Origin of the sequence: Stenotrophomonas sp. SY1 (assembly GCF_021202945.1) — a bacterium.
Taxonomy (GTDB): Bacteria; Pseudomonadota; Gammaproteobacteria; order Xanthomonadales; family Xanthomonadaceae; genus Stenotrophomonas.
Window position 1 is genome coordinate 2,630,834 of the sequence record NZ_JAJOYR010000001.1, and the last position, 57,671, is coordinate 2,688,504.

The 57,671-nt window shown below is 64.2% G+C and carries 49 protein-coding genes, 2 tRNA genes and 1 pseudogene (2 of these 52 running past the window's edge); 24 read left to right on the top strand and 28 right to left on the bottom strand.

Annotation, left to right across the window (positions count from 1 at the left end):
• Both LR961_RS11125 and LR961_RS11130 read right to left on the bottom strand, forming a co-directional pair.
• Positions 1-56, bottom strand: the start of a protein-coding gene (locus LR961_RS11125) for a phosphate/phosphite/phosphonate ABC transporter substrate-binding protein (protein WP_232149017.1). Its footprint begins 829 nt before the window's first position; only the first 56 of its 885 coding nucleotides appear in the window; it begins with the start codon at positions 54-56; its stop codon lies off the left edge, out of view.
• Between the two features lie 94 nt (positions 57-150).
• Positions 151-906: an RNA methyltransferase gene (locus LR961_RS11130; RefSeq protein ID WP_232149023.1), complete on the bottom strand. Its 756-nt coding sequence runs from the start codon at positions 904-906 to the stop codon at positions 151-153.
• Between the two features lie 121 nt (positions 907-1,027).
• Here LR961_RS11130 and LR961_RS11135 point away from each other — a divergent pair, with 121 nt between their 5' ends.
• Positions 1,028-1,855 carry an inositol monophosphatase family protein gene (locus tag LR961_RS11135; protein ID WP_232149025.1) on the top strand — a complete coding sequence of 276 codons (828 nt, stop codon included), beginning with the start codon at positions 1,028-1,030 and terminating at the stop codon, positions 1,853-1,855.
• Between the two features lie 250 nt (positions 1,856-2,105).
• Here the strand turns inward: LR961_RS11135 and htpX are convergent, their stop codons facing one another.
• Positions 2,106-2,972, bottom strand: coding sequence for a protease HtpX (htpX, locus tag LR961_RS11140; RefSeq protein WP_232149026.1), 867 nt, complete (start codon positions 2,970-2,972; stop codon positions 2,106-2,108).
• Positions 2,973-3,068: 96 nt separating this feature from the next.
• On the opposite strand from htpX, the gene gluQRS reads away from it, so the two are divergent.
• The 3 genes from gluQRS (at position 3,069) to phaR (ending at position 5,422) form a co-directional block, all read left to right on the top strand.
• A complete protein-coding gene (gene gluQRS / locus LR961_RS11145; protein WP_232149027.1) occupies positions 3,069-3,956 on the top strand; it encodes a tRNA glutamyl-Q(34) synthetase GluQRS in 888 nt (295 codons plus the stop codon).
• Positions 3,957-4,012: 56 nt separating this feature from the next.
• Entirely contained in the window at positions 4,013-4,753 is a 741-nt protein-coding gene (locus LR961_RS11150; protein WP_232149028.1) for a beta-ketoacyl-ACP reductase, read from the top strand.
• Between the two features lie 150 nt (positions 4,754-4,903).
• A complete protein-coding gene (gene phaR, locus LR961_RS11155) occupies positions 4,904-5,422 on the top strand; it encodes a polyhydroxyalkanoate synthesis repressor PhaR (RefSeq protein ID WP_232149029.1) in 519 nt (172 codons plus the stop codon).
• 184 nt (positions 5,423-5,606) lie between these two features.
• Here the strand turns inward: phaR and LR961_RS11160 are convergent, their stop codons facing one another.
• The 6 genes from LR961_RS11160 to LR961_RS11185 form a co-directional block, all read right to left on the bottom strand.
• Positions 5,607-6,557, bottom strand: coding sequence for a TraB/GumN family protein (locus tag LR961_RS11160; RefSeq protein WP_232149030.1), 951 nt, complete (start codon positions 6,555-6,557; stop codon positions 5,607-5,609).
• A complete protein-coding gene (locus tag LR961_RS11165; protein WP_232149031.1) occupies positions 6,557-7,498 on the bottom strand; it encodes a DUF1684 domain-containing protein in 942 nt (313 codons plus the stop codon). The genes LR961_RS11160 and LR961_RS11165 overlap by 1 nt, the downstream gene beginning before the upstream one ends.
• Positions 7,498-9,363 carry a DNA mismatch repair endonuclease MutL gene (gene mutL / locus LR961_RS11170; RefSeq protein WP_232149032.1) on the bottom strand — a complete coding sequence of 622 codons (1,866 nt, stop codon included), beginning with the start codon at positions 9,361-9,363 and terminating at the stop codon, positions 7,498-7,500. The genes LR961_RS11165 and mutL overlap by 1 nt, the downstream gene beginning before the upstream one ends.
• A gap of 225 nt (positions 9,364-9,588) precedes the next feature.
• Positions 9,589-11,202, bottom strand: coding sequence for an N-acetylmuramoyl-L-alanine amidase (locus tag LR961_RS11175; protein ID WP_232149033.1), 1,614 nt, complete (start codon positions 11,200-11,202; stop codon positions 9,589-9,591).
• 80 nt (positions 11,203-11,282) lie between these two features.
• On the bottom strand, positions 11,283-11,762 hold the full coding sequence (gene tsaE / locus LR961_RS11180) for a tRNA (adenosine(37)-N6)-threonylcarbamoyltransferase complex ATPase subunit type 1 TsaE (protein WP_232149039.1): 480 nt from the start codon (positions 11,760-11,762) through the stop codon (positions 11,283-11,285).
• Between the two features lie 8 nt (positions 11,763-11,770).
• Entirely contained in the window at positions 11,771-13,243 is a 1,473-nt protein-coding gene (locus tag LR961_RS11185; RefSeq protein WP_232149040.1) for an NAD(P)H-hydrate dehydratase, read from the bottom strand.
• A 23-nt stretch (positions 13,244-13,266) separates the two neighbouring features.
• Between LR961_RS11185 and queG the strand changes: the two genes are divergently transcribed.
• A complete protein-coding gene (queG, locus tag LR961_RS11190) occupies positions 13,267-14,379 on the top strand; it encodes a tRNA epoxyqueuosine(34) reductase QueG (protein ID WP_232149041.1) in 1,113 nt (370 codons plus the stop codon).
• A 185-nt stretch (positions 14,380-14,564) separates the two neighbouring features.
• Entirely contained in the window at positions 14,565-15,926 is a 1,362-nt protein-coding gene (gene xseA / locus LR961_RS11195; RefSeq protein WP_232149042.1) for an exodeoxyribonuclease VII large subunit, read from the top strand.
• Between the two features lie 233 nt (positions 15,927-16,159).
• Here xseA and LR961_RS11200 read toward each other — a convergent pair whose 3' ends face one another.
• Both LR961_RS11200 and LR961_RS11205 read right to left on the bottom strand, forming a co-directional pair.
• Positions 16,160-17,074, bottom strand: coding sequence for a M48 family metallopeptidase (locus LR961_RS11200; protein WP_232149043.1), 915 nt, complete (start codon positions 17,072-17,074; stop codon positions 16,160-16,162).
• Positions 17,075-17,140: 66 nt separating this feature from the next.
• Complete coding sequence (locus LR961_RS11205) at positions 17,141-19,006, bottom strand: formylglycine-generating enzyme family protein (RefSeq protein ID WP_232149050.1); 1,866 nt, start codon at positions 19,004-19,006, stop codon at positions 17,141-17,143.
• A 121-nt stretch (positions 19,007-19,127) separates the two neighbouring features.
• Between LR961_RS11205 and rnd the strand changes: the two genes are divergently transcribed.
• The 3 genes from rnd to LR961_RS11220 all read left to right on the top strand — a co-directional run bounded on the left by rnd (position 19,128) and on the right by LR961_RS11220 (position 21,748).
• Complete coding sequence (rnd, locus tag LR961_RS11210) at positions 19,128-20,210, top strand: ribonuclease D (protein WP_232149051.1); 1,083 nt, start codon at positions 19,128-19,130, stop codon at positions 20,208-20,210.
• 522 nt (positions 20,211-20,732) lie between these two features.
• The gene (locus tag LR961_RS11215) at positions 20,733-21,209 is read left to right on the top strand and encodes a hypothetical protein (RefSeq protein WP_232149052.1); all 477 of its coding nucleotides are present in this window, start codon (positions 20,733-20,735) and stop codon (positions 21,207-21,209) included.
• 287 nt (positions 21,210-21,496) lie between these two features.
• Positions 21,497-21,748: a hypothetical protein gene (locus LR961_RS11220; RefSeq protein ID WP_232149054.1), complete on the top strand. Its 252-nt coding sequence runs from the start codon at positions 21,497-21,499 to the stop codon at positions 21,746-21,748.
• Between the two features lie 860 nt (positions 21,749-22,608).
• Here the strand turns inward: LR961_RS11220 and LR961_RS11225 are convergent.
• The 5 genes and pseudogenes from LR961_RS11225 to LR961_RS11245 all read right to left on the bottom strand — a co-directional run bounded on the left by LR961_RS11225 (position 22,609) and on the right by LR961_RS11245 (position 26,254).
• Positions 22,609-23,070: a hypothetical protein gene (locus LR961_RS11225; protein WP_232149055.1), complete on the bottom strand. Its 462-nt coding sequence runs from the start codon at positions 23,068-23,070 to the stop codon at positions 22,609-22,611.
• 356 nt (positions 23,071-23,426) lie between these two features.
• A complete protein-coding gene (locus LR961_RS11230) occupies positions 23,427-23,996 on the bottom strand; it encodes a hypothetical protein (protein WP_232149056.1) in 570 nt (189 codons plus the stop codon).
• Positions 23,997-24,032: 36 nt separating this feature from the next.
• Positions 24,033-24,404 (bottom strand): hypothetical protein, encoded by a 372-nt coding sequence (locus tag LR961_RS11235; RefSeq protein ID WP_232149057.1) that lies wholly within the window; start codon positions 24,402-24,404, stop codon positions 24,033-24,035.
• 3 nt (positions 24,405-24,407) lie between these two features.
• Entirely contained in the window at positions 24,408-25,076 is a 669-nt protein-coding gene (locus LR961_RS11240; protein ID WP_232149059.1) for a hypothetical protein, read from the bottom strand.
• 247 nt (positions 25,077-25,323) lie between these two features.
• A pseudogene (locus tag LR961_RS11245) lies at positions 25,324-26,254 on the bottom strand (SOS response-associated peptidase family protein).
• A 53-nt stretch (positions 26,255-26,307) separates the two neighbouring features.
• Between LR961_RS11245 and LR961_RS11250 the strand changes: the two are divergent.
• Positions 26,308-26,550, top strand: coding sequence for a hypothetical protein (locus LR961_RS11250; protein ID WP_232149061.1), 243 nt, complete (start codon positions 26,308-26,310; stop codon positions 26,548-26,550).
• Entirely contained in the window at positions 26,531-26,752 is a 222-nt protein-coding gene (locus LR961_RS11255) for a hypothetical protein (protein WP_232149062.1), read from the top strand. The genes LR961_RS11250 and LR961_RS11255 overlap by 20 nt, the downstream gene beginning before the upstream one ends.
• A gap of 31 nt (positions 26,753-26,783) precedes the next feature.
• Here the strand turns inward: LR961_RS11255 and LR961_RS11260 are convergent, their stop codons facing one another.
• Positions 26,784-27,791, bottom strand: coding sequence for an acyltransferase family protein (locus LR961_RS11260; RefSeq protein ID WP_232149063.1), 1,008 nt, complete (start codon positions 27,789-27,791; stop codon positions 26,784-26,786).
• A 161-nt stretch (positions 27,792-27,952) separates the two neighbouring features.
• Between LR961_RS11260 and LR961_RS11265 the strand changes: the two genes are divergently transcribed.
• From LR961_RS11265 to LR961_RS11305, 9 genes are all read left to right on the top strand, one after another.
• Positions 27,953-28,612 carry a site-specific integrase gene (locus LR961_RS11265; protein ID WP_232149064.1) on the top strand — a complete coding sequence of 220 codons (660 nt, stop codon included), beginning with the start codon at positions 27,953-27,955 and terminating at the stop codon, positions 28,610-28,612.
• Positions 28,613-28,841: 229 nt separating this feature from the next.
• The gene (locus tag LR961_RS11270) at positions 28,842-30,149 is read left to right on the top strand and encodes a tyrosine-type recombinase/integrase (protein ID WP_232149065.1); all 1,308 of its coding nucleotides are present in this window, start codon (positions 28,842-28,844) and stop codon (positions 30,147-30,149) included.
• Complete coding sequence (locus LR961_RS11275; protein ID WP_232149066.1) at positions 30,146-30,787, top strand: hypothetical protein; 642 nt, start codon at positions 30,146-30,148, stop codon at positions 30,785-30,787. Before LR961_RS11270 ends, LR961_RS11275 begins: the two co-directional genes overlap by 4 nt.
• Before the next feature lie 87 nt (positions 30,788-30,874).
• Positions 30,875-31,078: a helix-turn-helix domain-containing protein gene (locus LR961_RS11280; protein WP_232149067.1), complete on the top strand. Its 204-nt coding sequence runs from the start codon at positions 30,875-30,877 to the stop codon at positions 31,076-31,078.
• A gap of 1 nt (position 31,079) precedes the next feature.
• On the top strand, positions 31,080-31,325 hold the full coding sequence (locus LR961_RS11285; protein WP_232149068.1) for a hypothetical protein: 246 nt from the start codon (positions 31,080-31,082) through the stop codon (positions 31,323-31,325).
• 490 nt (positions 31,326-31,815) lie between these two features.
• A complete protein-coding gene (locus LR961_RS11290) occupies positions 31,816-32,472 on the top strand; it encodes a hypothetical protein (RefSeq protein WP_232149070.1) in 657 nt (218 codons plus the stop codon).
• Positions 32,473-32,548: 76 nt separating this feature from the next.
• On the top strand, positions 32,549-33,427 hold the full coding sequence (locus LR961_RS11295; protein WP_232149072.1) for a hypothetical protein: 879 nt from the start codon (positions 32,549-32,551) through the stop codon (positions 33,425-33,427).
• The gene (locus LR961_RS11300; protein ID WP_232149074.1) at positions 33,424-33,924 is read left to right on the top strand and encodes a DUF5681 domain-containing protein; all 501 of its coding nucleotides are present in this window, start codon (positions 33,424-33,426) and stop codon (positions 33,922-33,924) included. The genes LR961_RS11295 and LR961_RS11300 overlap by 4 nt, the downstream gene beginning before the upstream one ends.
• 28 nt (positions 33,925-33,952) lie before the next feature.
• Positions 33,953-34,654, top strand: coding sequence for a hypothetical protein (locus LR961_RS11305; protein ID WP_232149076.1), 702 nt, complete (start codon positions 33,953-33,955; stop codon positions 34,652-34,654).
• 17 nt (positions 34,655-34,671) lie between these two features.
• On the opposite strand, the gene LR961_RS11310 is transcribed toward LR961_RS11305, so the two are convergent.
• The 5 genes from LR961_RS11310 to LR961_RS11330 form a co-directional block, all read right to left on the bottom strand.
• Positions 34,672-35,010 carry a hypothetical protein gene (locus tag LR961_RS11310; protein WP_232149077.1) on the bottom strand — a complete coding sequence of 113 codons (339 nt, stop codon included), beginning with the start codon at positions 35,008-35,010 and terminating at the stop codon, positions 34,672-34,674.
• Positions 35,011-35,150: 140 nt separating this feature from the next.
• Positions 35,151-35,226, bottom strand: a tRNA-Phe gene (locus LR961_RS11315).
• Between the two features lie 223 nt (positions 35,227-35,449).
• A tRNA-Ala gene (locus tag LR961_RS11320) sits at positions 35,450-35,525 on the bottom strand.
• Positions 35,526-35,929: 404 nt separating this feature from the next.
• Positions 35,930-41,539, bottom strand: coding sequence for an Ig-like domain-containing protein (locus LR961_RS11325; protein WP_232149078.1), 5,610 nt, complete (start codon positions 41,537-41,539; stop codon positions 35,930-35,932).
• A gap of 716 nt (positions 41,540-42,255) precedes the next feature.
• Positions 42,256-43,437, bottom strand: coding sequence for a serine hydrolase domain-containing protein (locus LR961_RS11330; RefSeq protein WP_232149079.1), 1,182 nt, complete (start codon positions 43,435-43,437; stop codon positions 42,256-42,258).
• 549 nt (positions 43,438-43,986) lie between these two features.
• On the opposite strand from LR961_RS11330, the gene LR961_RS11335 reads away from it, so the two are divergent.
• From LR961_RS11335 to dxs, 4 genes are all read left to right on the top strand, one after another.
• Entirely contained in the window at positions 43,987-44,463 is a 477-nt protein-coding gene (locus tag LR961_RS11335) for an LEA type 2 family protein (RefSeq protein ID WP_232149080.1), read from the top strand.
• 31 nt (positions 44,464-44,494) lie between these two features.
• Positions 44,495-46,285, top strand: a complete 1,791-nt coding sequence (locus LR961_RS11340) for an acyl-CoA dehydrogenase C-terminal domain-containing protein (protein ID WP_232149081.1) — start codon at positions 44,495-44,497, stop codon at positions 46,283-46,285.
• Positions 46,286-46,472: 187 nt separating this feature from the next.
• The gene (locus LR961_RS11345) at positions 46,473-47,138 is read left to right on the top strand and encodes an HNH endonuclease (protein ID WP_232149082.1); all 666 of its coding nucleotides are present in this window, start codon (positions 46,473-46,475) and stop codon (positions 47,136-47,138) included.
• Positions 47,139-47,303: 165 nt separating this feature from the next.
• On the top strand, positions 47,304-49,214 hold the full coding sequence (gene dxs / locus LR961_RS11350; protein ID WP_232149083.1) for a 1-deoxy-D-xylulose-5-phosphate synthase: 1,911 nt from the start codon (positions 47,304-47,306) through the stop codon (positions 49,212-49,214).
• 234 nt (positions 49,215-49,448) lie between these two features.
• On the opposite strand, the gene LR961_RS11355 is transcribed toward dxs, so the two are convergent.
• The 6 genes from LR961_RS11355 to LR961_RS11380 form a co-directional block, all read right to left on the bottom strand.
• Complete coding sequence (locus tag LR961_RS11355; protein ID WP_232149084.1) at positions 49,449-50,621, bottom strand: MFS transporter; 1,173 nt, start codon at positions 50,619-50,621, stop codon at positions 49,449-49,451.
• Positions 50,622-50,704: 83 nt separating this feature from the next.
• Positions 50,705-51,307, bottom strand: a complete 603-nt coding sequence (locus LR961_RS11360) for a TetR/AcrR family transcriptional regulator (protein WP_232149085.1) — start codon at positions 51,305-51,307, stop codon at positions 50,705-50,707.
• Between the two features lie 284 nt (positions 51,308-51,591).
• On the bottom strand, positions 51,592-53,157 hold the full coding sequence (gene guaA / locus LR961_RS11365) for a glutamine-hydrolyzing GMP synthase (protein ID WP_232149086.1): 1,566 nt from the start codon (positions 53,155-53,157) through the stop codon (positions 51,592-51,594).
• Between the two features lie 104 nt (positions 53,158-53,261).
• Entirely contained in the window at positions 53,262-54,719 is a 1,458-nt protein-coding gene (guaB, locus tag LR961_RS11370) for an IMP dehydrogenase (RefSeq protein ID WP_232149087.1), read from the bottom strand.
• A 266-nt stretch (positions 54,720-54,985) separates the two neighbouring features.
• Positions 54,986-55,870, bottom strand: coding sequence for a bifunctional methylenetetrahydrofolate dehydrogenase/methenyltetrahydrofolate cyclohydrolase FolD (folD, locus tag LR961_RS11375; protein WP_232149089.1), 885 nt, complete (start codon positions 55,868-55,870; stop codon positions 54,986-54,988).
• Positions 55,871-55,955: 85 nt separating this feature from the next.
• A protein-coding gene (locus LR961_RS11380) for a monovalent cation:proton antiporter-2 (CPA2) family protein (RefSeq protein ID WP_232149090.1) crosses the window boundary here: on the bottom strand, positions 55,956-57,671 show its 3' portion. 135 nt of this gene lie beyond the right edge of the window; only the last 1,716 of its 1,851 coding nucleotides appear in the window; the start codon falls outside the window, past its right edge; it ends in the stop codon at positions 55,956-55,958.

The window sequence follows — 57,671 nt, forward strand, 5'->3', positions numbered from 1 at the left end:
AGCACCGTACGCTCTACCGCCCCGACCGCGACCGGCTGTATTGCAGCCAGCCCCAAGACGGCTCCCCAAAGCCATGGAAACACGCGCAAAACGATAACTCCCCTATCGATTCGCCAAGCGTACCGGAAATCACGCTACGTGATGAATCCCTCAGTTTCCGCCCGCGCCGGCCAATCTGGCCATGCGCTGGGCATCGGCCAGGATGCCGCGCAGCAAACGCACTTCCTGCTCGGAAAGGTCGGCCTTCATGAACAACCGGCGCAGCTTGCGCATGGCAGATTCAGGTGCACGGCCCTTGTGGAAGTCGATCTGCTCCAGCGTCTCCCCGAACTGCCCGAACAGGCCTTCCAGCTGCGAATGGCTGGCCGGCTCCTCGCCGTGCTCCGGATCACGCTGCGGCTGCGCCTGCCCTTCCAGGGTCGCCATGCGCACCTCGTAGGCCAGTACCTGCACGGCGGCGGCAAGATTCAGCGAACTGAATTCCGGGTTGGACGGAATATGAACAGCCAGATGGCACAGCTGCAGTTCCTCATTGGTCAGACCGGTGCGTTCACGCCCGAACACGAAGGCAACCTCGGCCGGCTCGGCAGCCTTGGCCACCGCACGCTGTGCCGCCAGTTCCGGCAGCAGCTCCTCCAGTTGCACCCGACGCGCCCGGGCGGTGCAGCCCAGGACCAGCCGGCAGTCGGCTACGGCTTCGGCCAGGGTGGCAACGACCGGTGCCGCGTCCAGCAGATCCTCGGCCCCGGCCGAGCGCCGCAGGGCGAACTCGTCCAACGGCTTTTCCGGGGCTACCAGAACCAGCCTCCCCAGCCCCATCGTCTTCATCGCGCGGGCGGCGGCGCCGATGTTTCCGGGGTGCTGGGTACCGACAAGAACGAAACGGATATGCGCTGCAACGGACATGGATGGCAAAAAATCAGGAGCGGGACAGCTGCTGATGGTAAACTGCGCGGCCGGCCTGTGCGCCGGACCCGCTCTTTTCCCCCGCCAATACCGATCTCTGCCTTCACGGGAGCCTTTCGCCATGCAGAAACCCGCCGTCAACGTCATGGTCAAGGCCGCACGCCTCGCCGGTAACGTCTTGCTCCGCAACATCAACAAGCTCGAAGCCCTGAACGTAGTGCAGAAGGGTCGGATGGATTACGCCAGTGAAGTCGATGGCGATGCGGAAAAGGTCATCGTCAAGGAACTCAAGCGCGCCTATCCCGATTACGGAATCATGGGCGAGGAAGGTGGCGTGCAGGCGGTCAACCGTTACATGTGGGTGATCGACCCGCTGGACGGCACCAGCAACTATCTGCGCGGCTTTCCGCATTACTGCGTGTCCATTGCCCTGGTCGAGAACGGCGAGCCGACCGATGCGGTGATCTTCGACCCGCTGCGCAATGAGCTGTTCACCGCCAGCCGTGGCGCCGGCGCGGTGCTCAATGACCGCCGTATCCGCGTGGCCGACCGCAAGGACCTGGCCGGCACCATGATCCACACCGGCTTCGCCCCGCGCGAACGCGCCCGTGCCAGCACCCAGCTCAAGACCGTCGATGCCCTGCTGGTGCAGGCCGAAGACGTGCGTCGTACCGGCTCGGCCGCGCTCGACCTGGCCTACGTGGCCTGTGGCCGCGCCGACGCCTACTTCGAAGCCGGCGTGAAGGCATGGGACATCGCAGCCGGCGTGCTGCTGGTCCGCGAGGCCGGCGGCAAGGTCTGCAACTACCGTGGTGCCACGCCGGCGCGCATGGATTCGCGTGGCCCGGAAACCCAGCAGATCGTGGCTGGCAACTTGAAGGTCTGCGAGGCGCTGCAGAAGGTGATCGTCAACACCGGCTACGCCGCCGAGTTCGATCCGAAGTTCTGATCGAACGCCAAGCGACTCCTGAAACGGCACCTGCGAAGGTGCCGTTTTTGTTTGTGCTTTGCCTCTGACCGATGGCCAACGAGAGGACCTGGGGTTTTGCCTTAAAGCCGCCGACGCGCCTCCGAGTAGCGGTGCAACCCATCCCCAACCCTGCACGTTGCGCAAGGGAGGGGGCCAAGCGGCGGCCGAGCCAAAACAAAACGCCCGGCACTTGGCCGGGCGTTCTGGTTACAACGTTGATTGAAACCGATCACATCACCGTCGACGAACGCAGCGCGGCGATGCGCTCTTCCAGCGGCGGGTGGCTCAGGAACAGCTTCTTGGCGGTCGAACCGGCGATACCGAAGGCAGCGATCTGCGTCGGCAGCGTGCTCTGGCCGTGGTTGAGCTTCAGGCGCTCCAGTGCGGCGATCATCTTCTGGCGACCAGCAAGCGTCGCACCACCGTGGTCGGCGCGGAACTCGCGGCGACGCGAGAACCACATCGCAATCATCGTGGCGAACAGGCCGAACACCATCTCCAGCACGAACACGATGATGTAGTAGGCAAAGCCACGGCCACCGCCCTCGCGGTTGCCCGACAGCGCACTGTCGATCACGCCGCCGACCACGCGGGCCAGCACGATCACGAAGGTGTTCAGCACGCCCTGCAGCAGCGCCATGGTGATCATGTCGCCGTTGGCGACGTGGGCGATTTCGTGGCCCAGCACCGCTTCGGCCTCGTCTTCGCTCATGTTGTGCAGCAGGCCGGTGGACACCGCCACCAGCGCGTTGTTGCGGTTGGCGCCGGTGGCGAACGCGTTGATTTCCGGTGCCTCGTACACGGCCACTTCCGGCATGCCGATACCGGCGGCCTTGGCCTGGCGCGCCACCGTGTCCAGCAGCCAGCGCTCGGTCGGGTTGCGCGGCTCGGTGATCACCACCGCGCCGGTACCGCGCTTGGCCATGAACTTGGACAGCAGCAGCGAGATGATCGAACCACCAAAGCCGAAGATGGCCGCCATGACCAACAGACCGCTCATCTGCGAGGAATTAACGCCCAGGATGGACATCACGACACTGGCCAGCACCAGCACCGCAAGGTTGGTCAGAAGAAACAGCCCGATTCGGGTAAACATGGCAAACAGATCCGTGCGGATGGGAGTAATGTCTGCCCAATCTGCGGCTCAGACAGGTTGAATTCAAGCAGTAATCTGACCGACGATTCAGCTTCAATGCCTTCCATTCCTTACTGCGGCCGTTTCGCGCCTTCACCGACCGGCCCCCTGCACCTGGGCTCGATGCTGGCCGCCTTTGGCAGCTGGCTGCTGGCGCGCCATGCCGGCGGTCAATGGCTGGTACGGATCGAAGACGTCGACCCGCCCCGCGAAGTGCCCGGCGCTGCCGATACGCAACTTGCCACCCTGGCCGCCTTCGGACTGAATCCGGACGCGCCGGTGCAGTACCAAAGCCGCCGACACGCCCTGTACCGTGCCGCCGCCGATGCGCTGCTGGCGCAGGACAAGGCCTTCCTGTGCCACTGCAGCCGCGCCGACCTGGCCAGCCAGCACGGCGTTCATCGCCATTGCGTGGCCAACCAGAAGCGACCAACCCCGGCCATCCGCCTGCGTGTGGCCGACGGTAGCCACATCACCTTTGACGACGCCCTGCAGGGCCACTTCGCGCAGGACGTGGACCGCGCGGTGGGCGACTTCGTCCTGCTGCGCGCCGATGGCTGCTGGGCCTATCAGCTCGCCGTGGTAGTGGATGATGCCGACCAGCACATCACCCACGTGGTGCGTGGAGCCGACCTGATCGACTCCACCCCCCGCCAGATCCTGCTGCAACAGGCGCTGGGTCTGCCCACGCCGCAGTACCTGCATCTGCCACTGCTGTTGGGCGAAGATGGCCACAAGCTGTCCAAATCGCTCTCCGCCCTGCCGGTCAATGCCAACGCCCCGCTGCCGGTGCTGCGCTGGCTGTGGGCCGCGCTCGGCCAGGCGCCGGCCACGCTCGATGCTGCAACCAGCGTGGCAGAACTGCTGCAACAGGCCGCCGCTGGGTTCGAACCGGCCCGGTTGCGAAAACAATCACTGATCGCCACCGGATCACCCCCCGCCTGAGCGGAGTTTCATTAGAATCGGTGGCTCCCCGCGCCTTCGCCCTGGAGCATTCGCCCATGACATCCCGCGTCGCACTGGTCACCGGTGGCACCGGCGGCATCGGTACCGCCATCTGCCAACGCCTTGCCGACCAGGGCCATCGTGTCGCCACCAATTACCGCAACGCCGAGAAGGCGCAGCAATGGCAACAACGGATGCGCGAACAGGGCTACGACATTGCGTTGTTCCCCGGCGACGTGGCCGACCCGGACAGTGGCCGTGCCCTGATCCAGGCGGTGGAGGCAGAACTTGGCCCGGTGGAGATCCTGGTCAACAACGCCGGCATCACCCGCGACACCACCTTCCACCGGATGAGTGCCGAGCAGTGGCACGAGGTGATCAACACCAACCTCAACTCGGTGTTCAACGTCACCCGCCCGGTGATCGAAGGCATGCGCAAGCGCGGCTGGGGCCGGGTGATCCAGATCAGCTCCATCAACGGCCTGAAGGGCCAGTACGGCCAGGCCAACTACGCCGCAGCCAAGGCCGGCATGCATGGATTCACCATTTCGCTGGCGCGTGAGAACGCCGGTTTCGGCATCACCGTCAACACCATTTCGCCGGGCTATGTGGCCACCGACATGGTGATGGCCGTGCCCGAGGAAGTGCGCGCCAAGATCATTGCCGACATCCCCACCGGCCGCCTCGGCAAGCCGGAGGAAATCGCTTACGCGGTGGCGTTCCTCGTCGCCGAGGAAGCGTCGTGGATCACCGGCTCCAACCTGGACATCAACGGTGGCCACCACATGGGCTGGTAAGCCCAGGCCCCAAGCATGCTGCGCAGGTGCCCAAGCCATGCTGCGCAACATGGAAACAGATCGCCATGCCTTGCAACCTGTACTTTTGGCGGTTGCAAGCCCTGTTGCACTGCGCCATGCTGCGCACCTACCGTGACGAGTGATTGCTTAATGGCTGCGACCCGCATCATCAAGAAGTATCCCAATCGCCGGCTCTACGACACCGAGATTTCCAGTTACATCACCATTGAAGACGTGCGCCAGCTGATCCTGGATGGCGAGGACTTCGAAGTGCGCGACGCCAAGAGCGGCGACGACCTCACCCGCTCCGTGCTGCTGCAGATCATCGCCGACAAGGAACAGGACGGTGAGCCGATGCTCTCCACCCAGCTGCTGAGCCAGCTGATCCGTTTCTATGGCGACTCGCTGCAGGGCTTCATGGGCAATTACCTGGAGCGCAGCATGCAGGTGTTCCTGGACCAGCAGCAGCAGTTCCGCCAGCAGATGGGCAGCCTGCTCGGGCAGACGCCGTGGGCGATGATGAACCAGCTCACCGAGCGCAACCTGGAGCTGTGGCAGGAATTCCAGCGCAACATGGGTGCCGGTTTCGGCCGCCCGCCGGCTCCCGGCACCAAGCCGCCGGAGCCGCCGCCGACAACCACGGGCGGCAAGACCCGCGGCAATCGTTGAACGCAGAAAAGGCCGACAGCAATGTCGGCCTTTTTGATTGAGGTTGGATTCAACTGGCTGCTGCCGTAGGACCGACCTTGGTCGCGAAGCTGATTCTCCATCCGCCGCGCAGAGCCATCCTTGCAGAATGGCCCCATGACGTATTGCCGCGCTTGGCGGCTGAAGCGGCTCCTACGCGACAAACTCAGCGACGCTTGCAGGCCGAGCAGATGCGCTCGACCGTGTAGCCCTTGGCGCGCAGCTTCTCGACCACACCATCGCTGCCGAGCAGGTGCAGTGCACCGACCACCACCAACGTGGTGCCCTGCCCGCCCTGAAGCTGCCGCTGCAATGGCGCCAGCCAGGCATCGTTGCGATCCACATTGATGCGCTGGTACAGGCGCGGATACTCGCGCTTCATCTGCGCGGCCATCTCGTTCCACAACAGCGCCGCATCGCCGCGCCGCCAGGCATCGTGCAGGCGCCTGCTTTGCTGGTCCCCCTTCTCCACCTGCTCCAGGGCTTCGCGCAACAACTGGCGCTGCTCCTCGGCGCTCATGCCATCGAGCATGCTGATCTGTGAAGCCGCCGTTTCCAACCCGGTAGCCGCCTTGCCGGCTTTTGCCGCACGCTCCATCAGGTGGCGATCGAGCCCCGCTTCGGCATCAAGGCCTTGCTGCGCCATCTGGGTGAGGCTGATGGTCAGGCCGATGAACCAGGGCTTGAGCCCGGCAAGACGCTCCAGCGGCATGTTGTTGGCCGCCGACCAGGCCTGCAGACGGCGCCAGGTGTCGGCATCCAGCTCGTTCTCAAGCAGGCGACCGTCGCGGCGTAGTGCCGCCTGCATCATCTGCGTGGCCAACTCCGGTGAGCTCATCTGTTCCGGCGGCAGTTCGAACACCAACCGGTCTGCTGCATTGAAGGCGCTGTCCACGTCCGCCGAGACCGGGTAGTCATCCGGCTTGAGCAGATGGAACGACCCCAGCAGGTACAACTCGCTGCCCTGCGCGCCACTGACTTTCCACAACAACGGTACCGGCGGCGCGTGTGCGGGCTTGGCGACCGGCCCGTCCGCTCGCGCCGATGCCGTCGCCGGCAGGCCGATAAGCAGCGCTGCGCCCAGCAGTGCCGCCGCCGCGCGCGCAATCAGACTCATCATTCGGCCTTCTCCGTTTTCGGCTTGGCATACGCCTGCTCGCCCGCTTCTACCGACATGTCCATGCGGTTCTCCGGTGGCGGCAGCGGACAGGTGGCAAACGGAGTGAACGCGCAGGGCGGGTTGTAGGCGCGATTGAAGTCGATCACCACTTCGCTGCGGCCGTTGGGCGCGTCCATGTCGATGTAGCGCCCCGCCGAATAACTGCCGCGGCCATTGCTGCGGTCGGCAAAGATCACCTGCAGCGGACGCCCGGGTTCTCCCAATGCCTCCAGCCGCCAGGTGCGCCCATCGCGCTCGAACTCCACCGCGCCTGCGTTGGGCAGCTCAGTGGTCAGGCCGGTGATGTCGACGATCGGCATCGTCTTGTTCGCATCGTGTGGCACGAAGCGTGCGGTGATCCGCCAGGACGGATCGGCCGGCCAGTAGGTCAGGTTGCCGAAGTTGACCCGTGCCGGCGCGTCGGCATGCTTGAGCCGCAACGCGTGGCGGGAGCCGCGCTTGATCAGGCTCAGCACGCCCTTGTCGTCATCGAAAGTGATCTTGGTGGGCTCGGCATCGTGGTCGCTGTAAAAGCGGACGCGCCCCTTCAGCGGCTGGCCATCCACCTTCAGGGCCACGCCCGGCTCGGGTGTGAACCAGACCGCGCCATCCTTCTGCGTGACCATGCCCATGCGCGGCGGCCCCATTGCCAGGCGGATGCCGCTGGTGCTGCCACTACCGATGTAATGCGCTTTCAGTTCCAGCCAATGCAGGCCCATCAAGCTGGTCCAGCCGTCAGGCGCGAGCAGTTCGACCAGGCGCTGCTCGCGCCACAACTGGTTGTCCTGTGCAAATGCCGGGTCGACCACCGCCGCCGGCTTGCTGGCCTCGTCCTTGCCGGCGCAACCGGCGCCCAACAACGCGGCCAGCAACACCGCGCTCCCCCATGTTCTGTTCATCAACGCCCCCGCAGGAACCAGCGATCAATTTCGGCCAGAGAAAAGCGCGCCCAGGTCGGGCGGCCGTGGTTGCATTGCCCCGAGCGCTCGGTGATTTCCATGTCACGCAGCAGGGCATTCATTTCCGGAATGGTCAGCCGTCGGTTGGCGCGTACCGCGCCGTGGCAGGCCATGGTGGACAGCAGTTCGTCGCGGGCGCTGGCAATGCGCCGGCTCTGCCCGTGCTCGCGCAGATCGGTCAGCACGTCGCGCAGCAGCCCTTCCGGTTCGGCATTGGCCAGCAGCGCAGGAATGCTGCGCACATGCAGCGAGCCAGGACCGGAGCGGGTGAGCTCAAAGCCCAGCTCGGCCAACGTGGCCGCTTCCCGCTCGGCGGTATCGGCGTCGCGCTCGCCGACGGCCAGCGTGATCGGCACCAGCAGCGGTTGTGCATGCAGGCCGATGCCGTCGTGTGCGTTCTTCAGGCGTTCGTAACCGATACGCTCGTGCGCGGCGTGCATGTCCACCACGATCAGCCCTTCGGCGTTCTCGGCCAGGATGTAGATGCCGTGCAACTGGGCGATGGCATACCCCAACGGTGGCACGCCGCTGTCGCTGGACGTCTGCGGCAAAGCCGGGCCGCCGCTCCCCATCGGCGCCTGCACGGCGCCTGGCGCGAGCGCCGAATACAACGCGGAATAAGCTGACGGCGCATCGGCCACCTGCAAGCCCAGCGGCGACTGCCGCGCCTGCCAGTTGCCGCTACCGCCACTACCCGCACTGCCAGGCGGGCGGCCCAGCACGTAACCGCCGCCTGCATAACCGGCTGTCGGCGGCGACTGCGCGGCCACATCGGCCGGATGCGTCACGCCAGCGGCAGGCGCCATGCCGGCACGGGTTTCGGCCAGCGCATCCTTGAGCGTGCGGTAAACGAAATCGTGGATCAGCCGCGCATCGCGGAAGCGCACCTCGTGTTTGGCCGGGTGCACGTTTACATCCACCCGGGTCGGGTCCAGCTCGAGGAACAGCACATAAGCCGGATGGCGGCCGTGGAACAGCACATCGCCGTAACCCATTTTCACCGCGTGGCTGATGCTGCGGTCGCGCACCGAGCGGCCATTGACGTAGAGATACTGCTGGTCGGTGCTGGCGCGCGAATACTGCGGCTGGGCAATCCAGCCGTGCAGGCGCAGGCCGGCGGCGCTGTGATCCACGCGCAGCGCCTGACGCGCGAAATCCTCGCCGAGGGTTTCACCCAGCCGTGCGTCGGAATACAGATCGCCCGGCTTGTAACGCCGAGACGCCTTGCCGTTGTGCGAAACCCGCAGTTCCACATCGGGCCGCGCGAGTGCGAGCGAGCGCAGCCATTCTTCGATATGCCCCAGCTCGGTACGCTCGGCACGCAGGAACTTGCGCCGCGCCGGCACGTTGTAGAACAGCTCGCGCACTTCCACCGTGGTGCCGGGCGCATGCGCGCGCGGCGTCACTTCGCCGAGCTTACCGCCTTCGATCTGCAATGCCGCGCCGTGCTCGTCGTCATTGCGGCGCGAGGCCAGGGTGAAGCGGCTGACCGAGGCGATCGAAGGCAGGGCTTCACCACGGAAGCCGAGGGTCGCCACCGACTCCAGGTCGTCGAGGCTTGCGATCTTGCTGGTGGCGTGCCGCGACACCGCCAGCGGCAGCTGTTCGGCGGCGATGCCACCGCCGTTGTCGCGGATGCGGATCAGGCGCACGCCGCCTTCTTCAAGGTCGATGTCCACGCGTGTGGCACCGGCGTCGAGCGCGTTCTCAACCAGCTCCTTGACCACCGAGGCCGGGCGTTCGACCACTTCGCCTGCGGCGATCTGGTTGATCAGGATCTCCGGCAGCGGGCGAATCGTATTCATGCCACTGCCCCGGCAAAAACCGACAACGCGGCGCGGCGGGAAGCAGAGCGGGAGAAGGGAATCAGGTGAAAGTCATGCATCGGCAGATGATAGCCGAGCATGCGGACCTGGCCGCATCAGACAGGCGCACAAAGCGTTCTGCATCACAACCAGGGACTGCACAACTCGCCTGCCGGGAAACCTGCCATCGTGCTGACGGGCAATCAGCCCGTCGTATTGGGCGGCTTACTTGCTGCCGCCGGCCACGGTGCCGGCAGCGGCGTCCATCTCGGCCTGGGCGCGGGCGGCAAACAGCGTACCCGGCGGCGGCTGACGACTGAAGAAGGTGTGCACGCCATCCAGCACGGCACCGGCGATACGACGCTGGTAAGCCGGGTCGATCAGGCGACGCTCTTCGTCCGGATTGGAGATGAACGCGGTTTCCACCAGCATGGCCGGCATGTCCGAGGTGCGCAGCACCGCGAAGTTGGCGCGTTCCAGGTTTGGCTTGTGGTTGTTGCCAATGCGCTTCAGGCCGCCGAGCACGTGGCTGGCTGCGTCTTCGGAAGCCTTCATGTAGCCGCTCTGGGCCAAGTCCAGCAGCACATTGGCCAGGGTGCCTTCGGTGCGGTTGAGGCTGACGCCACCAATCAGGTCGGCCGCGTTTTCCTTGTCCGCCAGCCAGCGCGCACGCTGCGACGAGGCCCCCTTGGTCGACAGCACGTAGACCGACGAGCCGGTCGCCGAGCGGTTCTCGGCGGCATCGGCGTGGATCGAAATGAAGATGTCGGCCTTGGCCGCACGCGCACGCTGCGCACGCATCGGCAGCGGGATGAACACGTCGGTATCGCGGGTCAGGTAGGCGCGCAGACCCGGCGTGGCGTTGACCTGCCGCGCCAGTTCACGTGCGACGGCCAGGGTCACGTCCTTCTCGCGCTTGCCGGTCGGGCCAATGGCACCCGGATCCTGACCGCCATGGCCGGGATCGATCGCCACCACAAGGGTGCGCATTCCCGCTTGCATGCGAACGCGTGACGCATCGCTGGGCATCACCGGGCGCGGCGCTTCGGGGGTAACGGCAGGCGCCGGTGCGACAGCAACGGGCGCGACCGCAGCCTGGGTCACGCGGGTACCCGCCGTCTGCACCTGCGATGCCGGCGCTGCACCTGTGGCCGATTGACCATTGAGGATCGCGGCCGGCGACGGCTGTGATGCCGCCACCTGCACGGATGCGCCGGCAACCGGAACACTGGCGACCGGTGCGGGGGTCTGAACAGCTGGAGTGACCGGTGCGGGCGGTGGCGTTGCAGCCTGGCGGCTGACCGCCGCAGTCAACGCGGCGGTTGCGCGGGCGGCCTCGGCGCGTGCTTCTGCACCACTCTGGACCGGAGCAGTCGGCGCCGGCGCGACCTGCGCAGCGGGCGGCGTGCTGGCAGCAACCGTGGCCGGCGCGGATACCGGGCCTTCACCCGGCCACTGGATCGACAAGGTGGACTGGGCGCCCTGCCCCTGCATCTGCGGCTTGAACGGGGCAACGGTTTCGGCCAGATCGAACACCACGCGGAAGGTGCCCGGCGTCGGATTGCCGGTACGCACGGCCGTCACCACACCTGCCGGAGCCGGCAGCTTGAGGCCGCGCACCGCGGTTGAATCGGGGAAATCAACGACCAGCCGGTTTGGACCAGCCAGGCTCAGGGTCTTGTAGCTGCCACCACCGGCCAGTTGGATCTCGGCGCGGGTGCCGGTGGCACCGCTGTGCAGCGCGACGCCGCGAACCTCACCTGCCGACGCACAGGCGCTGGCGAGGCAGAGCCCGGCGAGGACAACAGTCAATGCTGGCAGGCGGTTTGCCGTAGTCATGGGCGGATTCAATCACCGGAATTTGGTAATTGCAACATGTTTTCCCTTAATAATCCGCAACCTGCCACACCTTCCTGTGATCAGGGCGTAAAAAACGGCTGCAAGTGAGCCATTTGACCCAGCCGTTGCAGCCAGGCTTCGCCCTTCACGCTACGGGCCTGAAGGCGTGCTCGGCGGCCATATCCATCAATCTCCAGCGCCACCACCAGGTCCACTGGCGGCAGCCCACCAACGCCCCGCTCCGGCCATTCGACCAGCCAGAGATCGGCACTGGCCTCATCCAGCCCGAGGAAATCCAGCTCACCGGCATCACCGATGCGGTACAGATCCAGATGCCAGGCTTCGCCGTCGGCCAGCGGGTAGCGCTCGATCAGCGTGTAGGTCGGGCTGCGGATCGAGCCCTGCACGCCCAACGCACGCAGCAATGCCCGCGCCAATGTGGATTTGCCGGCGCCAAGGTCGCCCTGCAGGTGGACTACCGCTTGCGCGGGGCGGGTCTGGGCCAGAGCCTGGCCAAGCAGGTCGGTGCTTTCGGCCTCGGGGAGCAACAGTTCGATCATGGTCGTCATTATGGATTGGCCAGCGCACGCAGGTGCGGCAGCAGATCGCGCGGCAGCAGACCACGCTCGCCTTCAAGGGCCGCGACATCACCGGCCAGGCCATGCAGCAGGGCGCCGGTGCTGGCGGCATCAAACAACGAAAGCCCCTGCGCGACCAGCGCGGCAATGATGCCGGTGAGCAGGTCGCCCATGCCGCCGACGGCCATGCCGGGATTGCCGGCCGCCACCACGCGGGGCAACTGACCGGGCGCGGCGACGATGCTGCCTGCGCCCTTGAGCACCACCACCGAGGCGTAGCGCCTGGACAGCGCCTGCGCGGCGGCAAAACGGTCACGCTGGATGCTTGCCGTGTCGGTGTCGAGCAGGCGCGCGGCTTCGCCGGGATGCGGCGTTAGGATGCAGCGGGTCAACGGTTGCGGATCGGCGGCCAGCAGGTTCAACGCATCGGCATCGATCACCAGCGGCTTGCCGCAGGCCAGCGCCGCCGTCCACAGCGCGCGCGCCCAATCGTCCTGGCCCAGGCCCGGACCCAGCGCCACAACGTCGGCCCGCGCCGACAGCAACGTCAACGCCCTGCCGTCCTCGACCACGTGCGCCATTGCCTCTGGGCAGCGCGCCAACAGCGGCGGCACGTGTTCGGCATGCGTGGCCACGCTGACCAGACCGGCACCGGCACGCAACGCCGCCTCGGTGGCTAGCATCACCGCGCCCGCACTGCCGTGATTGCCGCCCACGCACAGCACGTGACCAGATTCGCCCTTGTGGGTGTTCAGCCGTCGCCTGGGCAACTGCCGGGCCAGCACCGGCTTGAGCCAGCGCACGGCACAAGCAGACACGCCTTCGAATGCCGCCGAAGGAACGTCCAGTTCGGCCAACAGGCGCTGGCGGGCGTACTCCAACGCAGCGCCGGTATGCAGGCCACGATGCGGCACGATGAACTGCAGCACGCTGTCGGCGTGGACCGCGATGCCGGGGACATCACCACTTGCAGCGTCCACACCACTGGGCACGTCCAGCGCGAACACCGGCGCGGCGGCCGCATTCATCGCCTTGATCAACTCGGCTTCGGCATCGGCCGGCGCGCGCGTCAGGCCGATGCCGAACAGCGCATCAACGATCAGATCGGCCTGTTGCAGGCTGTCGACGTGCAGTTCGACGTGGCCGCCGATGGCCACGTATTCGGTGCAGGCACGTTGGGCGGAAGACGTGCGCGGCGCGGCATCAGGCAGGTGCAATACGCCCACCTCACGACCGGATTGCCGGGCCAGCCGCGCCAGCACGTAGCCGTCGCCGCCGTTGTTGCCCGGCCCGCATACCACGACGATGCGCCGCGCCTGCGGCCAGTACTGCAGCGCGCATTGCCACGCTGCCTGTCCGGCGCGCTGCATCAGCAGGTAGCCGTCATCGCCCAGCACGGCGCTGGCCTGGGCATCGATGCGCCGGGCGGCTTCGGTATCGAACAGGACGGCGGGCTCTGACATGCCCACGATTCTATACTTGCGCCATGTCACAAGCCGTCTCCACCGCCAATCCGGCGCAGCTGTCGCTGCGCATCCGCCAGCTCGCGCATGAAGCCGGTTTCCAGCGCTGCGGGGTCAGCGGCATCGAGCTAGGCCAGGACGAAGCCCATCTGGCCGACTGGCTGGGCAAGGGCCTGTACGGAACGATGGAATGGATGGCGCGGCACGGCAGCCTACGCGCGCGCCCGCAGGAGCTACTGCCGGGCACGTTGCGGGTGATTTCGGTGGGGCTGGACTACGGCCACAAGGACGATGCCGAAGCCTGGGAGACCTTGAACGATGCCGACCGCGCCTACGTGGCCCGCTACGCGCTGGGCCGCGACTACCACAAGCTGATGCGCAACCGCTTGCAGAAGCTGGCTGAGCGCATCGCCAGCGAGATCGGCCCGTTCGGCTACCGCGTCTTCGTCGATTCGGCGCCAGTGCTGGAGCGCGCGCTCGCCCGCAATGCCGGGCTGGGCTGGATCGGCAAGCACACCTGCCTGATCGACCGCGATGGCGGCTCGTGGTTCTTCCTCGGCGAGATCTACGTCGATTTGCCGCTGCCGGTGGACGCCCCGGCCAGCGCGCATTGCGGTACCTGCACACGCTGTATCGATGTCTGCCCGACCGCCGCCATCATCGCGCCGCATCGGCTGGATGCACGCCGCTGCATTTCCTATCTGACCATCGAGCACGACGGCGCTATCCCGCTGGAGATGCGCCCGCTGATGGGCAACCGCATCTACGGTTGCGACGACTGCCAACTGGTGTGCCCCTGGAACAAGTTCGCCAAGCGCACCGACGAGCCGGATTTCCGCGCGCGCAACAACCTGGACACGGCCACGCTGCCGGAACTGTTCGCCTGGGAAGAAGAGGAGTTCCTGCGCCGCACCGAAGGCAGCCCCATTCGCCGCAGTGGCCACGAGCGCTGGCTGCGCAACATCGCCGTGGCGCTGGGCAATGCGGCGCCATCGCAAAGCGCACGCACCGCGCTTGAACAGCGCATCGACCACCCTTCGGAACTGGTGCGCGAGCACGTGCGTTGGGGGTTGGAGCGGCACGATGGTGCCATCGCGAATGGGAATTCGGCGCTGGGAATCACGGTTTTGCCGTGATTGGAAATTCCTGACTGGCGGCGGCATCGCCTGTACACCACTGCAACGCCGGAGATCAGGAGCCGACGCCTCGACACCCGAAGCGCATGACCCTGCGTTGCGCCGAAGCCAGTACCATCCCCTGAAGATCAGCGCTGGCACCGACGTGTCGCTACTGATCCCGCCCCCAATCCGCACCCCAGAACATGCCCACCCAGAACGACGAAATCCTCACCCCGGCCCAGCTCAACACGCTGGCGCGCGACCTGCTGGAAAGCACGTTTCCGCTGGTGTGGGTGGAAGGTGAACTGGGTAACGTCAGCCGCCCGGCATCCGGCCACCTGTACTTCACGCTGAAGGATGCGCGGGCGCAGGTGCGTGCCGCAATGTTCCGGCCCAAGAGCCAATGGCTGAAGTTCGTCCCGCGCGAAGGCCTGCGCGTGCTGGTGCGTGGCCGCCTGACCTTGTACGAAGCCCGCGGCGACTACCAGCTGATCCTGGACCACATGGAAGAAGCCGGCGAAGGCGCATTGCGCCGCGCCTTTGATGAACTCAAGGCACGCCTGGAAGCCGAGGGCCTGTTCGACCCTGCGCGCAAGCGCCCGCTGCCTGCGCACGTGCGCAGGCTGGCGCTGATCACCTCACCCAGCGGCGCAGCGGTACGCGACGTGCTGAGCGTGCTGGCGCGGCGTTTCCCGCTGTTGGAGGTGGAACTGCTGCCCTCGCTGGTACAGGGCGAAACCGCCGCGGCGCAGATCACCTCGTTGCTGCGCCAGGCCGATGCCAGTGGCCGTTACGACGTGATCCTGCTGACCCGCGGCGGTGGTTCGCTGGAAGATCTGTGGGCGTTCAACGACGAGCAGTTGGCCCGCGCGATTGCTGCCAGCAACACACCGGTGGTGTCGGCGGTGGGCCATGAAACCGACTTCAGCCTGTCCGACTTCGCCGCCGACCTGCGCGCACCCACGCCTTCGGTTGCGGCGGAACTGCTGGTGCCGGATCAACGCGATCTGTCCATCCGTCTGCGTCGCCTGCAACAGCGCCTGGCGCAACTGCAGGTGCATGCCTTGAGCCAGGCGATGCAGCGCGCGGACCGTGCCGCCTTGCGCCTGCAAGCACAAGGCCCGCAGGCCCGGTTGAACCTGCTGCGCCACCGGCAGGAAGCCGCGCTTGCCCGACTGCACGCCAACTGGCGGCAGGTGCAGGAACGTCGCCGTGCGAAGTTGGCACACGCCGCAGCGGTACTGCGCGGTGCACAGCCGCAACGCCAGCTCGCCGTATTGAGGGAGCGCCTTGCAGCCACGGCGCCGCGTGCGCAGGCCGCAATCAGCCGCCAATTGCAACGCGATGCACTGCGCCTGCGTGGCATCGCCCGCTCACTGGAAGCGGTAAGTCCGCTGGCGACGGTAGCGCGTGGTTACTCGATCCTAACCCGCATCGATGACGGTGCGCTGGTGCGCTCCAGCACGCAGGCGCAGCCGGGCGATCGGTTGCAGGCGCGTCTGGCCGAAGGCACGTTGCAGGTCCGGGTGGAAAGTGTTGCCGGCAAGGACGAGGCCGGAGCGTAAGCAGCGCGGTTTTTCGGCCCGTTGCGGTTGCGGACACCCTGCGGGCTGACGCATTCGCGACTGAAGCCGCTCCTATGCGTACGCAGACACCACGCGTTCCGTAAGGGGCGATTCAAACCGCCAAACTGGAAGTGCTCCAGCCAACGGCAGCGCATGCGATTGCAGCGCAACGGGTGACGCCTGCATCACCAGCTTCGCGGCTGAAGCCGCTCCTACAAGAGCGGCGTCTGCGGTTACAGGCTGGCCGCGCCTTGCGTGCAGAATTTCTGACGGTACTCCATCGCCTTGGGCATCAGCGCCTGCAGGTTCTGGATGCGGGTGCCGGGATTGGGATGCGTCGATGAGAACTCCGGCGGCGCCTCGCCACCACTGGCCTGGCTCATGCGCTGCCACAGCGGCACGGCTTCTTCGGGGTTGAAGCAGGCCGCCGCGGCCAACATCAGCCCCACTTCGTCGGCCTGGGTTTCGTGCGAACGCGCGTACGGCAGCAGATAACCGTAACCCATGGCCGACATCATCATCTGTTGCTGCTGTGCGTCCAGGCCACCTGCGGCACCGGCCATCTGGCCGATCTGGGTCAGCTTCTGCTGGGCCATGCGCTGCGCGCCATGGCGCAACAGTGCATGGGCGATCTCATGCCCCATCACCACTGCCACCGCATCGGCGTTCTGCGCTACCGGGATCAACCCGGTGTAGACGGCCATCTTGCCGCCGGGCAGGCAGAACGCATTGGCCTGATCGGACTGGATGACATTGACCTCCCAGTCGAAATCGCGGGAGAAGTGCTGCGGCTGCATGCCGTGTTCCTGCGCCAGCGCGGTCTCCACCACATCCACCTTGGCGATCAGGCGGCTGGCGATTTCACGCACCTGCCTGGAAATCTGCGCATTGGGGTCCAGCGGACGCTCCTGCGACAGGATCTCCTGGTAGGCCTGCAAGCCCAGCGCCTTTTCCTCATTGGCATCCAGCGCACTGTCGATCAGCACTTTCTCGCCGGTGTACGGGTCCACCGAACGATTGCCGAAGTAGTAGCAGCCACCGTAGATGGCAAAGCCCAGCAGGATCAGCCAACGCACATTGCCGAACAGGCCGCCGCCGCGGCGCGTGCGCCCGCCCGTGTTCTGGTTGCCGAAAGGATCTTGTCGCATGCCGAGCTTCCGTCAGGGCCGGTCTGGCCGTGGGCGATGGTAGCGCGCCACAGGCGCACGGCAACGTCAAATTCCGCGAACCAGGCGGAAGCCTATCCGGGCCGAGGTCACGTCCGAGTCCTGCGATTGGCGCCAGGCTGCCCGCGTCTGCTCCGGGGCATTGGCCCAGTTGCCGCCGCGGATCAGCCGCTGCCGGCAGCCCGGGTTGTACCAGGCCGCGCCATCGGCTGGAGCACGGCGGTAGCTGGCATGCCAGCAGTCGGCCACCCATTCGCTGAGGTTGCCGGCCATGTCATGCAGCCCCCAGGCGTTGGCGCGGAACATGCCCACCGGCGCAGTCCCCCAGAAGCCATCGCCATAACCGATGAAGGCATTGTTCCAGTGACGGCCACTGGGCGAGACGTCCAGGCTGCCGGTGAAGTTGCCGGTGTTCTCCGGCGGCACCGTCGCCCGTCCCCATGGATAGCGCCCCTGGGTGCCGGCACGCAGCGCGTACTCGAACTCCGACTCGCTGGGCAGCCGGTAATAGCGCCCGGTCTGTTCGCTCAGCCACGCCGCGTAAGCCTCGGCATCGCGCACGCTGACATGCATCACCGGACTGTTGGGCGCGGCCTTCAGACCGTTGTAGTCCGACTGCCAATCCACACCGCTGCGGCGGATGAAATTGCCGCTGCGTTCGTCATACACCACCGAATGACCCCGCCGCGTGGCGCGTGGCCGCGCATTGGTCGACTCCACGAAACGGCGGAATTCACCGACCGTGACTTCGGTGATGGACATGGCAAAACCCCGGTCAAATCGCACCGGATGCTGTGGGCGCTCACCATCGCTGGCACCGATCTCATCAGACATCGCCCCCATCTGGAATGTGCCATGCGGCACCACCACCATCTGCGGCCCACGACTGCCGTCGCCCAGGGCGTCGCTGAACACCTGGCCGGGGCGGAAGCTGCCGTAGTGGGTGACCAGCGCAATGCGTTCGCGCAGCAATGGCACGGTTCTGTCGCCGGGCAAGGCGATGCGCTCGGCCTGTTCCAGCTTCAGACGTGCATCCTTCAATCCCTTGGCCGACGACAAGTCGCGCAGACCACCTTCGCGCAGGGCATCCAGCTGTGCGGTACGGATGCCTTCGATACGCGCACGCGCATCGAGCAACGTCGGCCCTTCGCCGCGGATGGTGCCGGCCTTGCCCAGCCAGGAGGCGGCCGCGTCGAAATCCGAGGCGCTGGCTGCGGCGTGTTCGGCGCGCCGGATCAAGCCACTTTCAATCGCCGCCAGGCCCTGTCGGGCGCGGCTGTTGTCCGGGTCGGCCGCCAACACCTGGCGGAACGCGGCCTGCGCGCCGCCACCGTCTTCACCAAATTGATGCTCGCGCAGCGCCTGCTCGCCGGCACGGTTCAAGGCCAGCAGGCGGCGCGCGTTGGCGATGCGCTGTTCGAGCTCCCGCTCGGCCTTGCCATCCGGGGCAAGGGCCACGGCGACCCCAGCCATCTCCGCTGCTTCGGCCAGCGCAGCGCGCTGGTTCTCGGTGCGCTCCATCAACGCGCCAGCCTGCGCCCGCAACCGCTGCCGGGCCTTGTCCAGCCCGCGCCTGGCCGCCGTGTCCCCGGGCTGCTGCGCCAGTATCGCCAGGTACAGCGGGATGGCGTCGTCGGGCTGCTTGTGCAGGCGGTCTTCGGCCAAGGCCTTGTCGGCCGCCCTGCGCGCCTGTGCCAGCTCGCCGGGTTGCAGCTCGACTTCCGGTGCAGTCCAGACCGGCAAAGCCGTGACTTCGATCCTCGGCGCCGGGTCCGGCAGCACCGGCGAGGCTTTCGCTGCCGGTACCGGCTCGGCTTCGACCGGCTGCACGGTAGGGGTAGCCTGCGCATTGGCTTGTGGCTCGGCCGGGCCCTTGCCACAACCGGCAAGCGCCAACGCCAACAGCACTGCCATGCTTTTCACTTGCCCGGTCCTGCCCAAGAAGCCTCCACTTGCCTGCCCGCTTCGACGGGCGCGGCCCGACGTTAGGCTATTCTCGCCTGCCTGAGCAAACCCTGCAGTTGACGGAACCCACGTGGCTTACTGGATCAAACACCCGGCGGAACTTGAAGAACGCTACCGCCAGCGCCCCACCCGCATCGGGCTGGATACCGAATTCATCCGTGAACGCACCTACTGGCCGCAACTGGCCCTGGTGCAGATGGCCGTTGGCAATGAAATCCTGCTGATCGACCCGCTGATACCGGGCATGTGCGAAGCCCTCAAGCCGTGGCTGACCGACACCTCCATCACCAAGATCATGCACAGCGCCAGCGAAGACCTGGTCGCCTTCAAGTGCGCCTGCGATGCGCTGCCGCGCCCGTTGTTCGATACCCAGATCGGCGCCGCACTAGCCGGCATCGGTGGCGGCATGGGCTATCAGAAGCTGGTCGCCGAGATCACCGGCGTCACCCTGCCCAAGGGCGAGACCCGCTCGGACTGGCTCAAGCGCCCGCTCAGCGATGCGCAGCTGGAATACGCCGCCGACGACGTGGAGTACCTGTTCGCCCTGCACGACACCATCAGCCAGCGCCTGCAGGAAAAGGACCGCATGCAATGGCTGGCCGATGACGGCGAGCGCCTGCTGGCCAGCGTCGAGCGCGACGAGAGTGAGCATTGGCCGCACCTGTCGATGCGTACCTCGCAGTTCCTGGAGCCGGAAGCGCAGCTGCGGCTGCTGCGGCTGCTGCGCTGGCGCGAGCAACAGGCGCGGCTGAGCGACAAGCCGCGCAGCTGGATCCTGGACAACGAACTGGCCAGCCTGCTCGCCCGCACCCCGCCGGCCGACTACGAGGCGATGCTCAAGGTGTTCGGCCGCTTCCCTAAGGCGCCGCGCAAGCTCGCCCAGCAGGTGTGGGACGTGTTGAACACGCCGCTGCCCGATGAAGCCGATGCACCGATGGCACTGCCGGCCACCGAAGGCAACAAGAACGCGCTCAAGCGCCTTCAGGATGCCGTTGCCAAACTCACCGCCGAACTCGGCCTTCCCGACGGCCTGCTCGCTTCACGCAAGCACCTCGAATCGCTGCTGGAAAGCGGTAACTGGCCAAGCGCCTTGGCAGGCTGGCGCCAGCAGCAGTTGGAACCGGTGCTACGCCCGTTGTTGACCAGCACCTGATCACAACACGTCGATGACCAGCGGTATCGCTGGTCATCGGCAACACAAGCGCATCGCGTGTGCTGCCTCACGCAGGTTCCCCGCTGGACGGGATGAAACCCCGGCACACAGCAACAAGACAGACCCCATCGCCGCAGCACCCAAGCCTGCCGCAGCGGCAACCGGGCAAGCGCAGTCCAACCGACGCCACGCAACTCAAGTCACTGCCGCCCCGTGAGCGCACGGCAGCGCACGGCAGCGTCATTATCGCCGCCCCCACACGTCGCTGCCAAACCCATCGTCCTGCTCCGGGTACGCCGCGCTTGTCAGGCGAAGGCAGTTGCATCCGCACCGACACAGCCGGGTTTGAACACATCCGGCATACAGCGCACAGCTGTGATGCAGAAGCGTCACTGATCGCCAGAATAGAAAAGGGCTCGCATTTCTGCGAGCCCTTGAAATTCTAGGGTCGCGTTTCATACGGTGCGCTGTGGATCGGTGATATAGGCGAACCCGCAGGTCTACCAATTAGCGGCTAGGGAATTGTATGAAAAAAATCGATTCCGCTGGTTGATGCTATTTTTCGCAGTTCCTTCAGCTGTGTTGGCCAGGGGAGCGATTGACTTCTGCGCGCTTTCAGGATTAAAAGAACCTACCAATAACGCTATAACAACGTTTGTATTTATCGACGCATTCCCGCACGGCCAAGATGCCACATCCTCTACCTGTCCCCGACAGCGACTCTCGGTAGACTTCGCGATCGGCAATGATGCCCGAGCAGAGAATTTCTACGCCTTCTTGTTTCGCAGACCGGCCAGACTGTCTGGACCGCGCGAGATTCAAGCAACTGTTGACTACTCCTCCGGAAATATCGTCGTCAAGCGAATACATAAGTACAGAGAGCTAACCGAGCAAGAAGCAGAATTTCTTAGCCCGAAGTTTTCACGACAAGAAGATGCGATCATTCAGAAGGCCCTGGGTGATGCCGCGCATGCTGCAGACTCAGCAGCCAACAGGTGATCGCCTGACCATTAGTTCAAGTCAAAGCCGCTTCGCGGATCGATTGAATTTTAAATTTGAACGTCCGCTCTTGGCCGCAGGGCGTCATGCGACCCAAGGCGGGCATGCTTCTATCGTTCGGCCTGATCTGGCGATGTCTCCGACACCATCTTTTGAGTCGGTTGTGCACCGTCCTGTTGGCACGACGCCCCCGCGGCCCTAGGATCAAACTGCATCAAGGGAAGAGCCCATCGGGCATGAGTAGTGTAACCGCCTCTCGGGGGCCGTCTTTTAGGTAGGTAGGCAACATGAAAAATGCACCCGAGTTCCACGAGGCGATGGCACGAATGTACCGATCTATCGATGTTTCACCAAGGAACGAAGCGGCGCTAGAGCGTGCCAAGCAACTTTTGTTCGCTAGGAGCATGGATGCTCTCTTGGAGAAGCTTGAAGGAAAACCTGTCGTTGAGTTCATTGGCAAAGAATTCGTCACATCAAATGTGAAAGTCAGATTCTCCGCTGCAAAATTTCAAGAATTAATAGACAGCTATGCCACCTGAAAATTCTTTCGAGCCGAACCCGCTGCGCAAGCCGGCCTAATTCCAGAGTTAGGCCGCAGGAAGGATTTCCATGACCTATCGAGTCGAACGAGATGATGGATTCCGTGAGCCATGAAGCTCGCTTAGTTGGCGCCGCGGCCTAACAGTTAATTCAAGCCGACGCCGCTCCGCCGCTTGGCCTGATTGTCTGCTGCGAACGACTGCTTCTGGCTGATGCCAGCCGTTCACTTGGGGCCGACGCGGTCCGTCTCAGAATCTGAACCTGCCCGCGCATAGCCACTCCTTGCCCCCGATCAGTTCGCTTGGCGCCCTCATGCCGGCAGCGACGCCCTGACCTTTCGCGGCAAGATTGCCGGGCTCGTCCGCCCCTTGGTTGATGGACGGGCCCGCTCGTCTCAAGCAGCGGGCACCATCCGGCTATCCCACGAGTTCCATTCGACCCCTGAGGCGGCAACGCGCTTTCTCAATGCCTGGGCCGCGAAGTGGCGCAGGGAAATCGAAGATCTGTACGACGGCCTGGCCACGGGCGAGCGCTCAACGGGGCCGGCTGCCGGCTCACCAGACCCTGACCTCCAAGTCCCGCAGCGCAAGACTCGGAAGCGGCGCAAGTAAAAGCCGCGGCCCCCCCAAAAAGGCGACCGGTGGCCAGCCAAGTCACGCGCCATCCGCAGCACGTCGCAGGAATACCCCTGCCTGGGCAGTGTGCGATGACAGGAAGCCGTCTCTTGTCGGCACATTCTTGCGTGCACCTAGGAGACCGGGACATATGAATATGAACTGGGGACGGATGGGCCGCGGCTCACCTGAAGCCATTGGCGCGTACTCTCGGCGCCGGCGTACACGCAGCTTCGAAGTTGGACTCACATGATTGTGCAACGCGACTTCGCATGGTTCTTGGCGGGCTTTGTCGTCTGGGCCTCGTAGTCCGTTTTGGGGTAGTACTGGCCGTCCCAAGTTACGACGCTGTCTCTCGTATCCGCCCTGAAGTCACGGATGGTCCAATTTCCCTCGCGGACGCGCTCTTGAATCTCCTTAAGTCGCTCTGTGTCGAGAGACAACGGCTCGTTCGTGTTTCCTTGCAGGACCACGACCAATACGTCCGGATCATCTTCTAGATCTTTGAAGAGCTTTCCGAGCTTGGCTGCACCGAGCCCGCCTGAACAATGCTGGGCGCGGCCCGAGCAGTAGTGCCCGCCTGCTGGATTCCAGAGGACAACAACCATGCCGCAGTAGCCCATCGGCTTCGTCCAGAATCCCATGGCATTAGGGGCCAGTTCGTAGACGTCATCTGCGGATTCGACTACTTCAGTGAGGTGAGTCATGAGACCCTCGCGCGAATAGTGATCACCATGAAGCGATTGAAGCGCGAGCTCCAAGCTTCCGACCGACAGGCAACCGCAGAATAGGAATGAGCACTGACGGCACCCGTCGTTCCGTCTCACGCTGCGATCCAAGCTGACCCACAGCCCGTTTTGCTGGGTGCATAACGGCCGATTGAACTCAGGTGGTAGATCTGGGTGGCAGGTGTACTCGGTCATGCCGCCGAGGATATGCCCCGGCGCCTCATTGGCTAGGATCAAGCAGCTCGCTTGTATGGCGTAGGCATTACAGATCGATCAACCGGCCCACCCACGCAAGCCAACAACAAGCCCCAATACACACGGCATGGGTCATGCAATCAAGCAACCGAGCGCGCCACACCTTCGTGAGGTCTAAGGAAGTGCATCGAGAGCTTTACGAGCAGAACCCAGAAGCCACGCTGCGTCAGCACAGCAAGCCGCGGAGGGGCACCCTGAATAAACTCGGCAGACGGGAGAGACTGCACTTTGTCCAGTAGTGCCACCATATCCTCTTCCAACCCAGCTCCCGCCGGAACAAACACCAGATCTGTCTTCTGTTGCCGCTTGATAGCTGTGACCATATCGGTGGCTGCCTGCTCCGAAACCCCATTCGCGACGAGCATTTCGCGATAGCGAGACAAGCGAAGGAGAGGGGCCACGGTCAAATCGAGAGGAATCTGCCTACGATTGTCGGGACTAGCGTCACAAGAATTCGAGACAAGTAGAACCCGCTGCGGTCGAACGCTTACTTGACCATCAATGCGTACAACGCAGTTTACGCCATCATAAATATCACCCTGCAAACACGAATCCTCGTGATTTGCAGCCACCATTCCGCGGCCGTTGAGCATATCGTCCAACTCCTGCAGAACGGAATCCAAGTTCTCCTTCATCAAGTCTTCATTCAAGAAAACCTGCATTTCTTCCCTGGACCAGCGCATCTACTAGTCCCAATAGGAATAGAAATTTTGCGAAACGATCTCTTGGATCTTGCGATCGACAGGAGTTTGGGCTTCCTGCAGGAACAGCGCGGCGCCCAAGAGCAAATCGCTCATGAAACCAGCACCACACTTACCTCCCAAAGCGGCCAGATCACCTCTTACAAGCGTGCCTGCGGACGGACGGATGGCTTTGGAAATATGAACCGCCAAATTGCTGTCTGACTTCGACAACGCCGACGACTCGCCGAGAGATGGTGCCACCCACCTCGCCGATGCCGATTGCGCCAAGCTGCCGGCACTCATGGCTCCCGCTGGCGTACCTACACCAGAAGCCGTTGCCGACATTAGTAAAAATGCTAATCCCTTATTGACCATGACTCACCCCTTCCGAATGGTGCGCAATGCATCCTGTGCCGATACGTAGCCTTTCGTCAACATTTCTCTCACACACGCAGCATCAGTGGAATATTCGGGGTGAGAGTTGAAAGCCAGTCGATCATTAAAGTCACCGGATATCTCGACACCGCATGAATCGATAACATCATCAGTAATCACTGGCAAACCATTCTTGAAGCTTACGCGACCTTCGTCCACATTAATAAATGTCTGGACCGAGATATTATTAAAAAAATGATCATCACTTGCCCGAGACCAACGACAAGATACCTCGCCAGCAATATCACTAAAATTCATAGACTCAGCGAAGAATGGCAACATCATCTCAACCGAAAGATTCCTGTTGGGCGCTGGAATCCGGAGAACCGTGGTGATTCCAGCAAAGCTAGGGCCTGCAGTTTTTCGCCAGCCGACGCGAGCAATATCAAACAACAGATCCACCTTGGAGGACAGGTAGCTCAAACATCGCTCTGGGTCGGAGGCCCAGTCCTCCGAATAATTAGCAATGAATGTCACACTGATCTGCGAAATCAATAACTGCGTATAACCTGCTTGGGAGCTAAAAATGACGCGGGGCATCTCGGGACCAAACTCGTCTGGAACCGGCACAATCTGCGGCTGGACGAAGCCATGCTCCGACGCAGCCTTCACAAGATCCTCTATGTCGTTTACGGCCCGCCGAATGAGCGAATTTCGCCCAATGGTAAGTGTGATGCTGTGCTGCACGAGAATTGGTGTCACTTGTGCCGAGCCCCTCAAATGCCTTGCTCTGAGTCTAAAGGAAGAATTCCAACTTGGAAGTGACGGGACCTTGACGGCCCGTTCCCAGCAGAGCATATGGAAGTAAACTGCGGAATTATGCCCTGCCTCTCTCGCACTAGCCAATGGGCTTTGGACTTTATACCGCAACCCGGTGCTCGTAGAACGGGTGCCGCTTGTCGTCGAAGATGTCGTAGAGCGCCTGCAGGTTGGCTGGATCCAGATTCAGCCAGGCCTGCACATGCTCCGGCTTGATGTTGATGATGGTTCGGTCGTGGCCGGCGGCGGCCTTCGGGCTCTGGGTCGTCCATCACTGCAGCGAAGCTCAGTAGGTCCGGCTCTTGGCCCTTCGGGTCGGCCCAGTGTGACCACAGGCAGGCGATCAGCATGGGCTCCCCGGTGCGCGGCACGAACTCCAGGATCTGGCTCTCCCCGTTCACCTCGACGTGGTCGTAAAACTTGGTCGCTACCATCAGGCCATGGGTGTACCCGAACTGCCCCTTCCAGAAGCTTTCGAGATTGTCGCGGCGGGCGTTGTAGGTTCCGGGGTACTTCGTGTCGTAGAGCGCGGGCTTCCCGGCCGGCCGGCACTCATAGCGCATGGGCTTCACGACGACCTTGCCGCCCTCGCTGACCAGCACCGGGCAGTAGTAGCCAGGGAACATCCGGAAGTCGCGCGGCTCCGCCTTCGACCGCTTCAGGTCGGCGATGCGCCCTTTGATCTGCTTGATCTTGTTGCCGGCGATGCGCTGCTCGTTCGCCGCGGTCTTGGTGGGCTTCTCGGCTAGCTTTCGCTCCGCGTCGGCCAGCCGCTTGACCTGTTTGAACAGCTCGGTCTCCAGCTGGGTGACATCCTGGGCGTCCCACTGCCGGATCTCGCTGGCGAGCCCGGACACGGCCGGATCGTCGCTCAGGAGAAATGACAGGTCCAGCGCTCTGGGCGTCTTCGGCCGTTTCTCCCTCCCCCGGTCACGCAACCACAGAGCCGCGAAGGCCTTGATGTCGACGATGGTGCCGAAGTTGCGGACGAACTTCTTGTAGTCGGCTTCGATCTGGGCTGAATAGCGCACGCGTCACGTCCAGTTGACCCGAGCATAACGCCGGCCGCGCATAGGATGCGTTCATGGCAGATATGACCCGCCAACAGCTCGACCACTGGTTGCAGAACCTCGCGGCCCGCATGCACGTGGAGATGGGCAACTCGATGCCCGGCGACGGGATGGAGGCCATGGCCGGCGAGGTCGAGGTCATCGAGCCGCAGATCGGCGTGGCCGACCGAGATTGGCTGCACGACCAGGTCCGCGATATCGCCGAGGCCATCGGCGCCATTGAGGCGGCGAAGCCTGATGACGACGCGCGCAGCTGACTACGAAATGGCCTTCAACGAGATCCGCCACGCCCTCACCGAGCTGGGCGAGACGGAGGCCTTCTGGACCGCCTGCGACGAAGTCGAAGAGCGACTGATCGACCAGTACCCGGAAGACGAGGTCTCGATCATCGAGATGGTGGCCGCGTGGCTGGTGCGGCTGGGCGTGCATCCTGAGGGCGAGCTGCAGGGGAGAGCTTAAGGTCTTGCAGTACTCGCCACTGGTTCATTCACTAGGAAAGTGACTGGTCCCGCCTGCGGCGCAATGCGCCGTAGAGCCAATCGAACGCGGCATCCAATGGACGCTGCAGCATAGCCAGGGAGATAGACAGCACTGTCGCGGCGATTGCCCACACAGCCACCCACGCCCAGCCACCTCCTAGCTCAAAGCGTCGATCAATAAGTTTCACGCCAAGCACGACAAAGGCATGCATTAGATAGACCGCCATAGTGCGACTCCCAAGCCACACCAAACCCCGCTGCGTCGCCGGTACAAGACCGGCAAAGCCGAGCGCTTCACACGCAGACAACAACATCGTCATGAAGCGACCGGCTGCGGGATAGCCGCCGAAGATTGCATGTTCCTCGTACGGCATGCTTCCGCGAAGCACATCTGCATCCATACCGACGCCGATCGCCGCGATGACGACTGCCATGGACCCGACGAACATGCCAGCAGCAAAAAGGCGTGTCTGCTGCATGAAGCCAAGAAGGCTGCGTCCGTGAAGCATGCCGAGCACAAAAAATGGGAGGAAGTAGGCGGTGCGCGATAGGGAAAGCGCGTAGCGGACCTCCGGCGTGAAGCCCGCAGCAAGCGCGACGGCGATACACACGAACAAGGTGCCGGGCAGCTTGCTCAGGACTGGTGCCAGGCAACGCCACACAATCAAGCTGAGGAGAAACCATAGGGCGTAGTACGGCCGAAGCAGACTCGCCGGGTCCAACTCGCCTTTCACTCCAGCTGCTGCGGCTACATAGAGCAGTTGGAAGACGAACAGGGGCAGAACGATGCGACCCACCATGCTCTCAGCGGCCCGCTCCGTAATCTCCTTGCGCGCAAACACTCCTGACACGAATGCAAACAGCGGCATGTGGAAGGCGTAGATCAAGGCCCACACCAACGACATCTGGACAGACCGGCCGCGGAAGTTTTCGACGAAATGACCGAGCACGACCAGAATGATCAGGGCGCCACGAACGGCATCCGCATGGCTGTCTCTGCCCACATACTTCTGCCCCATAAGGCGCTCCTATTAATGAGCGCCGCAGTCTAGGTGGTAGATGAATCCATGCTGGAGGACGCGCCGCCAAAACTGCAATGCAGTCAGTATCAATGTCGCAGCGACCGGCAGATTTCAGATCCCCACACCACGCCGTGCAAAATACGTCTTCAACTGGGCAGATGCTGGCCCTTGTTCGAACCATCCTACGCGCAGCCCATTCCTGGGAATGGATCGACCGGGTCCCGTCTATCAAGCTGCAGGAGAACGGGAAGCCCAAGGAGGACTATCGGTGGCTCACACGGCCCGAGGCTGAGCGCCTGTTCGACGAGCTTGCGGACCACCTCCGCGCACCCTATCTGTTCTCGCTGGCTACAGGATGGCGTGAACAGAACGTGCTGCGGCTGGAGTGGTCGCGCGTTGACCTAAGCCGACGAGTCGCCTGGATTCCGGCGCCGCACGCAAAGGGTAAGCGTGCCATCGGTGCTTCCTTGAACGACCAGACAATGAGGGTGCTGGAGATGCAGAAGGGAAAGAGCAAGGACTGGGTGTTTCCGAACGAAGAGGGTCTCCCCTATACCCGGGGCAACAATCACGGGTTCAAGGCGGCACAGCGCCGGGCGAAGATTCAGCCGCTGCGCTGGCACGACCTGCGCCACACCTGGGCCAGCTGGCACGTGATGGCAGGGACGAGCCTGCGGGCCCTGATGGAACTTGGCGGCTGGCGCTCGTACCAGTCGGTACTGAGGTACTCGCACCTATCGCCAGAGCACCTGGCTCTTGATGCAGCGCGCCTCCCAACTCTGGGGAGTGGTGCAAAAACGGTGCAAGCCCTGAAATAGAAAGGGCTCGCATTTCTGCGAGCCCTTGAATTCTATGGTGGCCGAGGACGGAATCGAACCGCCGACACGGGGATTTTCAATCCTAGGTCAGCTGGTATCAGTGGATACGGGGATCTACTGATACCCATTGTTTATCATGCGCTTGCGGTGCATCCTATAACGGACGGTTCCGGCGTTTGCGGGCGACCCTGCTACCCCGGTGCTACCCAAGACGACCGGAGTGCATGCAGTGGCAGAAACGATCACCTTCACCGAGGCGCGCGTGCGTGCGCTGCGAGATGCCGCCCGAGTGGGCCGCGTTGAGTACCAAGACGGCAAAGTGCCAGCACTGCGCCTGCGGGTCAGCGCTACGTCGGCCAGTTGGTCGGTGTTGAAGCGCATTCCTGGTGGCCCGATGCGTCGCGTGCAGTTGGGGTCCGCGGATGACTTGCCGGTGGAGCAGGCACGCAAGCGCGCTCAGCTGGCGGTCGGGGCCATGCTGGAAGGGCGCGACCTGTCTGCCGAGAAGCGCCAGCGCCGGGTGGAGTCTGAGCGCGCCAGCCTGACGCTGGCTGATGGGCTGGCGATCTATCTGGCTGAAAAGGACGGACTGCGGCCGGCGACCCGCTCCACGTATGAGCGAGACCTGCGGACCACGTTCGGCGATTGGTGGGACAAGCCCCTGGCCGAAATGACGCCGGAGTGGGTTCGCGACCGCCACCGGAACCGGAAGACGCGCCCCATTACCGCTCAGGCTCGCGTGGGGCACGCGCGTGACCGCGACCGCATCACCGCAAGTCCGGCGCGTGCGGACGGCGCTGTGCGAGCGCTGAGGGCCGTCGTGAACTACCTGCGTGCCGAACGTGACCTGGACCTGCCGGATGTTGCGCGCCGGATCACTGCCACCAAGGGCTGGGGCAACGTGCCGCGGCGCAAGCGCGCGCTACTCGGGCAGGCGCTGGCCGAGTTCGTCACGTCGGTCCGTGGATTGCCCGACGATCTGCCGCCCGACCTGGCCGGCACGCAGCGCGACCTTGTACTGCTGATCCTGTGCACCGGGCTGCGGTGGACCTCTGCCGCTGGACTGCATTGGACCGAAGTTGATTTCAAGGCCAAGACGATCACCGTCCCTGCCGACCGCATGAAGGGCAAGCTGTCCCATGCACTGCCCCTGGGGCCGGCAATGCTGGCGATGTTGAAGGCGCGGGCGGCAGCGCCAAGGTCGCCCACGCTGGTGTTCCCCGGCCTGGATCCGGACAAGCCCCTGGGTCGCCTGTCAGTGCGATTCCTGGCCAAGATTGCGGATGCCGAAGGCAACCCCATCACCTGGTCGCCCCACGACCTGCGTCGCACCGCGCTGACGCTGCTGGAAGCGATGGATGTCTCCGCCTACGCCTTGAAGCGCATCGCCGCGCACGCGCAGTCCGGCGACGTGACCGCTGGCTACCTCGCAGACGATGTGGAACGGCTGCGGGTGCCGATGGAGCGGTTGGAAAGTGTGGCGCTGGCTGAGCCGCGTGACGGTAACGTCGTCCCTTTGCGTGTGGCCGGCCGATGAAAGGCAAGGCCACAGTCGTCGTTGAATCGCCGCCCGCCCTGCCCACGGTACTGACGAGCGACGGCGGGGAGAGAGACGCGGCGTTGCTGGACGCATATGCCCGCTGGGAGGCGGAACGCAGGGGCGCGACTCTTGCCGGGTCGATGGCGTATGCAGCAGAGCAGTGGAAGGATGCTGGACTCGATCCCAGCGCTGTCATGCAGGCCATCGCGGACGGTGGAGAATCCATCCTTGCCGAAGCGGTGATGGCGCTGACGAAGCGACCGCAGGTCGAGGTCAGGAAGCCCCGTCAAGGCAAGAGCAAATGGACCCACAGGGAACAAGGAGAACTGGTGCTGGCGGTGTGGCGCGGCCTCGTCCGGAAGCGAGGCACCGCGTCCCCTCTCGAACCCAATCCCAAAGTCACCATCCGCACGGTTTGCAACGGGCTTGTCGGTCGGAACGGTCAAGAGAAATGGCGCGGGATGTCAGGTCAAGGATTGGAAGCCCGCCACCGGGAGGCGTTGAAGTCCCCGGCTGGGCTCTTGCTTGATCGTCTGCTGACCGAGGCGGCGCGCGCTCGTTTGCAGGGGAAGATGGACGCCGACGAACTCGCCGTTCTGATCGGTTACCTGGATCGCTTCGTCGCTTCGCTGTAGAAATCGCGACGAAACTCGCACAACAGCGACCTTCGTTGCTGCGCGGCACGCACGCTTGTCCCAGACATACCGATGGGACACGTCACCATGCAGCAGAACACTCAGTCCGTCCGCCTGTCCGAGCGTGACGCGGCCTCTTTCCTTGGCATCACCCAGCGCACGCTCCAAGATTGGAGGTTGAGGCGTCGTGGTCCGGCCTACATCAAGCTCGGGCGCCGCATCGCCTACGACAGGACCGACCTCGAACAGTTCCTGGCGGCCAATCGCGTCGAGCCGGCTCAGGGTTCCTGACATGGATGCCCACGCGCACGTCGCCGCGCTGGCGGCGCTGTACCGCCATCGGCAGCCGGATGCGCAGGAACTCGCAAACGACCTGCAGGCCTTGGGCGACGAGATTCATGCCCGGCTCTCGGCGCTTCACCGTGCGCCGAATGCAGACGATGCCGAACGGCTGGCTGTGGGCCTGGAAGGCGCACGGCGTCACCTGCTGCAGCTTGCCGAAGCGATCAGGCGGGAGGTGCCGCGTGCTGGCGCCTGAAATGAAACGCCCGGCTTGCGGGCCGGGCGAGGCAGGGACCGACGACGGGACACTGCATGGCCACGATAGCGGCGCTCGTGTGGGCCAGCAAGGGCATGCAGGACTTGTGGGTTGCTGGCGCCTAGTAGGCGCAGCGTCGCGCCGTCCTGACTTGTCGCGCGGGGACATCGCCGTGCTGTGGGCGATCTTGGACCGCATCGGCGCTGACGGCACGGCATGGCCGGGCTATTCACGCATCGCGACCGACGCCGGGCTGTGCCGTTCGACGGTGACCCGGAGCATCCGGAAGCTGGTCGTCGGCGGCATCCTGCAGCGCGACTCCGGCGGGCCGGGAAAGCCGAACCGTTACCGGCCGGGTAGGTGCAGCGACGCACCTAGGTGCGAGGGTGAGCCTAGGTGCAGCGATGCGCCTAGGCGCAGATATGAGCCTCGGGTAGGCGCGCCGACGCGCCTCGGGGTAGGCGCACCGACGCTCCCCGAACCTGCTTCATTGAACCTGCTTCATGAACCTGCAAAGGCCACCGTGCATTCGGCCGCGCCGACTGCACTGCATGCCGATGATCCGGAGAAGATCGACAGCCAAGGGGGCGCTGGCAATACGCCGACACCGGGCGCGCCTGCTGATGAACTGCCTGTCGATCCGGCATTGCCGAAGCGCATCCGCGGCGAGAAGCCGGCGCAGACCGCGGCACGGTTTCCCGAGTTCTGGGCCGCGTATCCCGTTAAGAAGGGTCGCGCGAAGGCGCTGGCGAAGTGGAAGGCGAAAGGGCTGGATGCGCACGCCGACAAGCTGATCGCCCATGTGCGCCGCATGGAAGCAGAGGATGACCAGTGGGGACGTGGCTTCATCCCGCATGGCGACACGTACATCAACGGTGAGCGCTGGACAGACGAGCCGATGAAAGACAAGCAGGTGACGGCCCAGGCACCGCCGCCGGAATCGTTCGGCGCGAAGGCCGCACTGGCGAAGTCAGAATCCAAGCTGGAAAACGCCCTGGCGTGGATCCGGCAGCAGCGCAGCATCGGCGCCTATGGCGAGGGCGAGGCGGCCGACGCGGAAATGCGCAAGGCCATGGCGGAAGCAACCGAGAAGCATCGAAACACGGCAGCTTCGAGCGGGGAAGCGAGACGGCCCGCGCCCACCTGACCCAGCTGTTACTGCGCCCGTGCCCCAGCCCGCCGCGCTGCACCTGATTCCTGACCCACCATCATTGAGGCCTTCCATGACCGACCACCCGAACGATGTAGCTGCACGCCAGGCGGCATCGATGTATCCCGACATGACGACTCATGCACCCGCCAACGACTCCGGGCGCACCACTTCCTCGTCCGCTGGCTCAGACGCTCGCACTCCTGCGGCACGACCCACGCCTCCGGCCACCAGCGCCTCGCCGCGCGATCTGCCCTGGGAACGGATGTATCCCGAGATGAAGCGGGATGAGGGTGCTGTGACTTCGGCTGCAGTGAACGCCGATGCGAAGCCGACGCAGGACGGATCGAAGTTCGACACGATGTACGGCGACATGCATCGTGAGCCGGAGCAGCCGGATGCAACGGTTGATGAGCTTGTCGCGCAGCCGCTGACCGATGCGGACCGCATGTATCCGGATGGCGGGCGCCCTCTCGAAAGCGCCGACGACTACGACCAGCAGACGCTGAGCGAGCCTTTCGACACCCTGCAGATGCAGGCCCGCTTTGACGGCAACGAAGAAGAGGCAGCGATTCTCGCTGAGGGGCGGCAGCAGGCCGCGGCTGTGCTCCATGGCATGGCGGTGCCTTCCGAAGCGGCACGCGAGATTGCCGGCGAGCTTGAATTCTGGAACGCGCGCTGGATCAAGGGCGATCTGCCCGGCCTGGACGAGATGGATTCCACCCGTCAGAAGACGGAGGCCTCGCTGCGCAAGGAATGGGGACCCAAATACAACGCCAACGTGCAGTTGGCCAGGCAGGCTTATCAGGACGCGGCCAAGCAACTGCCATGGCTGCGCAACCTGGTGGAGGACGCCGGGGCCGGCAACAGCGCCGCGCTGCTGCGGCACTTCGCCATCATCGGCCTCAACAACGCCCGCAACAGGCGGGGATCAGGGAGCAACAGGAAATGAGCAGGTTTCAGAAGGGCCGCAGCGGCAACCCTGCCGGACGGCCGCCAGGCACGAAGTCAGCCCAGAATCTGATTCGTGACCTGCTGCGTGACGGCGTGGTCACCGAAGACGATCTGCGCGCAGTCGTGGCCGCTGTCATGACGAAGGCAAAGGATGGTGACCTGGCCGCCGCCGCGCTGCTCCTGGACCGCACGATTCCGAAGCTGCGTCCTGCAGTGGATGCGGCCGAGGAAGAAGAAGTCGCCGCCGCTCGTGCGCGCGGTGCCCTGTCCGCAGGCTTTGGCGGCTCGACCCTGGAAGACCTGGTGGCGGGTTCTCTTTCCATGGTCGTCATGACCAGGCCCACAGAGCAGCCTGCAGCTTCCCAGCACGCCGCGACAGTGCTGCCGACACAGGCATCCGCGGCAGCACCACCTGCGAAACCAGCACCGCCCATCCGCATCACCGTGCCGGCGGCGCCGGATGTCGACCACGGTGAACCCTACAACCCCCTCTGACTGCCCACTTGCCTAACCGGAGAACACCATGACCACCACCAACGGAAACACCAGTACGCGTTCCGCGGCTGAGACGCGCGCGGGACTCAACGCACGCAGAAGCGAGCTTAGCGCCAGCATCCGCGACCTCATCAAGGCACAGGAGCGCATTGCCTTGGAAGCGGCGGAAGGCGATGTAGCAGCGCCGCAGCGCCTAGCATCGAACTATGCAGGTGTGAACGGCGCAACCAACGAACTGCGTGCCATTGAAGCCGCGCTGCGCGCGCTGGATCAGCGCGATCACAATGAGAGCATGCGCGCCAGCCTTGATTGCATCGAGTCAGATCGGGCGAAGGCCCATGCTTGCGTGCAGGCAGTGCGGCCGGCGTTTGATCGCGTGGCCACTGCCTTGGAGACGCTGGGCCGGGAATGGGCTGCATTGCAGCAGGCTCAGGAAGCTGCACGCCGGATGGAACGCGCGCACCGCGGCCAAACTCACAACGACCTTGCCACTGCTGGTGCGGCTTCGGTTTTCAACAGCGCTGCGAGTATCGACGCGACTCCGTTGGTGCAGGGCCGGCTTTGGCTGGCGGTTGGCCACCTGGATCCGAATCATGAGATGGTCAAGGCCACTCCCGCCGCGCTGGATGCGCAGATCGGCAAGGCCCTGCTGACCATCGATGAGGGGCTGCGTCGGCGGGAGCAGTACATTCGCCAGCAGCTGGCCGACGATCCCGGCCAGGCTGCGTGATGGCTAGGCGGTCTGCGTCAGATCTTTCCAAACGTGAAGGTGAAGCGCTGGCCACCCAGGTCGCCGTATCCGGTCCCACGCGTGCCGGTAGATACGAATTGGAAGGGGCCTGTGCGCCCGTCATCGCAGGTGAAGACGCCTTCGCCCTTCCTGCGTTCGGCATAGACAAACGTCCCTTTGCAGGTGGCGCCCTTGTTGGAAACGATGGATAGCTCGCCACCGCCGTCCATTCGGCCGGTGGCGGTGCCAGTGAACTGCTCATCGGATCCTTGGATCTGACCGCGGACAGGCAGCGTCATGCTGCAGGCGGACAGCAACAGTGCGCCAACCGACGCCGCGGCAAATTGTCGAAACATTTTCGATCCCCCTGATTTGACGTGGCGTGCTACCCCGGTGCTACCCAAGGCCCGGCACTCGCCAACGAACTCTGAAAATAAAAAAAGCCCCGCATCGCTGCAAGGCTTTGTTTCATCGAATTTTATATCGCAATCAAAACTGGTGGCCGAGGACGGAATCGAACCGCCGACACGGGGATTTTCAATCCCCTGCTCTACCAACTGAGCTACTCGGCCACTTTGTTCTCGTTGGCGTTGCCGCCGGCGAGGACGCGAATATTACGCATGTGCGCCGGATTGGGCAAGCGAATTTCACAAAAATTTTCACATGCCACGAATTCGGCCTGAAAAGCCCCGCCGCGGTACCAACGCCGTCATGACAGCAGGCTCCACATCGGGCCGGCGAACCACACAAACGAAAAGAGCCGCATCTCCCGATGCGGCTCTTCCCTTGAAGACTTGGTGGAGCGGAGGAGGATCGAACTCCCGACCTTCGCATTGCGAACGCGACGCTCTCCCAGCTGAGCTACCGCCCCACGCGGTGTCCGGATTCTAGCGCGCTCTTTCGAGCTGCGCCAACCAGGGCCTTGACACCTGCCCCGCCAGCTGAAACAGCAGCTGCTGCGGTGACGCTGGCGCAGGTCCAGTTCGGTCATCAGCGCTTCGCGGCAGATAGTGGTGCCCCTTCGACGAGGCGCTCGCCCAGCAGAACACTCGCCCCCATCGGCCACAGCCTCACCAGGCATCAATCGCGGACGATCCGTATCCAGCCTCCGCCCACACCGGCGTCCTATCTTGGCGGTAAGCCAACTTACGGAAGCCGGTTCAATGCGTGTCCAGATATCCAGGCATCTGGAAACAGCCCTCGACGTGAGGTCAACAAAAGAACTGCCGCCAACGAGGCCGGCAGTTTCGGGGGCTGCATGCGCTTGTCGCTGCCTCAGAACGGCATGTCGACGCGTGCGTTGATCGCCTGGTTGTAACCGGACTCGTTGTTGAGCGTGCCTTCGTAGTCCAGCGAGAGGGCCATCCTGCTGCGCAGGATCCACGCCGTACCGAACCCGAATATGAATTGATTGCGTTCGGCCTGCGTCGGACTTACCTCGTAGACCTGCCCCACACCGATCAGGTCGGCGTAGCTCATGCGGGCCATGTCGGCACCTTCGAAGCTGTGCCGGTATTCAAACCGTGCGCGTGGAATCAGGTTGCCCAGATGAGTCTTGAACAGCATCTCACCACGCATGCCCAGTGCTCCGGTCGTCATGCGAACGGTCTGCTTGTTGTAGTGCAACGCGCTCACGCCACTTGCCGACTCGGTGTAGGCATCCAGACGCGTCTTCATCAGGTCCAGTCGACCGTACGGCGACAGCATCCAGGTGTCCTGGCGGTTTTCGTAGCCGGTCGTCAGCGAACCGAAGGTCTGTTTGCCATCGCGCGAACCCGCGGCAAACCCTGCCGTGTCGGTGACGTGGCGCTTCAGGTCGAAATCGAGCGCGCCGTAGCCCAACACGCCGTCGACGAACCACTTGTCCGCCGGACGCAGGCTGCCGTAGAGCGCCATGATGCGCGCCGTCCCGGTGCTCCTGGAACCGTTTCTGCCCACGTCGCTGTCGTCGCGCGCATAACCGGCGCCCGCACCGAGCGAAGCCCAGTCATTGAGACGGTAGTCAGCACCAAGGCTGATGCCGTCCGTCTGGAAGCGAAGTTCCGACTGGTTGGTCATCGCATCGCGCTGGCCCAGGTCGATGCGGCCGTCGATCCAATAACCGAAGCGGCTCGGCTGCCCATTGGAGGCAGCCGCATTCGTCGGAGAAGACAGCGCAGTGGCTTCGCCGGCTTCGTTCGCGGCCAACAGCTGTTGCGCGGTGTCGTCATCGCGGTCGCTATCGCGCCTACTCTTGCTCTGCCCGCTGGGCACGACGCCACCCGGCTTGAGCGTCAGGCCGAGGCCATTCGCACTCAGGTTCAGATTGGAATCCGAACCTGCCCAACCGTTGCCATGCAGTCGTTCAAGGCGCCGGTTGAAATTGCTCAACTGGGCCGTCGCGAAACGGCGCGCCGCCTCCGCCTGTGCGGCCACAAGACCGGTCACTTCCGGGTCCTTGGATGCATCCAGACGGGCATTGACAGTAACGGTGACGGTCCCCTGCGTCGTGCCGTAGGCGTTGCTCAGGGAATAGACGATGGTTTCCGTGCCCACAAAGGTAGGCGTCGGCGTGTAGACGACAGTGAGCCCCTGCGTGACAGCCTTGCCTTCAGCCGGTTGCGCAACGATGGCCACTGCGGTGAAGGGGCCGCCGCTCGCACGCGCCGCCACGTCGATCGTGATCGGCGCACCGGATACGGTGGTCACGTTCAGCGGCGTCACCGTCGGCGCCGGAGCGGTCACCTGCAAGCGCACCGTTGCCGGGGCCGAGGTGCCACCGGCATTGCTCGCCGTATAGGCAAAGCTGTCCGGCCCGATGTAATTGGCGTTCGGCACGTAAGTCACACTGAAGCCGGTCGCGGCAACTGCCGCGGCAGCCTGGATGCCACGGGAACGGGCCATCGCTGCGGGCGCATTGACAGTGACCGTGCCGTGCGCGGGCGGGGTCACGATGGTCACGCCAGTCGCCGCGCCACCGCCGATGTCCAGCTCGACGATGAAGCTGCTGTCGGCACCGGTGGTGAGCGTCGTCGTGGCGTTGTTGGCCACCGGCACCTGCGGATTGATCGTCAGGCTGACGACAGCCGCTGCAGACGTCCCACCGGCATTGGTCGCGGTATAGCTGAAGCTGTCCGTGCCGCTGTAATCGGCAGCTGGCGTGTAGGTGATCGTCGTACCGGAGATCGCCACCGTACCGTGGGCTGGCTGCGTGGAAACGGCAAGACTTTCCGGCGCACCACCGGTGATCGACGACGCCAGGTCAATCGGGGTGGCGATATTGAAGGCCACCATCACGCTTCTGGCAGCTGCTACCGGCACCTGCGGATTGATCGTCAGGCTTACCGTCGCCGGTGCTGAGGTGCCACCGGCGTTGATCGCAACGTAATCAAAGCTGTCGGTGCCGCTGTAGCCAGCAGTCGGCGTGTAGGTGATGGTCGTGCCGGCAACCGTCACCGCACCGTGGGCCGGCTGCGTGGAAACGACAAGGCTGCTCGGCGCACCCCCGGTGATGACCGATGCCAGGTCAATCGGCGTGGCGACGTTGAACGCCACCGTCGCGCTCTTGCCGCCGGCCACCGGCGCCTGCGGCGTGACCGTCAGACTCACCGTCGCAGGCGCGGAGGTGCCGCCTGCGTTGGTGGCGGTGTAATCGAAGCTGTCGGTGCCGCTGTAGCCGGCGGCCGGCGTGTAGGTGATCGTCGTGCCTGAGACCGTCGTTGCACCGTGGGCCGGTTGCGTCGAAACAGCAAGGCTGCCCGGCACTCCCCCACTGATGACCGAAGCCAGGTCGATCGGCGTGGCGGTGTTGAAAGCCGCCGTCACGCTCTTGGCGCCGGCCACAGGCGTTTGCGGATTGACCGTCAGGCTGACCACCGCTGCGGACGCGCCGCTGACGTTGGTCGCCGTGTACACGAAACTGTCGCTACCCGAGTAACCCGGCACCGGCGTGTACGTCACCACCAGCCCACTGACGCTCACGGAGCCATGCGCCGCCCCGCCACTGATCGCCACACTGCTGGCTGGGCCACCGGAAATCGCCATCCCCAGGTCGATCGGGGTTGCGGTGTTCCAGGGCACGGTTGCGCTGATCGGCCCGGCCACCGGCGCGGCCGGATTTGTCACGACGTTGTAGCTGCGCCCGGCCGTGAAGCCGTGCGCATCGGTCGCAGTGATGGCGAAGGTAAAGCTGCCGGTTACGGTCGGCGTGCCAATGAGCACGCCACCCAGACTCAAGACCAGGCCGGTCGGCGCCGCGCCCGATGTGATTGCATACGTGTAGGGTGCGCTGCCGCCCGTGGTGCTCAGCGTCTGGTTGTATGTGGTGCCCTGAACCGCATTCGGCAACGTCCCCGGCGACAGCGACAGCGTCGGTGCGGCCACCGTCAAGGTGTACGACTGGACCACCGACGTCGAACCATTGCTGTCGGAAGCCGCGATCATGAACGCCACTGTCCCGGCGCTGGTCGGGGTGCCGGACAAGGTGCCGGTTGCAGTGTCGAACCCCAACCCCGATGGCATGGTGCCGACGGTCACCGACAACGGGGCGAACTGGTACGGCGCGACCCCACCAGAGAGACTAAAGCGCTGACTGAAACCGGTTCCGACGCTGCCATTGAACGCACTGCCGGTGGCAGGACTCAGCGCCAGCGTCGGCGGCGTAATGACCAAGGTCAGCGTGCCACTGTCCTGGTGGAAAGGTCCGGTACCGACACTGCTGTCCTGCGCGCGCACCGTAAAGTTGAACGAACCCACGTCGGTCGACATACCGGACAGGATGCCGTTCGATGCCAGGCTCATTCCCGCAGGCAGGGTGCCGGAGAGCAATGAATAGGTGTAGGGCCCGGCACCGCCGCTGGCGCCCGCAACCGAGTGACTGTACGGCAGGCCCGCTATACCGGGTGCGGGCGACGTTGGCGCGTAACTGATCGTCGGACTGGACACCGTTACGTTCACCGTTGCAGGCGACGAGGTGCCGTCGGCATTGGTTGCGGTGTAGGTGAAGCTGTCGGCACCGGCAAATGATGCTGCCGGGGTGTAAGTAATTGTCGTGCCGACCGCTGTTGCAGTGCCACGCAAGGCCTGCGTAGCCACGGCAACACTGGTTGCGGCACCTCCTGTCAGATTAAGGGTGACCCGGTTGCTGCTGCTGCCGTAGGCAACCGTGACAGCCGCCCCCCCAGCTACCGGAGGCACCTTGGCATTGACGTAAGTGAACCGATCGGCCGCGCTGATTTCGCTGGTGCCACCGGCCGTAGTAACCGTGACATCGACGGTACCGGCCGAATGGGCTGGCGACGTCGCGGTAATCGAGCTTGCACTGTTGACGGTGAACGAGCTGGCGAACGCCCCACCGAACTTGACCGACGTCGCGCCGGCAAAGTCGGTGCCGGTGATGGTCACGTTGGTGCCGCCATCAGTCGAGCCCGTGTTCGGCGAAACACCACTGACGACAGGCACTGCAATGTACGTGAACTGATCCGATGCATTGGTCGCGCTGGTGCCACCAGCGGTCGTGACGGTGATGTCGACCGTGCCGGGTGTACCTGCGGGCGACGTCGCGGTAATCACGTTCGCGCCGTTGACCGTGAACGAAGCACTGGTTGCACCGAAGCGCACTGCCGTCGCACCGATGAAGTTGCTGCCGGAGAGGGTGATCGGGGTACCCCCTGTGGTCGGGCCCGAACCGGGGGAAACACCCAGAACGGCCGGTGCGGGCACGACGTAGGTGAACAGATCGGCAGGACTGTTCGCACTGGTGCCACTGGGAGTCGTCACGGTGATGTCAACGGTGCCCAAGCCTGCCGGCGAGATCGCGGTGATGGACGTATCGCTGTTGACGACTACCGCAATGGCATTGACCGCGCCGAACCTGACCGCCAACGCCCCAGTGAAGCCGGTGCCGCCAATCGTCACGCTGGTGCCGCCCGCAGGCGGGCCTGAATTTGGAGCAACCGAGGTTACGGTGGGCACAGGAACGACGTAGGTGAACGCCCCCGTCAAGGTGCCGGTGCCGCCGGCGGTGGCAACGGTGACATTGACGGTACCTGAGCCCGGCGGCGACGTTGCGGTAATCGACGTCGCACTGTTGGCGGTAATCGTGCCGATTTCCGTGCCAAATTTGACCGAAGTCGCATCGGAAAGATTGGCCCCGCCGATGGTCACGCTGGTACCACCCGAGCTCGGGCCGGCATTTGGGGAAACCGACGTAACGATCGGCCCAGGCGCAATGTAGGTGAAACGATCCGCAGCACTGGTCACGCTGGTGCCGTTGAGCGTGGTCACGGTGATATCCACGATGCCCGAGCCTGCCGGGGATGTCGCGGTAATCGATGTGGCGCTGTTGACAATGACCGAACCGGCATTGGTCGCGCCGAACCTGACCGCAGTCGCACCGGTGAAACCGGTGCCGGTGATCGTAACGCTGGTACCGCCCGCAGATGGGCCTGAGTTTGGAGCAACCGAGGTCACGGTGGGCACTGCAGCTGCAGCGGTCATGTTGATGGTGACCACGATCGGCTGGCCGGACACGTCGTACCAGATCACCGAGTTTGTGCCGATAAACGCTGGGCTGGCCGGCGTGTAGAACAAGGTGTTGGAGGGAGTCAGCCAGTCGACTCCTTTGACACCGCCGCCCTCGGCAGGCTGATTGACAATGCCTCGCGCTCCATCCGTGTAAGGCCTGTCGCCCTCAAGACACGCAGCGCTGTCAGCAACGCTGAGCGGGTACGCATAGTGGCCAGTCCGCCCGTCGTTGGTGACATTCCAGGTTATCGAGCAGGACGCCGCATGGGCGGCCGGCATTGCCAGGGCCAGAAACAGAAAGACCGCTGTTCGAACTGCGGCGGTGCTCTTCATCAACACGCCAAGCCATTGCCGGCCTGCGCCGAACACGCCCATACCCATTGCCATTCCCGCTTGTCCCCTGTTGTTGTTTCTTTCGGCGCACCAGCTCCACCATGTGGAGCGGCTACAGCCGTCAATTGCGAACGCACTACCGGCCTTGAATGGCCCGACTAACGTGACGGAACCCGTATTCCAGAACGCCCAACCGGCAGCGCCTCAAAAACCTTTGCACCCATGAATGCCCTACCCGATCGATCCGCCGTCAATGACGGTGCGCTCTCAGGATCCTGAGCCGCATACGAAGGGCACTGCCTCTTCAAACGGTCGTCATCAAGGGCCCAGGCAACAACCGCGCCTGATCCGCATCCGCGCAATCTGACCATACGAACGTAAGAGCCACGGACAGCCCGTGTGAGCAGAGAAAACAAACACCGCCTGCCCCCTGCACCTTAATAGACGGAGACGCGCGCTCATCCACGTTGGTGCTTCAGCGCAATCCCCAGCGCAAGCCCCCCGACGTAATCCGGCCCACCCAACCGTCTCTACGCAAAACGCCCGCCGATGAGCGAGCGTTGTTCAAGACAATGATCGGCCAGGTACCCCGGCCCTCTTCCGGCAAGTTTGCAAGCGCACTGCTCCACTGGATGAGCAAGCGCCCCATGAGGGGGCAGGATTCTAGCGCGGCACTTCGAGCCTCGCCCAACGGGCATTGACGCCGGCCAGCTGATTGAACCGGCAACGAAAGTGGCGCATCGCCGCTGGTCCGCGCCCAGCGATCAGGGCTTCGCCACAGCCGGCGGTGCCAACTCGGCGAAGACCGGGCCCATGGCGCCCATTGTCGCCTTGTCCGCTCCCATGTCCTCGGCGGCATTGGCAATGGCGATCACGCCGTTACCGCTTTCGGGAAACAATGCGACCCACGCGAGCCAGTTGCCGTCCGAACCGCCATGGGTCAGCACCGGCCCCTTCCGGCCCGCGATGGAAGCCTGCACGCCCCAATCCATCGCCGACGGACTGCCGTTCTGTGCGGTCTGCATCAAACGATAGGAGGCTGGCGCCAACAATTTGCCTTTGCCGCGGCTGCCGGCCATCTGATCGATGGCGAACTTGGCCATGTCCTGCAGACGCATGTGCAGATTGCCGGCCGGCGTGTACATCGGTGGCACGCCATCGTCCGCCTTCTGCGGTGCGGTCGTCACCGGCTTGCCTGCACGGTGGCCTTGCGGCTGGTCCGCAGGCGTGGGGCCAAAGCCTGCGCTGTCCATGCCCAGCGGCGTGAACACCTCACGCTGCATCAGCGTTTCAAAGTCGGCACCGGTGGCGCGCTCGGCAATCACGGCGGCAATCAGGAAGCCACTGTTGCTGTAGGCGAACTCACTACCCGGCACATTGACCGGCGCCTCCAGCAGCGTGGCACGGATATAGGCTTCACGCTGCACCGGCAGAGCGCGGGCATCGGTGAAGAAAGCATCCAGCGCAGCTGCGTCCTGCAGATTCTCCGGCAGCCCAGCGCGGTGCGACAGCAACTGCGTCAAGGTGACATTGCGGTAGGCCGGGTTGATCGCATCAAGGTCGGGAAGCATCTTCGACAGCGGCGCGTCCCAGTCCAAAAGCCCCTGCTCGGCCAGACGCGCGATCAGCGCAACGGTCATCGGCTTTCCGGTGGAACCAATCAGCCAGACATCGTCGTTCTGCGCCGCCACGGCGCTGTCATTGCGGCGCACCCCGCGCACCGACTGAAGGTCGATCTTGTCGTCGCGGATGACCAGCATCGCTACCGCTGGAGTCTGCGTGCCTTCCATGGCGGCGGCGAGCAGCGGGTCCAGACGGCTCTGCGCCAACGCACTGCTGCTGAATACCGTGGCTGCCAGCGCGAGCGACAGCCCGAGGACCAGATGACGGGAAGCCGTTGAAGCCTTGCGGGTCAAACGTGAACTACAACGTGCGGCAGTTGCCATGGTGATCCCCGGGCAGAAGGTGAAGAGGGACGCGAAGTCGCGCCAGCCCCCTTTGGCCGCTGATGAAGGGAGCCCATTCATGCTGCAAGTCGCACCACAAAGCCACTAGTGCCATCCGGCATACGCTGTTCAAGCCGGGCACTGACGGCGTTGACCGGATGATTTCCGCAACGTGTCGCGTCACGAAATTCACCCTGAACGCGTCGCAATGCGCGTCGCTGCAGGCGCGCGATCACGGCACTCCCAAATCAGCTGGTCCAGGCAGCACGCGGCCAGAACTGCAAGCCAGACCATTGGCCATGGCGGCAGTGCGCAGCACCTGTTTGAATGCGCCAGCGAAGCGCCGGGAAAGTATTGATCGACGACATTGCCACCCGGCCAGTGCCTGCATAAGGTGATGCCCCCGGCCCAGCCAACCTCGGCAAGTGCCTCCCACCGCAGACGCGGCCTGGTCACCAGCACCGTCCAACCCCGCCCCGCCTTCGCACCCACCCGCCATACGCCGTAGTATCCTTCGGCGATAACTTCTGGATTTGAGGACCGCGCCGCATGCGTTTTCGCCCCCAGTACGTCCTGATCGCCCTGATCGCACTTGTGCTCACCGCTTGCGGCGAGGGCAAGGTCAAGCGCGTTTCCGAACCGGCCGCCAGCATCCAGCAACTTACTGTCGGCAATGACGGCAACTGGGAAGTCGAGCTGCGCCTGCGCAATTACAGCTCAATGCCGATGCGTTTTGATTCGGTCGCGCTCTCGATGAAGACCGGCGACGAAGTTGCCGGCACGCTCAACGCCTCGCCGGCGCTGTCCATCGGTCCGGAATCGGCCGATGTCATCAAGGTCCGCCTGCAACCGGCATCCGGCGCACGCATCGTCATGGCTGACGCCTTGGCCGGTGGCCGCTCCCTGTTCTATGAACTGGAAGGCACGGTCAGTGCCACTCCGGAAGAAAAGAAGCAACGCAGTTTTGACGTAAAAACCCGCAACAGCCTCAACCAGGCACCGGGCCTGCCCGGCGTGCTGCGCTGATCCGTTAACCGCTTCGTTCGAGAACCGTCTGATGAGCAACTACAAAGCCCCCATTAACGACCTCCGTTTCGCCCTGCACGACGTACTCAAGGCTGAATCCCTGTTTGCCGCGATGGGCCTTGAAGAGGCCAGCGCCGACGTCATCGACGCCGTGCTCGAAGAAGCCGGCCGCTTCAGCACCAGCGTGCTGGCACCGCTGAACGCCATTGGCGACCAGGCCGGCTGCAAGCTCGACAAGGCCACCGGCGACGTCACCACCGCACCGGGCTTCAAGGAAGCCTATGCGCAGTTCGTCGACGGCGGCTGGACCGGCCTGACCGCAGCGCCGGAATTCGGCGGCCAGGGCATGCCGGCCACTCTGGGCATGGCCCTGAGCGAAATGGTGTCCTCGGCCAATTTGGCCTGGAGCCTGTTCCCGATGCTGTCGCACGGCGCGGTCGAAGCGCTCAAGCATTACGGCGAAGACTGGCAGAAGGAAGCCTTCCTCAAGCCGCTGGTTGCCGGCAACTGGACCGGCACCATGTGCCTGACCGAACCGCACGCCGGCACCGACCTGGGCCTGATCAAGACCCGCGCCGAACCGAACGCCGATGGCAGCTACTCCATCACCGGCACCAAGATCTTCATCACCGCCGGCGAGCACGACCTCAGCGACAACATCGTGCACCTGGTGCTGGCCAAGCTGCCCGACGCCCCTCCGGGCCCGAAGGGCATCTCGCTGTTCGTCACGCCCAAGTTCAAGGTCGACCGTGACGGCAACCAGGGCGAGCGCAACGCACTGCGCTGCGGCGCGCTGGAACACAAGATGGGCATCCACGGCTCGTCCACCTGCGTGATGAACTTCGACGGCGCCGAAGGCTACCTCGTCGGCCAGCCGCACAAGGGCCTGCAGGCGATGTTCGTGATGATGAACTCCGCCCGCCTCGGCGTTGGCGTGCAGGGCCTGGCCCAGTCCGAGCGCGCCTATCAGGGCGCACTGGCCTACGCCCGCGAACGCCTGCAATCGCGCGCACCGAAGGGCGCCCAGCTGGCTGACAAGCCGGCCGACCCGATCATCGCCCAGCCCGACGTCCGCCGCATGCTGCTGACCACCAAGGCGCTGACCGAAGGTGGCCGCCTGCTGGCCGCCCATGCCTACACCCAGCTCGACGCCGCCCATCACGCCAGCGACGAGAAGACCCGCGCCGATGCCGACACCCTGGTCAGCTTCCTCACTCCGATCGTCAAGGCCTGCCTGACCGAATGGAGCATTGAAGCCACCTACAACGGCCAGCAGGTGTTCGGCGGCCACGGCTACATCGCCGAGCACGGCATGGAGCAGTACGCCCGCGATGCCCGCATCACCACGTTGTACGAAGGCACCACCGGCATCCAGGCGCTAGACCTGATCGGCCGCAAGACCGCCGTCTCCCAGGGCGCCGGGCTGAAGCTGTTCCTGGCCGAGGTGGAGCAGTTCATCGCCGACAACGCCAACAACCCGGCCGTGGCTGAATTCCTGCCGGTGCTCGGCGCCAAAGCCAAGGAATGGGGCAAGCTGACCGTCGGCGTCCTGCAGCGCGCTGCCGCCAACCCGGAAGAACTGGGCGCAGCCAGCTGGGATTACCTGTTCTACAGCGGCTACGTCACGGTCGCCTACTGGTGGGCCCGCTCGGTGGTTGCCGCGCAGGCCTCCAGCCAGACGGAAAGCTTCAAGCAGGCCAAGCTGGAAACCGCGCGTTTCTACTACGCCCGCATCCTGCCGCGCACCCTGACCCACGCAGCCGGCGTGGAAAGCGGCGCAGATCCGCTGATGGCAATGGACTCGGTCCGCTTCGGCGACTGATCCCAAGCAGCAATTATCCATCGCACAGATCCGCCCCCTCCCTTTGGCGCAGCCAAGGGGAGGGTTGGCGAGGGGTAGCTTCCCGGCGCCAGACGCAACAGCGGCTTCCGGATTCATCCTGCCGACCTGCCGTAGCCGCCCCGCATTTACACAAATTGTCACGCTTCGTGTATAAGCTGTTTTCCCGATGGAGACAGACACTACACCGCGTAGTCTGATCGATACCGGAGCCGATACATCCGCTCCGACAGCCGGGTTTTCGCTTCCGCCTTCCCTTCACCGCCTTGGTTCCGTGCGACTGCTGTCGCTGGATGCGCATGGCCGCGTGCTGGACTGGATCAACTGGCAGGACGCCGCCTGCCTGTACGCACGCGACGCGGTGGCCTGGACGCTGGGCGACCCCTGCCTGCACGTCCACGGCGCCACCAACCGCGACAGCGGCCTGCGCAGCGGCATGGACCTGCACCCGATCATCGCCTCGCGCGGCCATGCCCGCTCGCGCGCAATTGATCCCACGCCAAATCTGACCAATACCGCGCTGTTCGCCCGTGACGCGCAGTTGTGCCTGTACTGCGGCCACCAGTTCAGCCGCCCGTCGCTGACCCGCGACCACGTCATGCCGCTCTCCAAGGGCGGCCTGGACACCTGGGAGAACGTGGTCAGCGCCTGCTTCCATTGCAATTCACGCAAGGCCAACCGCACTCCGCAGCAGGCCAACATGCCGCTGCTGGCCGTTCCCTACCGGCCGAGCTGGATCGAGCACCTGATCCTGTCCAACCGCAACATCCTGGCCGACCAGATGGCCTTCCTGAAGGCACAGCTGCCCAAGAACGCCCTGCGTCGCAGCGCCTGAGGCAAGCTTGGCGCGCAACCGGCCCGGAACGGCGTGGCATTCTGGCTGAACCGTCCCTTCAGACTTGGCACATTCACCCTCATCCACCGCTCACGCGTGCCGCGCTTTGCTTGCCCCACCCCCGGTTGGCGGCCAAAATACGGTTTCGCTTGATACACGAAGAAAATGATCGACTCTGCCTGCTATCCGCGCCTGTCGCGCGTCCAGACTCCCGATGACCTGCGCACGTTCGATGAAGCCGAACTGGGCGCGGTGGCGGGCGAGCTGCGTGCCTACCTGATCGAGTCGGTGGGCAAGAGCGGCGGTCACTTCGCTGCCGGGCTGGGGGTGATCGAACTCACCGTCGCCCTGCACTACCTGTTCAACACGCCGGTCGACCAGCTTGTCTGGGACGTCGGCCATCAGACCTACCCGCACAAGATCCTCACCGGCCGCCGCGACAGCATCCACACGGTCAAGCAGAAGGACGGCGTTGCGCCGTTCCCCAAGCGCGAGGAAAGCCCGTTCGACACGTTTGGCGTCGGCCATTCCTCGACCTCCATCTCCGCTGCACTGGGCATGGCCATCGCCCGCCAGCGCCAGGGCGATGATCGCAAGGTGGTTGCGGTGATCGGCGATGGCGCGATGACCGCCGGCATGGCGTTCGAAGCGCTGGCGCACGCCGGTGGCATGGACGAAGAGCCGAACGTGCTGGTCGTGCTCAACGACAACAACATGTCCATCTCCGAAGCCGTCGGTGGGCTGACCAAGATGCTTGGCCGCGCCACCGCCAGCCGCACGCTCAACGCGTTGCGCGAAGGCGGCAAGAAGATCCTCGGTGACAAGCGCCACAGCCCGCCTGCGCGCTTCGTCAAGCGCTGGGAAGAACAGTGGAAGGGCATGTTCGTCCCCTCCACCGCCTTCGAGCAGATGGGCTTCCATTACACCGGCCCGATCGACGGCCACGACCTGCCGCTGCTGCTGACCACGCTCAAGCGTCTGAAAGACGCCAAGGGCCCGCAGCTGCTGCACATCATGACCACCAAGGGCAAAGGCTACGAGCCGGCCGAAGGCGACCAGATCGGCTACCACGCAGTGGGGCCGTTCGACCCGAGCAAGGGCCTGCCGACCAAGAGTGCGCCGAAGAAGCCTACCTACACCGATGTGTTCGGCGACTGGCTGTGCGATGCCGCCGCTGCCGACCCGCAGCTGATGGGCATCACCCCGGCCATGCGCGAAGGCTCTGGACTGGTGCGCTTCAGCAGGGAATACCCCGAGCGCTACTTCGACGTGGCCATCGCCGAGCAGCATGCGGTGACACTGGCCGCAGGCATGGCAACGCAGGGCGCAAAGCCGGTGGTCGCCATCTATTCGACCTTCCTGCAACGCGCCTACGACCAGCTGGTGCACGACGTGGCCACCCAGAACCTGGACGTGCTGTTCGCGATCGACCGCGCTGGCGTGGTCGGCCCGGATGGCGCCACCCATGCCGGCAACCTCGACCTGAGCTTCCTGCGTTGCGTGCCGAACATGGTGGTGATGGCGCCGGGCGACGAAGCCGAATGCCGGCAGATGCTCAGCACCGGCCTGCGTTACAACGGCCCGGCTGCGGTGCGCTATCCGCGCGGCACCGGCCCCGGCGCTACGGTGGGCGATGATCTGTCCACGTTGGAGATCGGCAAGGCGCAACTGCGCCACGCTGGCAGTCGCATCGCCCTGCTCGCCTTCGGCTCAACCCTGACCGCTGCCGAACAGGTCGGCCGCGAGCTCGGCCTGAGCGTGGTCAACATGCGTTTCATCAAGCCGCTGGACAAGGCGATGCTGTTGGAACTGGCCCGCACCCACGAGGGCTTTGTCACCATCGAAGACAACGTGGTTGCCGGCGGCGCCGGCTCGGGCGTGTCCGAACTGCTCAACGCCGAAGCGGTGCTGATGCCGGTACTGCACCTGGGCCTGCCCGACAGCTACCAGCACCACGCCAGCCGCGAAGACCTGCTGGCCGAAGCCGGCATCGACGCCGCAGGCATCCGCGAGGCAGTGCTAAAGCGCTGGCCAAAACTCAAGGACAACGCCGCGCCATTGAGCGCGGTGAGTTGATGAAAAGGCCCCGCGATGCGGGGCCTTTTTTATTGCATTGCCAAAGCAGGCGCCGCGCCACCGCAAGCAGGTCCTGTCTGGTAGGCGCGGCCTTGGCCGCGAAGCCGACAATGCACCCCAAGCACACATGTATCCGGCAATTGCACACGGCCCGGCGCAGGTACCAGCAACGGCTTCGCAGCCAAGGCCGCTCCCGCAGTGAGCCGGCATTACGCAAGAGCCTGCCGTTCGGCCTCAGTCCCAGCCCTTTCTGCCAGCGCGCAGGTACGGCAGCACCGACAGCAGTGCCAGCACGGCGAGCACCAGTCCGATCCACAGCGCCGAGCGCAGCCCATAGCCGGCGGAGATCGCCATGCCGCCCAGGTAGGAACCGCCACCCAGGCCGATATTGATCACCGAGGTGTGCACGGCGTTCACCATCGGTCCCGGATGGGCAACGCTGACGATGCGCGCCATCATCGCCGGGTTCATCGGCACGCCGGAAAGACCAATCAGCACCACAGCCAGGATCGCCACCCACTTGTACTCGGCGAACATCGCCATGCCGAACAACGACACGGTGAGCACGCTCAGCCCAATGACCATGATGGCCAGGCTGTGGCGGTAGGCAAGACGACCGGTGATCACATTGCCCACGATGTTGGAGAGGCCGTAGACCATCAGGATGAACGGCACCACGGCCATGCTGAAACCGGTCACGTCGACCAGCACCGGCACGAAGTAACTGAAGGCAGCAAAGCTCGCACCGAGGATCAGACAACTGGTTGCACACGCTTTCCAGTAAGCCGTATTGCGGAAAGCCTTGAGCTCTTCCTCCATCTTCAGCGTGCCGCCGCCGGCCAGATTCGGCAGCAGGCGGATCAGCGCGAACAGGCAGATCAGCACCAGCACGGCCACCAGGCCAAAGCTGACACGCCAGCCCCACTGCTGGTCAATGATGGTCGCCAGCGGAACACCGAACACGTTGGAAACCATGAAGCCGCCGATCACCACCGAGGCAGCCAGAGGGCGGTTCTCAACAGGAACCAACGCCATGCTGGTAGCCAGCGACAGACTCAGGCAACCCGCGCACAGCACGCCGGTGATCACACGGATGGCCACCAGCACGTGGTAGTCGGAGTTGAACGCGCTCAGGCCCTGTGCGAGCACATACAGGGCCAGCAGCCACAGCAACGTGGGCCGATAGGGGACTTTCAGTTTCAGGAACGCATAGGTCAGTACCGGGCCGCCCAGCATCACGCCGAATGCGTAATACGAGATCAGGTGGCCGACCTCGCCGACCGTGACGCCGAACGCCGCGGACAGGGTGGACATCATGCCCGCCACCATCAGCTCGGCCGTGCCAAGGGAAAATATCGCCAGACCCAGTACGTAGACCGAGATCGGCAGGCTTTTTGTCGATGACATACTTCTCAACTTCTTTCTTATATTTGAATGAACGTTACAAAAAAAAGGCGAAAGACCCCGGACCGAATGCCGGCCACCGAGGCCTAAAGGTTGATCAACAGACCGGCGACGACATCCTCCAGGACCGCCCTGTCCTGGATGTTCCGGCTCAGCACCCGCAGACCGTAGTAGCCCGCCAGGAAGCCCCGGGCCATCTGCAGAGCCGATATCTGGTCACCGACCTCGCCGATGCGCTGGCCTTCGCTGAACACCGCGACCAGGGTTTGTTCCAGCCGCTGCCGATATTCCTGATTCAACGTGGCAACGGCTTCATCCTTGCTGCCACGCTCCAGTGCGGAGAACAGCACCATTGCGTCGCGCTGTCCCGGCTGGGAAAAGTCTTCGTCCATGCCCCACAGCAGCAAGGTGTGCAACCTGGTCTTTACCGGACCCGGCTGCATGAGAATGGCCAACTGTGCGGCCATCGTCTGCTCGTGGCTGCGCAGCAACGCCTGTTCGTACAACCCCTGCTTGCTGCCAAAAGCGTTGTACAAGCTGCCCCTGCCCAACCCGGTGCCATCGCAAAGATCCTGCGCCGAGGTGCCGGCAAAACCATTGGCGCTGAATACCGCCACGGCGGCATCGATGACGTCTTCGTCCTCGAACTGCCTGGGGCGACCCGGATAGGACGGCTTTTCAGTGCTCATGGCGGTGCTCGAGAGGAGCTGCAATGGCTCCGGCTCGCTCCGTTATGGAATGGGCATTCCAATATTCTAGCATGCCGGAACCATGCAAGCCGAGCATTGGACACACCGAAATCCCGAAGGGGCCGTGACCACTTCGCGACACTTTGCCGCCCGATCATGTGGAAACGACGCCATGGCGGGCTGCCGACCAACAGCTGGCCTGCATTGGCCGCGCCTCACGCAACGACCATCCATCTTCATGCACCAAAAAACAAAGGCGCCTTTCGGCGCCCTTGTTGTTCAACTCATTCCCACTCGATCGTTGCCGGCGGCTTGCCGGAGATGTCGTAGACCACGCGCGAGACGCCACGCAACTCGTTGATGATGCGATTGGAGACACGGCCGAGGAAGTCATACGGCAGGTGCGCCCAATGCGCGGTCATGAAGTCGATGGTTTCCACCGCACGCAGTGCGATCACCCACTCATACGCACGCGCGTCGCCAACCACGCCCACCGACTTGACTGGCAGGAACACCGCGAACGCCTGACTGGTCTTGTCGTACAGATCAGCCGCACGCAGCTCTTCGATGAAGATCGCATCGGCCCTGGCCAGCAGCTCGGCGTACTCGCGCTTCACTTCGCCCAGGATGCGCACGCCCAGGCCCGGGCCCGGGAACGGATGGCGGTAGACCATCGCGCGCGGCAGGCCGAGCTCGACGCCGAGACGGCGCACTTCATCCTTGAACAACTCGCGCAGCGGCTCGACCAGCTTGAGCTTCATGTCTTCCGGCAGGCCGCCCACGTTGTGGTGGCTCTTGATCACGTGCGCCTTGCCGGTCTTGCTGCCGGCCGACTCGATCACGTCCGGATAGATCGTGCCCTGCGCCAGCCACTTGGCGTTGCTGAGCTTGTTCGACTCCTCGTCGAAGATCTCCACGAACAGGTTGCCGATGATCTTGCGCTTGGCTTCCGGATCGCTGATGCCTTCCAGGGCCTTGAAGTAACGGTCGGCGGCATTCACGCGCACGACCTTCACGCCCATGTTGTCGGCCATCATCTTCATGACCTGGTCGCCTTCCTGGAAGCGCAGCAGGCCGGTATCGACGAACACGCAGGTCAGCTGATCACCGATGGCCTTGTGCAGCAGTGCCGCGACCACTGACGAATCAACGCCGCCCGACAGACCCAGGATCACCTCGTCGCTGCCAACCTGCTCGCGCACGCGGGCAATCTGGTCGTCGATGATGTTGGCGGCGGTCCACAGCGTGGCGCAACCGCAGATGTCGGTGACGAAACGCTTCAGCAGCGCCGAGCCCTGCTTGGTGTGGGTCACTTCCGGGTGGAACTGCACGCCATACCAACGCTTCTCTTCGTTGGCCATCGCGGCCACCGGAATGCGGTCGGTCACAGCGGTGATGGCGAAGCCCGGCGGCACATGCGTAACGTGGTCGCCGTGGCTCATCCACACGTCCAGACGCGGCTCACCGTTGTGGTCAGACAGCCCGCCCAGCAGGCCATCATTGCCCAGCAGTTTCACCTCGGCATGACCGAACTCGCGCTGGTCGGCGGCTTCGGTACCACCGCCCAACTGCTTGGCCATGGTCTGCAGGCCGTAGCAGATGCCCAGCAACGGCAGACCGCTGTCGAACACTTCCTGCGGCGCAGCCGGTGCGCCCGGCAGCGTGGTGGTTTCCGGGCCACCGGACAGGATGATGCCCTTGGCACCAAAAGCGGCGATTTCAGCCGGATCGTGGTCCCACGCCCAGATTTCGCAATACACGCCGAATTCGCGGATACGACGCGCGATCAGCTGCGTGTACTGTGCGCCGAAATCGAGGATGAGGATCTTGTCGTTATGGATGTTGGTCATAAAGCCCGGCAAGTGATCAATGAAAACGGGAAACGATGCAAAACGAATGGCGGATAGAGAAAGAGGAACGGGACAGTGTCCTCGTTCCTCTTCTTCTTACCGCATCAAGCGCGGTAGTTCGGCGGCTCTTTGGTGATCTGCACGTCGTGGACGTGACTCTCACGTTGGCCGGCGCCGCTGATCTTCACGAACTTCGGCTGGGTGCGCATTTCTTCGATGGTGGCGCAACCGACATAGCCCATGGTCGCGCGCAGGCCACCGATCAGCTGGTGGATGATGCCGCCGACCTGGCCGCGGTACGGCACGCGACCTTCGATGCCTTCCGGCACCAGCTTGTCGGCGGTGGCAGCGTCCTGGAAATAACGGTCCTTGGAACCCTTTTCCATCGCAGCCAGCGAACCCATGCCGCGGTAGCTCTTGTAGGAGCGGCCCTGGAACAGTTCGGTTTCACCCGGCGATTCCTCGGTACCGGCCAGCAGGCCACCGATCATCACCGTCGATGCACCGGCAGCCAGTGCCTTGCCGATGTCACCGGAGTAGCGGATGCCACCGTCGGCGATCAGCGGGATGCGATCCTGCAGTGCTTCGGCAACCAGATCGATCGCGGTCACCTGCGGCACGCCGACACCGGCGACCACGCGGGTGGTGCAGATAGAGCCCGGGCCGATGCCGACCTTGACCGCATCGGCGCCGGAATCCAGCAGCGCCAGCGCCGCCTCACCGGTACAGATGTTGCCGCCGACAACCTGCACGTGCGGGAAGTTCTTCTTCACCCACAGCACGCGGTCCAGCACGCCCTGCGAATGGCCGTGCGCGGTGTCCACCACCAGCACGTCCACGCCGGCAGCGACCAGCGCTTCGACGCGGCGATCGGTGTCACCACCAACGCCGACCGCAGCGCCCACCAGCAGACGCGTTGCGGCGTCCTTGGCAGCGTTGGGGTTGTCGCTCTTCTTCTGGATGTCCTTGACGGTGATCAGGCCGCGCAGTTCAAACGCGTCGTTCACCACCAGCACCTTTTCGATGCGGTTCTTGTGCAGCAGCGACAGTACTTCGTCGGAGGCAGCGCCTTCCTTCACCGTGACCAGACGGTCCTTCTTGGTCATGATGTGGCGGACCGGGTCATCCAGCTCGGTTTCAAAGCGCATGTCGCGGTGCGTGACGATGCCGGCCAGCAGGCCGTCATTGCCCACCACCGGAACACCGGAGATGTTGTGCGCCTGGGTCAGCGCCAGCACGTCGCGGATGGTGGTTTCCGGGCCAACCGTGATCGGGTCACGAATTACACCGGACTCGAACTTCTTGACCTTGGCCACTTCCGCAGCCTGCTGCTCAAGCGTCAGGTTCTTGTGGATGATGCCAATGCCGCCGAGCTGGGCCATGGCAATGGCCAGACGTGCTTCGGTGACGGTATCCATGGCGGCCGAGACAATCGGCAGCTTCAACCGCAGACCGCGCGTCAGGCGCGTGCCGAGGTCGACATCCTTGGGCAGGATCGTGGAGTGAGCGGGGACGAGCGAAACGTCGTCGTAGGTGAGTGCTTCAGCCTGGATGCGCAGCATCGGCATACCCGAGATGTGGGGAAGCGCGACATTTTACCCTTATTTCCTGCCCGATGGCAGGGGGCAAATGCGATGCAGTGTCACATCAGCGCGGGTTATTCAGCTGCTGGAAGTGGAAGGGCATTCGTCCTTCCCTGCCCTCGCCTTGGCTACGCCAAAGGGGCTATCGGCGGATGCCAGTGAACTGAACGCCCGCTGGTTCGGCCCCCCTCCCTTGCGCCAAAGGCGCAGGGGAGCGCTGGGGAGGGGTAGCTCTTAAAGAGCAATCAGCCCGCCGCCTCAACCGCCTCGATCGTGTTCTGCATCAGCGTGGCCACGGTCATCGGGCCCACGCCACCCGGCACCGGAGTGATCCAGCTGGCGCGCTGGGCTGCAGCCTCAAAGCCGACATCGCCGACAAGACGACCGTCCTCCAGGCGATTGATGCCCACGTCGATCACCACCGCACCCGGCTTGACCCACTCGCCCGGAATCAGCTGCGGAATGCCCACCGCCACCACCAGGATGTCGGCGTTGCGCACCGCGCGTTCCAGTTCGGCGCGCGGGGTGAACTTGTGGCAGCTGGTCACCGTGCAGCCGGCAATCAGCAGCTCCAGCCCCATCGGCCGGCCGACGTGGTTGCTGACGCCGACGATGGTGGCATTGCGGCCACGCACCGGTTGGTCGGTATGACCCAGCAGCGTCGTGATGCCACGCGGCGTGCATGGGCGCAGGCCGAATTCACGCAGCACCAGATGGCCCACGTTCTGCGGGTGGAAGCCATCCACGTCCTTGCGCGGATCAATGCGCTGGATCAGGCGGTTGGCATCCGGAATGCCCGGCAGCGGCAGCTGGATCAGGATGCCGTGGATCTTCGGGTCGGCGTTGAGCTGGTCGATCAGCTCAAGCAGCTGCGCCTCGCTGGTGCCCGCCGGCAGGTCGTAATCGAAGGCTTCGATGCCGACTTTCTCGGCAGCGCGGCGCTTGTTGCGCACGTACACGGTCGAAGCCGGGTCGCCGCCCACCAGCACCACCGCCAGCCCCGGACGCGATTGGCCGGCGGCAAGGCGTGCGTCCACGCGCACCTTGAGATCGTCGAGAAGCTCTTCGGCGATACGGCGGCCATCAAGGATGCGGGAGGTCTGCACGGGTGCGTCGGCGGAGACAGTCATTGGGCGTGGGAAAAGCTGCGGGGGCGGCTATTGTCCCTGATTACGGCAGATGCCACACCCTGCAAGGCCCAACGCCCTGCCCCGCCTATGGCGCCTCCGGCTCCGAGCCCCGCTCTGCTCCGGCAATGGCGTCGGGATTGAGCGGCCGCGATTCCCGCTTTGGCGGGGTGAATGGGGTTGGGGTCGGCTTGGGCGTCGGCGACACATTGCCGTACAGCATCCCCACGCCGGCCTTGAGCCCACCACCGGCGATTTCCAGTTCGAAGCGCTCGGCATCCCGGCGCCTGATTTCACGCGCCACCAGGTCGGCCTCGTCCTCCTCCGCCCCCAGCTGCAGCAGCGCAGCGCGGCCGAACTCCACCGCCGACTCGAAGGTTTCGCGGATCTGGAAATCGACACCGGCGTGTATCAATGAGAGCGAATGTTCGCGGTCATACGAGCGCACCAGCAACTTGGCCTGCGGGAACTCATGCCCGACCAACTCGACGATTCGATCGGCAGCGGCGCGGTCGTTCACGCATACCGCGATGGCGCGTGCCGTCTGAGCACCCGATGCACGCAGCACGTCCAACCGCGTGCCATCGCCGTAATAGATCTTGAAGCCAAAATCCGCGGCGCTGCGGATCATCGCGATGTCGTTGTCGATGATGGTCACGTCCACATCACGCGCCAGCAGCGACTGGCTGGACACCTGCCCGAAACGTCCAAAGCCGATCACCAGCACGCTGCCGGTCAAGCCATCGGCCGCTTCCACGCCCTCGGCTGAAACCAGGCCTTCCTTCACCAGCCGGCGGTACACCAGCATGCACAGCGGCGTCAGTGCCATCGACAGCACCACCACGGCGGTGAGGTTGGCGTTGACCTTGGCATCGATCACCCCGGCGCTGGCCGCAGCGGCGAACAGCACAAAGGCAAATTCGCCGCCCTGCGCCATCAGCACACCGCGATCGAGCGCCTGCCGGTGATCGCTGCCCATCACTCGCGCAACGATGTAGATGCACAACGCCTTGGCCAGCATCATTGCCGGCACCAGCAACGCAATCAGCTTCCAGTTCAGCGCCACCACCGACAGGTCCAGCGCCATGCCGACGCTGAGAAAGAACAAACCCAGCAGGATGCCGCGGAACGGCTCGATATCGGCCTCGATCTGGTGTCGGAACGTGGATTCGGACAACAGCACACCGGCCAGGAACGCGCCCATCGCCATCGACAAGCCACCCAGCTGCATCAGCAGCGCCGCGCCGAGCACCACCAGCAACGCTGCGGCGGTCATCACTTCGCGCGCCTTGGATTCGGCCAGGATGCGGAACAGCGGATTGAGCAGATAGCGGCCGACCACCACCAGTCCGACGATGGCGCCGGCGCCAATGGCGATGCTCACCCAGCGCGAGCCCTCCTGCGCGACGCCATGGGCCGGCGCCATCCATGCCACCAACGCCAGCAACGGCACGATCAGCAGGTCTTCGAACAGCAGGATCGAGACGATCTTCTGTCCCGACGGCAGCGCCACATCACCGCGCTCGGCAAGCAACTGCATCACCACTGCTGTGGACGTCAGCACGAAACCAGCGGCGGCAATGAAGGCCACCTGCGGGCGATAGCCGAACAGCATCGCGATACCGGTCAGCACCGCGGCGCAGGTGACGATCTGCGCGGTACCGAGACCGAAAATCTCGTTGCGCAGGCTCCAAAGATGCGAAGGGCGCATTTCCAGCCCGATCACGAACAGGAACATCACCACGCCCAGTTCGGCCACGTGCAGGATGGCCTGCGGATCGGAGAACCAGCCGAAACCGAACGG

Bases quoted from the DNA above. Each gene is read 5' to 3' on its own strand.
- LR961_RS11130 (WP_232149023.1), bottom strand. From the start codon at position 906: ATGTCCGTTGCAGCGCATATCCGTTTCGTTCTTGTCGGTACCCAGCAC.
- LR961_RS11135 (WP_232149025.1), top strand. From the start codon at position 1,028: ATGCAGAAACCCGCCGTCAACGTCATGGTCAAGGCCGCACGCCTCGCC.
- htpX (WP_232149026.1), bottom strand. From the start codon at position 2,972: ATGTTTACCCGAATCGGGCTGTTTCTTCTGACCAACCTTGCGGTGCTG.
- gluQRS (WP_232149027.1), top strand. From the start codon at position 3,069: ATGCCTTCCATTCCTTACTGCGGCCGTTTCGCGCCTTCACCGACCGGC.
- LR961_RS11150 (WP_232149028.1), top strand. From the start codon at position 4,013: ATGACATCCCGCGTCGCACTGGTCACCGGTGGCACCGGCGGCATCGGT.
- phaR (WP_232149029.1), top strand. From the start codon at position 4,904: ATGGCTGCGACCCGCATCATCAAGAAGTATCCCAATCGCCGGCTCTAC.
- LR961_RS11160 (WP_232149030.1), bottom strand. From the start codon at position 6,557: ATGAGTCTGATTGCGCGCGCGGCGGCGGCACTGCTGGGCGCAGCGCTG.
- LR961_RS11165 (WP_232149031.1), bottom strand. From the start codon at position 7,498: ATGAACAGAACATGGGGGAGCGCGGTGTTGCTGGCCGCGTTGTTGGGC.
- mutL (WP_232149032.1), bottom strand. From the start codon at position 9,363: ATGAATACGATTCGCCCGCTGCCGGAGATCCTGATCAACCAGATCGCC.
- LR961_RS11175 (WP_232149033.1), bottom strand. From the start codon at position 11,202: ATGACTACGGCAAACCGCCTGCCAGCATTGACTGTTGTCCTCGCCGGG.
- tsaE (WP_232149039.1), bottom strand. From the start codon at position 11,762: ATGATCGAACTGTTGCTCCCCGAGGCCGAAAGCACCGACCTGCTTGGC.
- LR961_RS11185 (WP_232149040.1), bottom strand. From the start codon at position 13,243: ATGTCAGAGCCCGCCGTCCTGTTCGATACCGAAGCCGCCCGGCGCATC.
- queG (WP_232149041.1), top strand. From the start codon at position 13,267: ATGTCACAAGCCGTCTCCACCGCCAATCCGGCGCAGCTGTCGCTGCGC.
- xseA (WP_232149042.1), top strand. From the start codon at position 14,565: ATGCCCACCCAGAACGACGAAATCCTCACCCCGGCCCAGCTCAACACG.
- LR961_RS11200 (WP_232149043.1), bottom strand. From the start codon at position 17,074: ATGCGACAAGATCCTTTCGGCAACCAGAACACGGGCGGGCGCACGCGC.
- LR961_RS11205 (WP_232149050.1), bottom strand. From the start codon at position 19,006: ATGGCAGTGCTGTTGGCGTTGGCGCTTGCCGGTTGTGGCAAGGGCCCG.
- LR961_RS11220 (WP_232149054.1), top strand. From the start codon at position 21,497: ATGAAAAATGCACCCGAGTTCCACGAGGCGATGGCACGAATGTACCGA.
- LR961_RS11225 (WP_232149055.1), bottom strand. From the start codon at position 23,070: ATGACTCACCTCACTGAAGTAGTCGAATCCGCAGATGACGTCTACGAA.
- LR961_RS11235 (WP_232149057.1), bottom strand. From the start codon at position 24,404: ATGGTCAATAAGGGATTAGCATTTTTACTAATGTCGGCAACGGCTTCT.
- LR961_RS11250 (WP_232149061.1), top strand. From the start codon at position 26,308: ATGGCAGATATGACCCGCCAACAGCTCGACCACTGGTTGCAGAACCTC.
- LR961_RS11255 (WP_232149062.1), top strand. From the start codon at position 26,531: ATGACGACGCGCGCAGCTGACTACGAAATGGCCTTCAACGAGATCCGC.
- LR961_RS11260 (WP_232149063.1), bottom strand. From the start codon at position 27,791: ATGGGGCAGAAGTATGTGGGCAGAGACAGCCATGCGGATGCCGTTCGT.
- LR961_RS11265 (WP_232149064.1), top strand. From the start codon at position 27,953: ATGCTGGCCCTTGTTCGAACCATCCTACGCGCAGCCCATTCCTGGGAA.
- LR961_RS11275 (WP_232149066.1), top strand. From the start codon at position 30,146: ATGAAAGGCAAGGCCACAGTCGTCGTTGAATCGCCGCCCGCCCTGCCC.
- LR961_RS11280 (WP_232149067.1), top strand. From the start codon at position 30,875: ATGCAGCAGAACACTCAGTCCGTCCGCCTGTCCGAGCGTGACGCGGCC.
- LR961_RS11285 (WP_232149068.1), top strand. From the start codon at position 31,080: ATGGATGCCCACGCGCACGTCGCCGCGCTGGCGGCGCTGTACCGCCAT.
- LR961_RS11295 (WP_232149072.1), top strand. From the start codon at position 32,549: ATGACCGACCACCCGAACGATGTAGCTGCACGCCAGGCGGCATCGATG.
- LR961_RS11300 (WP_232149074.1), top strand. From the start codon at position 33,424: ATGAGCAGGTTTCAGAAGGGCCGCAGCGGCAACCCTGCCGGACGGCCG.
- LR961_RS11305 (WP_232149076.1), top strand. From the start codon at position 33,953: ATGACCACCACCAACGGAAACACCAGTACGCGTTCCGCGGCTGAGACG.
- LR961_RS11310 (WP_232149077.1), bottom strand. From the start codon at position 35,010: ATGTTTCGACAATTTGCCGCGGCGTCGGTTGGCGCACTGTTGCTGTCC.
- LR961_RS11325 (WP_232149078.1), bottom strand. From the start codon at position 41,539: ATGGGTATGGGCGTGTTCGGCGCAGGCCGGCAATGGCTTGGCGTGTTG.
- LR961_RS11330 (WP_232149079.1), bottom strand. From the start codon at position 43,437: ATGGCAACTGCCGCACGTTGTAGTTCACGTTTGACCCGCAAGGCTTCA.
- LR961_RS11335 (WP_232149080.1), top strand. From the start codon at position 43,987: ATGCGTTTTCGCCCCCAGTACGTCCTGATCGCCCTGATCGCACTTGTG.
- LR961_RS11340 (WP_232149081.1), top strand. From the start codon at position 44,495: ATGAGCAACTACAAAGCCCCCATTAACGACCTCCGTTTCGCCCTGCAC.
- LR961_RS11345 (WP_232149082.1), top strand. From the start codon at position 46,473: ATGGAGACAGACACTACACCGCGTAGTCTGATCGATACCGGAGCCGAT.
- dxs (WP_232149083.1), top strand. From the start codon at position 47,304: ATGATCGACTCTGCCTGCTATCCGCGCCTGTCGCGCGTCCAGACTCCC.
- LR961_RS11355 (WP_232149084.1), bottom strand. From the start codon at position 50,621: ATGTCATCGACAAAAAGCCTGCCGATCTCGGTCTACGTACTGGGTCTG.
- LR961_RS11360 (WP_232149085.1), bottom strand. From the start codon at position 51,307: ATGAGCACTGAAAAGCCGTCCTATCCGGGTCGCCCCAGGCAGTTCGAG.
- guaA (WP_232149086.1), bottom strand. From the start codon at position 53,157: ATGACCAACATCCATAACGACAAGATCCTCATCCTCGATTTCGGCGCA.
- guaB (WP_232149087.1), bottom strand. From the start codon at position 54,719: ATGCTGCGCATCCAGGCTGAAGCACTCACCTACGACGACGTTTCGCTC.
- folD (WP_232149089.1), bottom strand. From the start codon at position 55,870: ATGACTGTCTCCGCCGACGCACCCGTGCAGACCTCCCGCATCCTTGAT.